The organism is Streptomyces sp. NPDC085481 (genome assembly GCF_044541845.1).
Taxonomy (GTDB): Bacteria; Actinomycetota; Actinomycetes; order Streptomycetales; family Streptomycetaceae; genus Streptomyces.
The window spans coordinates 320,392-374,475 of the sequence record NZ_JBITTJ010000007.1 but is presented as its reverse complement, the minus strand read 5'-3'; the positions used below and the strand labels follow the sequence as shown (position 1 = coordinate 374,475).

The 54,084-nt window shown below is 72.3% G+C and carries 54 protein-coding genes and 1 tRNA gene (2 of these 55 cut by a window edge); 27 read left to right on the top strand and 28 right to left on the bottom strand.

What is annotated here, in order from left to right; all coding sequences use genetic code 11:
- A protein-coding gene (locus tag ACIGEZ_RS18255; RefSeq protein ID WP_399832117.1) for a Xaa-Pro dipeptidyl-peptidase crosses the window boundary here: on the bottom strand, nt 1-983 show its start. The gene continues 1,021 nt to the left of window position 1, outside the view; only the first 983 of its 2,004 coding nucleotides appear in the window; the start codon lies at nt 981-983; its stop codon lies beyond the left edge, outside the window.
- A gap of 201 nt (nt 984-1,184) precedes the next feature.
- Here ACIGEZ_RS18255 and ACIGEZ_RS18250 point away from each other — a divergent pair, with 201 nt between their 5' ends.
- From ACIGEZ_RS18250 to ACIGEZ_RS18220, 7 genes are all read left to right on the top strand, one after another.
- Nucleotides 1,185-2,717: a M1 family metallopeptidase gene (locus tag ACIGEZ_RS18250; RefSeq protein WP_399832114.1), complete on the top strand. Its 1,533-nt coding sequence runs from the start codon at nt 1,185-1,187 to the stop codon at nt 2,715-2,717.
- 118 nt (nt 2,718-2,835) lie between these two features.
- Nucleotides 2,836-3,861: a LacI family DNA-binding transcriptional regulator gene (locus tag ACIGEZ_RS18245; RefSeq protein ID WP_399832112.1), complete on the top strand. Its 1,026-nt coding sequence runs from the start codon at nt 2,836-2,838 to the stop codon at nt 3,859-3,861.
- A 117-nt stretch (nt 3,862-3,978) separates the two neighbouring features.
- On the top strand, nt 3,979-5,262 hold the full coding sequence (locus ACIGEZ_RS18240; protein ID WP_399832110.1) for an extracellular solute-binding protein: 1,284 nt from the start codon (nt 3,979-3,981) through the stop codon (nt 5,260-5,262).
- Nucleotides 5,263-5,321: 59 nt separating this feature from the next.
- Complete coding sequence (locus tag ACIGEZ_RS18235) at nt 5,322-5,468, top strand: hypothetical protein (RefSeq protein WP_399832108.1); 147 nt, start codon at nt 5,322-5,324, stop codon at nt 5,466-5,468.
- Nucleotides 5,465-6,370 carry a carbohydrate ABC transporter permease gene (locus ACIGEZ_RS18230; protein ID WP_399832105.1) on the top strand — a complete coding sequence of 302 codons (906 nt, stop codon included), beginning with the start codon at nt 5,465-5,467 and terminating at the stop codon, nt 6,368-6,370. The genes ACIGEZ_RS18235 and ACIGEZ_RS18230 overlap by 4 nt, the downstream gene beginning before the upstream one ends.
- Nucleotides 6,280-7,194 carry a carbohydrate ABC transporter permease gene (locus tag ACIGEZ_RS18225; protein ID WP_399832161.1) on the top strand — a complete coding sequence of 305 codons (915 nt, stop codon included), beginning with the start codon at nt 6,280-6,282 and terminating at the stop codon, nt 7,192-7,194. Before ACIGEZ_RS18230 ends, ACIGEZ_RS18225 begins: the two co-directional genes overlap by 91 nt.
- 51 nt (nt 7,195-7,245) lie before the next feature.
- Nucleotides 7,246-8,616: a GH1 family beta-glucosidase gene (locus ACIGEZ_RS18220; protein ID WP_399832103.1), complete on the top strand. Its 1,371-nt coding sequence runs from the start codon at nt 7,246-7,248 to the stop codon at nt 8,614-8,616.
- Here ACIGEZ_RS18220 and ACIGEZ_RS18215 read toward each other — a convergent pair.
- Nucleotides 8,585-9,616 carry an oxygenase MpaB family protein gene (locus ACIGEZ_RS18215; RefSeq protein ID WP_399832101.1) on the bottom strand — a complete coding sequence of 344 codons (1,032 nt, stop codon included), beginning with the start codon at nt 9,614-9,616 and terminating at the stop codon, nt 8,585-8,587. The two genes, ACIGEZ_RS18220 and ACIGEZ_RS18215, sit on opposite strands and share 32 nt — an antisense overlap.
- Before the next feature lie 172 nt (nt 9,617-9,788).
- The gene (locus tag ACIGEZ_RS18210) at nt 9,789-10,277 is read right to left on the bottom strand and encodes a hypothetical protein (RefSeq protein WP_399832099.1); all 489 of its coding nucleotides are present in this window, start codon (nt 10,275-10,277) and stop codon (nt 9,789-9,791) included.
- Between the two features lie 173 nt (nt 10,278-10,450).
- Between ACIGEZ_RS18210 and sph the strand changes: the two genes are divergently transcribed.
- The gene (gene sph, locus ACIGEZ_RS18205; protein WP_399832097.1) at nt 10,451-11,434 is read left to right on the top strand and encodes a sphingomyelin phosphodiesterase; all 984 of its coding nucleotides are present in this window, start codon (nt 10,451-10,453) and stop codon (nt 11,432-11,434) included.
- A gap of 91 nt (nt 11,435-11,525) precedes the next feature.
- On the opposite strand, the gene ACIGEZ_RS18200 is transcribed toward sph, so the two are convergent.
- Both ACIGEZ_RS18200 and ACIGEZ_RS18195 read right to left on the bottom strand, forming a co-directional pair.
- Entirely contained in the window at nt 11,526-11,993 is a 468-nt protein-coding gene (locus ACIGEZ_RS18200) for a hypothetical protein (RefSeq protein WP_399832095.1), read from the bottom strand.
- A 106-nt stretch (nt 11,994-12,099) separates the two neighbouring features.
- Complete coding sequence (locus ACIGEZ_RS18195) at nt 12,100-12,582, bottom strand: macro domain-containing protein (protein WP_399832093.1); 483 nt, start codon at nt 12,580-12,582, stop codon at nt 12,100-12,102.
- Nucleotides 12,583-12,705: 123 nt separating this feature from the next.
- Between ACIGEZ_RS18195 and ACIGEZ_RS18190 the strand changes: the two genes are divergently transcribed.
- A complete protein-coding gene (locus ACIGEZ_RS18190) occupies nt 12,706-13,470 on the top strand; it encodes a MerR family transcriptional regulator (RefSeq protein WP_399832091.1) in 765 nt (254 codons plus the stop codon).
- An 18-nt stretch (nt 13,471-13,488) separates the two neighbouring features.
- On the opposite strand, the gene ACIGEZ_RS18185 is transcribed toward ACIGEZ_RS18190, so the two are convergent.
- The 4 genes from ACIGEZ_RS18185 to ACIGEZ_RS18170 all read right to left on the bottom strand — a co-directional run bounded on the left by ACIGEZ_RS18185 (nt 13,489) and on the right by ACIGEZ_RS18170 (nt 19,310).
- On the bottom strand, nt 13,489-15,660 hold the full coding sequence (locus ACIGEZ_RS18185; protein ID WP_399832089.1) for a 3-hydroxyacyl-CoA dehydrogenase NAD-binding domain-containing protein: 2,172 nt from the start codon (nt 15,658-15,660) through the stop codon (nt 13,489-13,491).
- Nucleotides 15,661-15,698: 38 nt separating this feature from the next.
- Nucleotides 15,699-16,913: an acetyl-CoA C-acetyltransferase gene (locus ACIGEZ_RS18180; RefSeq protein ID WP_399832087.1), complete on the bottom strand. Its 1,215-nt coding sequence runs from the start codon at nt 16,911-16,913 to the stop codon at nt 15,699-15,701.
- A 100-nt stretch (nt 16,914-17,013) separates the two neighbouring features.
- Complete coding sequence (locus ACIGEZ_RS18175; protein WP_399832085.1) at nt 17,014-18,156, bottom strand: acyl-CoA dehydrogenase family protein; 1,143 nt, start codon at nt 18,154-18,156, stop codon at nt 17,014-17,016.
- Nucleotides 18,153-19,310, bottom strand: a complete 1,158-nt coding sequence (locus tag ACIGEZ_RS18170; protein WP_399832083.1) for a CaiB/BaiF CoA transferase family protein — start codon at nt 19,308-19,310, stop codon at nt 18,153-18,155. The genes ACIGEZ_RS18175 and ACIGEZ_RS18170 overlap by 4 nt, the downstream gene beginning before the upstream one ends.
- A gap of 203 nt (nt 19,311-19,513) precedes the next feature.
- Here ACIGEZ_RS18170 and ACIGEZ_RS18165 point away from each other — a divergent pair, with 203 nt between their 5' ends.
- The gene (locus tag ACIGEZ_RS18165; protein WP_399832081.1) at nt 19,514-20,701 is read left to right on the top strand and encodes a saccharopine dehydrogenase family protein; all 1,188 of its coding nucleotides are present in this window, start codon (nt 19,514-19,516) and stop codon (nt 20,699-20,701) included.
- An 88-nt stretch (nt 20,702-20,789) separates the two neighbouring features.
- Here the strand turns inward: ACIGEZ_RS18165 and ACIGEZ_RS18160 are convergent, their stop codons facing one another.
- Both ACIGEZ_RS18160 and ACIGEZ_RS18155 read right to left on the bottom strand, forming a co-directional pair.
- Nucleotides 20,790-21,188 carry a VOC family protein gene (locus ACIGEZ_RS18160; RefSeq protein WP_399832079.1) on the bottom strand — a complete coding sequence of 133 codons (399 nt, stop codon included), beginning with the start codon at nt 21,186-21,188 and terminating at the stop codon, nt 20,790-20,792.
- Between the two features lie 82 nt (nt 21,189-21,270).
- Nucleotides 21,271-21,975: an endonuclease V gene (locus ACIGEZ_RS18155; RefSeq protein WP_399832077.1), complete on the bottom strand. Its 705-nt coding sequence runs from the start codon at nt 21,973-21,975 to the stop codon at nt 21,271-21,273.
- A 53-nt stretch (nt 21,976-22,028) separates the two neighbouring features.
- Between ACIGEZ_RS18155 and ACIGEZ_RS18150 the strand changes: the two genes are divergently transcribed.
- Nucleotides 22,029-22,328: a YciI family protein gene (locus ACIGEZ_RS18150; protein ID WP_399832075.1), complete on the top strand. Its 300-nt coding sequence runs from the start codon at nt 22,029-22,031 to the stop codon at nt 22,326-22,328.
- A gap of 7 nt (nt 22,329-22,335) precedes the next feature.
- On the opposite strand, the gene ACIGEZ_RS18145 is transcribed toward ACIGEZ_RS18150, so the two are convergent.
- Entirely contained in the window at nt 22,336-23,433 is a 1,098-nt protein-coding gene (locus ACIGEZ_RS18145; RefSeq protein WP_399832073.1) for an oxidoreductase, read from the bottom strand.
- 102 nt (nt 23,434-23,535) lie between these two features.
- Between ACIGEZ_RS18145 and ACIGEZ_RS18140 the strand changes: the two genes are divergently transcribed.
- The 4 genes from ACIGEZ_RS18140 (at nt 23,536) to ACIGEZ_RS18125 (ending at nt 27,992) form a co-directional block, all read left to right on the top strand.
- On the top strand, nt 23,536-24,000 hold the full coding sequence (locus tag ACIGEZ_RS18140; RefSeq protein WP_399832071.1) for a (4Fe-4S)-binding protein: 465 nt from the start codon (nt 23,536-23,538) through the stop codon (nt 23,998-24,000).
- 153 nt (nt 24,001-24,153) lie between these two features.
- On the top strand, nt 24,154-24,570 hold the full coding sequence (locus ACIGEZ_RS18135) for an SsgA family sporulation/cell division regulator (protein ID WP_399832069.1): 417 nt from the start codon (nt 24,154-24,156) through the stop codon (nt 24,568-24,570).
- A gap of 261 nt (nt 24,571-24,831) precedes the next feature.
- Complete coding sequence (locus ACIGEZ_RS18130; protein ID WP_399832067.1) at nt 24,832-26,541, top strand: ABC-F family ATP-binding cassette domain-containing protein; 1,710 nt, start codon at nt 24,832-24,834, stop codon at nt 26,539-26,541.
- A gap of 476 nt (nt 26,542-27,017) precedes the next feature.
- Nucleotides 27,018-27,992, top strand: coding sequence for an acyl-ACP desaturase (locus ACIGEZ_RS18125; protein ID WP_399832065.1), 975 nt, complete (start codon nt 27,018-27,020; stop codon nt 27,990-27,992).
- A 74-nt stretch (nt 27,993-28,066) separates the two neighbouring features.
- On the opposite strand, the gene ACIGEZ_RS18120 is transcribed toward ACIGEZ_RS18125, so the two are convergent.
- Nucleotides 28,067-28,333: a WhiB family transcriptional regulator gene (locus ACIGEZ_RS18120; protein ID WP_399832063.1), complete on the bottom strand. Its 267-nt coding sequence runs from the start codon at nt 28,331-28,333 to the stop codon at nt 28,067-28,069.
- 230 nt (nt 28,334-28,563) lie between these two features.
- On the opposite strand from ACIGEZ_RS18120, the gene ACIGEZ_RS18115 reads away from it, so the two are divergent.
- Nucleotides 28,564-29,280 carry an IclR family transcriptional regulator gene (locus tag ACIGEZ_RS18115; protein ID WP_399832061.1) on the top strand — a complete coding sequence of 239 codons (717 nt, stop codon included), beginning with the start codon at nt 28,564-28,566 and terminating at the stop codon, nt 29,278-29,280.
- A gap of 52 nt (nt 29,281-29,332) precedes the next feature.
- Complete coding sequence (locus ACIGEZ_RS18110) at nt 29,333-29,992, top strand: TetR/AcrR family transcriptional regulator (protein WP_399832059.1); 660 nt, start codon at nt 29,333-29,335, stop codon at nt 29,990-29,992.
- 9 nt (nt 29,993-30,001) lie between these two features.
- Here ACIGEZ_RS18110 and ACIGEZ_RS18105 read toward each other — a convergent pair whose 3' ends face one another.
- Both ACIGEZ_RS18105 and ligD read right to left on the bottom strand, forming a co-directional pair.
- Nucleotides 30,002-30,883 (bottom strand): alpha/beta fold hydrolase, encoded by an 882-nt coding sequence (locus ACIGEZ_RS18105; protein WP_399832057.1) that lies wholly within the window; start codon nt 30,881-30,883, stop codon nt 30,002-30,004.
- 99 nt (nt 30,884-30,982) lie between these two features.
- Nucleotides 30,983-32,011, bottom strand: a complete 1,029-nt coding sequence (gene ligD / locus ACIGEZ_RS18100) for a non-homologous end-joining DNA ligase (RefSeq protein ID WP_399832055.1) — start codon at nt 32,009-32,011, stop codon at nt 30,983-30,985.
- A 76-nt stretch (nt 32,012-32,087) separates the two neighbouring features.
- Here ligD and ACIGEZ_RS18095 point away from each other — a divergent pair, with 76 nt between their 5' ends.
- The 3 genes from ACIGEZ_RS18095 to ACIGEZ_RS18085 all read left to right on the top strand — a co-directional run bounded on the left by ACIGEZ_RS18095 (nt 32,088) and on the right by ACIGEZ_RS18085 (nt 36,006).
- Nucleotides 32,088-33,146: an ATP-dependent DNA ligase gene (locus ACIGEZ_RS18095; protein ID WP_399832053.1), complete on the top strand. Its 1,059-nt coding sequence runs from the start codon at nt 32,088-32,090 to the stop codon at nt 33,144-33,146.
- Between the two features lie 335 nt (nt 33,147-33,481).
- Nucleotides 33,482-33,736 (top strand): hypothetical protein, encoded by a 255-nt coding sequence (locus ACIGEZ_RS18090; protein ID WP_399832159.1) that lies wholly within the window; start codon nt 33,482-33,484, stop codon nt 33,734-33,736.
- 176 nt (nt 33,737-33,912) lie between these two features.
- Nucleotides 33,913-36,006, top strand: a complete 2,094-nt coding sequence (locus ACIGEZ_RS18085) for an MDR family MFS transporter (protein WP_399832051.1) — start codon at nt 33,913-33,915, stop codon at nt 36,004-36,006.
- Between the two features lie 119 nt (nt 36,007-36,125).
- Here the strand turns inward: ACIGEZ_RS18085 and ACIGEZ_RS18080 are convergent, their stop codons facing one another.
- Nucleotides 36,126-36,572, bottom strand: coding sequence for a YchJ family protein (locus tag ACIGEZ_RS18080; RefSeq protein WP_399832049.1), 447 nt, complete (start codon nt 36,570-36,572; stop codon nt 36,126-36,128).
- A gap of 141 nt (nt 36,573-36,713) precedes the next feature.
- On the opposite strand from ACIGEZ_RS18080, the gene ACIGEZ_RS18075 reads away from it, so the two are divergent.
- The gene (locus ACIGEZ_RS18075; protein ID WP_399832046.1) at nt 36,714-38,510 is read left to right on the top strand and encodes an FAD-dependent oxidoreductase; all 1,797 of its coding nucleotides are present in this window, start codon (nt 36,714-36,716) and stop codon (nt 38,508-38,510) included.
- A gap of 30 nt (nt 38,511-38,540) precedes the next feature.
- Here the strand turns inward: ACIGEZ_RS18075 and ACIGEZ_RS18070 are convergent, their stop codons facing one another.
- Nucleotides 38,541-38,927: a VOC family protein gene (locus tag ACIGEZ_RS18070; protein ID WP_399832044.1), complete on the bottom strand. Its 387-nt coding sequence runs from the start codon at nt 38,925-38,927 to the stop codon at nt 38,541-38,543.
- A 17-nt stretch (nt 38,928-38,944) separates the two neighbouring features.
- On the opposite strand from ACIGEZ_RS18070, the gene ACIGEZ_RS18065 reads away from it, so the two are divergent.
- Both ACIGEZ_RS18065 and ACIGEZ_RS18060 read left to right on the top strand, forming a co-directional pair.
- Nucleotides 38,945-40,288, top strand: coding sequence for a 6-phospho-beta-glucosidase (locus ACIGEZ_RS18065; protein WP_399832042.1), 1,344 nt, complete (start codon nt 38,945-38,947; stop codon nt 40,286-40,288).
- 208 nt (nt 40,289-40,496) lie between these two features.
- A complete protein-coding gene (locus ACIGEZ_RS18060; protein WP_399832040.1) occupies nt 40,497-42,248 on the top strand; it encodes a M64 family metallopeptidase in 1,752 nt (583 codons plus the stop codon).
- 85 nt (nt 42,249-42,333) lie between these two features.
- Here ACIGEZ_RS18060 and ACIGEZ_RS18055 read toward each other — a convergent pair whose 3' ends face one another.
- The 3 genes from ACIGEZ_RS18055 to ACIGEZ_RS18045 all read right to left on the bottom strand — a co-directional run bounded on the left by ACIGEZ_RS18055 (nt 42,334) and on the right by ACIGEZ_RS18045 (nt 44,330).
- On the bottom strand, nt 42,334-43,152 hold the full coding sequence (locus ACIGEZ_RS18055; protein WP_399832038.1) for an SAM-dependent methyltransferase: 819 nt from the start codon (nt 43,150-43,152) through the stop codon (nt 42,334-42,336).
- A gap of 74 nt (nt 43,153-43,226) precedes the next feature.
- Nucleotides 43,227-43,463 (bottom strand): DUF397 domain-containing protein, encoded by a 237-nt coding sequence (locus ACIGEZ_RS18050; protein ID WP_015037566.1) that lies wholly within the window; start codon nt 43,461-43,463, stop codon nt 43,227-43,229.
- Nucleotides 43,464-44,330, bottom strand: a complete 867-nt coding sequence (locus ACIGEZ_RS18045) for a helix-turn-helix domain-containing protein (RefSeq protein WP_399832036.1) — start codon at nt 44,328-44,330, stop codon at nt 43,464-43,466.
- Nucleotides 44,331-44,584: 254 nt separating this feature from the next.
- Here ACIGEZ_RS18045 and ACIGEZ_RS18040 point away from each other — a divergent pair, with 254 nt between their 5' ends.
- From ACIGEZ_RS18040 to ACIGEZ_RS18030, 3 genes are read left to right on the top strand one after another with little or no spacing between them, the layout of a single operon-like run.
- A complete protein-coding gene (locus tag ACIGEZ_RS18040) occupies nt 44,585-45,013 on the top strand; it encodes an ATP-binding protein (protein WP_399832034.1) in 429 nt (142 codons plus the stop codon).
- A gap of 5 nt (nt 45,014-45,018) precedes the next feature.
- Nucleotides 45,019-45,447 (top strand): hypothetical protein, encoded by a 429-nt coding sequence (locus ACIGEZ_RS18035; RefSeq protein WP_399832031.1) that lies wholly within the window; start codon nt 45,019-45,021, stop codon nt 45,445-45,447.
- Nucleotides 45,448-45,477: 30 nt separating this feature from the next.
- The gene (locus tag ACIGEZ_RS18030) at nt 45,478-46,191 is read left to right on the top strand and encodes a class I SAM-dependent DNA methyltransferase (RefSeq protein ID WP_399832029.1); all 714 of its coding nucleotides are present in this window, start codon (nt 45,478-45,480) and stop codon (nt 46,189-46,191) included.
- A gap of 86 nt (nt 46,192-46,277) precedes the next feature.
- On the opposite strand, the gene ACIGEZ_RS18025 is transcribed toward ACIGEZ_RS18030, so the two are convergent.
- A tRNA-Leu gene (locus ACIGEZ_RS18025) sits at nt 46,278-46,362 on the bottom strand.
- A gap of 202 nt (nt 46,363-46,564) precedes the next feature.
- On the opposite strand from ACIGEZ_RS18025, the gene ACIGEZ_RS18020 reads away from it, so the two are divergent.
- On the top strand, nt 46,565-47,905 hold the full coding sequence (locus ACIGEZ_RS18020) for a DUF2254 domain-containing protein (RefSeq protein WP_399832027.1): 1,341 nt from the start codon (nt 46,565-46,567) through the stop codon (nt 47,903-47,905).
- Here ACIGEZ_RS18020 and ACIGEZ_RS18015 read toward each other — a convergent pair.
- The 7 genes from ACIGEZ_RS18015 to ACIGEZ_RS17985 form a co-directional block, all read right to left on the bottom strand.
- A complete protein-coding gene (locus ACIGEZ_RS18015; protein ID WP_399832025.1) occupies nt 47,902-49,014 on the bottom strand; it encodes a sugar phosphate isomerase/epimerase family protein in 1,113 nt (370 codons plus the stop codon). The two genes, ACIGEZ_RS18020 and ACIGEZ_RS18015, sit on opposite strands and share 4 nt — an antisense overlap.
- 69 nt (nt 49,015-49,083) lie before the next feature.
- Entirely contained in the window at nt 49,084-50,460 is a 1,377-nt protein-coding gene (locus ACIGEZ_RS18010) for a nucleotide pyrophosphatase/phosphodiesterase family protein (protein ID WP_399832023.1), read from the bottom strand.
- The gene (gene eboE, locus ACIGEZ_RS18005; protein ID WP_399832021.1) at nt 50,457-51,626 is read right to left on the bottom strand and encodes a metabolite traffic protein EboE; all 1,170 of its coding nucleotides are present in this window, start codon (nt 51,624-51,626) and stop codon (nt 50,457-50,459) included. Before eboE ends, ACIGEZ_RS18010 begins: the two co-directional genes overlap by 4 nt.
- 12 nt (nt 51,627-51,638) lie before the next feature.
- Nucleotides 51,639-52,490 carry a TatD family hydrolase gene (locus tag ACIGEZ_RS18000; RefSeq protein ID WP_399832019.1) on the bottom strand — a complete coding sequence of 284 codons (852 nt, stop codon included), beginning with the start codon at nt 52,488-52,490 and terminating at the stop codon, nt 51,639-51,641.
- Nucleotides 52,490-53,047: an EboA domain-containing protein gene (locus tag ACIGEZ_RS17995; RefSeq protein WP_399832016.1), complete on the bottom strand. Its 558-nt coding sequence runs from the start codon at nt 53,045-53,047 to the stop codon at nt 52,490-52,492. The genes ACIGEZ_RS18000 and ACIGEZ_RS17995 overlap by 1 nt, the downstream gene beginning before the upstream one ends.
- Nucleotides 53,041-53,958: a sugar phosphate isomerase/epimerase family protein gene (locus tag ACIGEZ_RS17990; RefSeq protein WP_399832014.1), complete on the bottom strand. Its 918-nt coding sequence runs from the start codon at nt 53,956-53,958 to the stop codon at nt 53,041-53,043. The genes ACIGEZ_RS17995 and ACIGEZ_RS17990 overlap by 7 nt, the downstream gene beginning before the upstream one ends.
- On the bottom strand, nt 53,955-54,084 hold the final stretch of the coding sequence (locus ACIGEZ_RS17985; protein ID WP_399832157.1) for an SCO3242 family prenyltransferase. It continues 806 nt past the right edge of the window; only the last 130 of its 936 coding nucleotides appear in the window; its start codon lies off the right edge, out of view; the stop codon is at nt 53,955-53,957. The genes ACIGEZ_RS17990 and ACIGEZ_RS17985 overlap by 4 nt, the downstream gene beginning before the upstream one ends.

Here is a 54,084-nt window from a genome sequence, read left to right as displayed (position 1 = left end):
AGGGCGTCCCACCACTGGCCGAACTGGTTGGCCCGCACGTTCAGATCCTGCTGCCCGTGCACGACGAAGACGCTGGCCTTCACCTTTCCGGCGTCCGGCACGTAGTCACGCTCGGTCCAGGCGGGCGTCCAGTCGCCGCTGTACGGGGTGGCGGTGGCGATCCGCTCCTGGACGGCGCCGCAACGGGCGTTGCCCTCGGGGCTGTTGACGTACTCGGAGAGCCAGGTGGGGTTGGCGTTGTAGAGCGGGGCGCCCTGGGAGTGGAAGTAGTCGTACCAGGAGGAGATGGAGCCGATCGGGACGATGGTGCGCAGCCCCTCGACGCCGGTTGCGGCGACCCCGTTGGCTATGGTGCCGTCCCAGCTCTTGCCGATCATGCCGACGTCGCCCGTGGACCAGGTGGCGGCACGGGCGCGTTCGGCGCCGGTGCGGGTGGTGTATCCGCGGGCGCGGCCGTTCAGCCAGTCGACGACGGCCTTCGCGGACTGGACGTCGGAGCGTCCGCCGACGTCGTCACAGCCGTCGGACCGGCTTGTTCCGGCCAGGTCGACGGCGACGAAGGCGTAGCCGCGGGGGACGAAGTAGTTGTCGTAGAAGAGCGGGAACTGGACGGGTCTGCCGTCGGCGTCGTAGGTCTTGCGCTGGCTCTCGTTGCCGCGTCCGCAGCAGGCGTAGTAGGGGCTCGCGTCCATGATGACCGGTATCTTCCGACCGGCCGCGGCCGGTTCCCGGGGCCGGACGACGTCGACGGCGACCCGGTCGGTGCGTCCGTCGGCGTCCGCGTCGAGTCCGGTGTCGACCCAGACGGACTCGCGCACCGCTTCGGCGTAGGAGTAGACCGGCTGCGACTCCCCTGCCGGCGCTGCCGCTTGGGCTGCCGCGGTGGGCACGAGCAGGGCGGCGGTCAGGGCGGCCGTGGCGGCCACGGCCAGGGTTCTGCACGACGAACGGGCTCCGCGGGTTCTCCGCACACGTATCGGCATGGGCCGGAACGTACCCCGGTCGACTCCCGCGCAAAAGAGTGCCGTCGGGGTCGGCCGGTACGGATGGTTCATGTCGGCCGAATGGCGATCATGTGACGAGAGGTGCTCTGGACGTGACGGGCCGTCGGGGGTGTGAATAGTGTCGCTGAGCACCGACGACCACCCGTGCGTCTGACGATTCTTACGACTTGGGGAGCACCTGTGCACCGCAGAATCATCGTTCCGAGCGCCCTCGCGGCCTCCCTGCTGCTGGCGATCCCGGCATCGGCGGCCGACTTCGTCCCGGGCGCTTCGGGCATCGGCGACTCCTATTACCCCGCCAGCGGCAACGGCGGTTACGACGTCTCGCATTACGACCTGCGCCTGAAGTACCAGCCCGCGACGGACCTGCTGGAGGGCACGGCGACGATCCTCGCCACCACCCGGCAGAACCTGTCCCGGTTCAACCTCGACCTCGGCCTGAAGGTCAGCGAGGTGCGGGTGAACGGCCGTGTCGCCGGGTTCGCCACCTCCGGAGACCACGAGCTCGAGGTCACCCCGGCCGTCCCGCTGGAGAAGAACAAGTCGATCTCGGTGGTGGTCCGTTACGCGGGCAAGCCCTCCGAGCTGAAGATCGGCGGCTGGAGCGCCTGGCACCGCACCCCGGACGGCGGCGTCGCCGCGCAGGAGCCGGATTCGGCCGTCTGGTGGTTCCCGTCCAACGACCACCCGCTGGACAAGGCGACCTTCGACGTATCGGTGCAGGTGCCGGACGGCACCCAGGCCATCAGCAACGGCGTGCTGCAGTCGCAGTCCTCCCGGCTGGGCTGGACCCGCTACAACTGGCGCTCCAACAAGCCGCAGGCGACGTATCTGGCCACCCTCGCGGTCGGCAGGTTCGACATCACGACGGACAGGACCGCGAACGGCCTGCCGGTCCTCAACGCCTACAGCAAGGACCTGGGCGACAACGACGGTGCGGCGCGCGCCTCGATCGAGCGGACCGCCGAGGTCGCGGAGTGGCTGGAGTCGGTCTTCGGCCCGTACCCGTTCAACTCCCTCGGCGGCTACGTGCCGAACGTGACCAGCGGCTACGCCCTGGAGACGCAGACGCGGCCGTTCTACAGCCCGCGCCAGTTCGCCAACGGCGCCAACGTGTCGGTGGTCGTGCACGAGCTGGCCCACCAGTGGTACGGCGACAGCGTGTCGGTCGCCGACTGGAAGGACATCTGGGTCAACGAGGGCTTCGCCCGCTACAGCCAGTGGCTGTGGTCGGAGAAGGAGGGCGAGGGCACGGGGCAGGAGCTCGCGGACTACGTGTACGCGAGCCACCCGGCCGACGACCCGTTCTGGACGGTGAAGCCGGGCGATCCGGGCGCGGAGGACCAGTTCCACCTCGCCGTGTACGACCGGGGCGCGCTGGCGCTCCAGGCGCTGCGCAACGAGATCGGCGACGACGACTTCTTCGCGATCCTCAAGGGCTGGCCGCAGGAGCACAGGTACGGCAACGCCAAGGTGTCCGACTTCGTGAAGTACGCGGAGCGGGTGTCGGGCAAGCCGCTGGCGGAGCTCTTCGACACCTGGCTGTACCAGCCGGTGAAGCCGGCCGCCGCGGCGGCCTCGGCGGCGGGCCTGACGGCGGCTCCGGCCGCCCGCACGGCGGGGTCCTCACGGACCGTGAAGCCGGCGCAGCCGAAGTCGTGGAAGAAGATCGCGGCGACGAACACGATCCACGAGCACGGAGACGGGCGCTGAGACGCTCGTCCGCCCCCCGCCCGGCGAGAGCGCTTTCCCCGGGCGGGGGCGGGCCGCGGCGCACCGGTTACCCTCGTGGCGTCATGACCGTCCGCCGCGATGCCCCGAGGAGCCGGCCTTGAACGAACCAGTCTCCGGTGGGCGGCCCACCCTGGAGGCCGTCGCCGAGCGGGCGGGTGTGTCCCGGGCGACGGTCTCGCGGGTCGTCAACGGCGGCGCGGGCGTGCGCGACGCGCTGGCGAGGAAGGTCCGCGAGGCCGTCGACGAGCTCGGCTACATCCCGAACCACGCCGCCCGCACCCTGGTGACCCGGCGCAACGGCGCCGTGGCGGTGATCATCGCCGAGCCGGAGTTCCGGATCTTCTCGGACCCGTTCTTCGAGCGTCAGGTACGGGGCATCAGCCGGGAACTCAGCGCGCACGACACCCAGCTGGTGCTGCTGTGGGTGGAGGACAGCGGCGACCACGACCGGATCGCCCGCTATCTGGGCGGCGGCCATGTCGACGGTGCGCTCGCCTTCTCGCTCCACGACCACGACGAACTCCCCGCGATCATCCGGCGCGCCCAGGTCCCGACGGTCTTCGGTGGCCGCCCCGGCTGGACGGCCCCGGAGGGCACGCCCGGGGTCCCGTACGTCGACTGCGACAACCGGGGCGGCGCCCGCTGCGCCGTACGCCATCTGCGCTCCCTCGGCCGGCGGCACATCGCGCACATCACGGGCCCCCGCGACCAGACCTCGGCCCTCGACCGCCTCCACGGCTACTGGGACGAACTCCCGGACGGCGACCCTTCGTTGGTGGCGGACGGAGACTTCACGCGCGAGGGCGGGGCGCGCGCGATGGCCGAGCTTCTGGAGCGCAGGCCGGACCTCGACGCGGTGTTCGCGGCCAACGACCTGATGGCGGCGGGGGCGTTGGGGATGCTGCGGGACCGGGGTCTGCGGGTGCCGGAGGACGTGGCGGTCGTCGGCTTCGACGACATGCCGGCGGTGGCGGAGCTGACGAGCCCGCCGCTCACGACGGTCCGTCAGGATATCGAGGGCATGGGCCGGTTGATGGTCAGCCAGCTGATGAGGACCCTGGACGGTGAGCGGGTCGAGGCCTTGATCACCCCGACGGAGCTGGTGCGCCGCGCTTCGGCGTGAGCACGGAGCCGCCGCCGTTATGCGTTCGACTCTTGACGGGAACCCGACAGGGCGGGCACGCTCCTGACGCGTCTTGAGAGCGCTCTCAAGAACTGTCGGAGCCAAGGGAGGCTTCCCATGCGCACTGTCCGAGCCGCCGCAGCGGCCGTTCTCGTCGGGGTCCTGGTCGCCGGGTGTTCGTCCGGCGGGGACGGCGGGGGGTCCGAAGGGGCCGACGGGAAGGTGGTCGTCACCATCGACCTGTTCGGGTCGTTCGGGTACACGGAGGCCGGGCTGTACGACGCGTACGAGAAGGCGCACCCCGGCGTCACGATCAAGCAGACCGACACCGAGGACGAGCAGGACTACTGGAAGTCGCTCCAGACCCGGCTCGCCGGTGGCGGCGGGCTCGCCGACGTGCAGGCCGTCGAGGTGGGGCGGATCGCGTCGGTGACGCAGCAGCAGGCCGAGCGGTTCGAGGATCTGCGGACGTACGGCGCCGAGGGGCTCAAGGGCGCCTTCGCGGGCGCCACGTGGGCGGCGGCGACCACCAAGGACGGGGCCGTCCTCGGACTGGGCACGGACGTCGGGCCCGAGGCGATGTGCTACCGGTCGGACCTGCTCAAGCAGGCGGGGCTGCCCACCGACCGCGCCGCGCTCGCCGCGAAGTGGTCCACCTGGGCGGGGTATCTGGAGCTCGGCCGCCAGTACCAGGCGAAGGCGCCCGCCAAGAGCGCCTGGCTGGACAGTGTCGGCAGCCTCTACACGGTCATGGTCGGCCAGGAGAAGGAGCGTTACTACGACGCCTCCGGCAAGCTGATCTACGACGGCAACCCCGCCGTGCGGCGGGCCTGGGACACCTCGGTGAAGGCCGCCCAGGACGGTCTCAGCGCCAAGCTCGACCAGTGGTCGCCGCAGTGGAACCAGGCCTTCTCCGCCGGCTCCTTCGCGACCCTGCCCTGCCCCGCCTGGATGCTCGGCTACATCAAGGGCCAGGCGGGCGACGCCGGGAAGGGCAGGTGGGACATCGCCAAGCTGCCGGGCGGCGCCGGGAACTGGGGCGGCTCCTATCTGACGGTGCCGCGCGCGGCGAAGCACAAGAAGGAGGCGTACGAGCTGGTCAAGTGGCTCACCGCGCCGGAGCAGCAGGCCCAGCTCTTCCGCAAGCAGGGCAACTTCCCCTCCTCCACCGGGGCCATCGCCCAGGTCGCGACGGCCACCGACCCGTACTTCTCGGGCGCGCCGATCGGGCAGATCTTCGGCGACGCGGCGAAGGCGGCGCCCGTGCAGGTGCTCGGCGTCCACGACAAGAACGTGGCCGACCAGATCACCAACGCGCTCAGCGAGGTCGAGCGCAAGGGCACCTCGCCGGACAAGGCCTGGTCCAACGCGCAGAAGGGCGTGGAGAACGCCATCGGCTGAGTGGGCCCGTACGCCCCTGACTCGCCGAGCTGCCCGAGCCCGGCGAGCTGCCCGAGCCCGTGCTGCCCGAGCTCGGCGAGCTGCCCGTGCTGCCCGAGCTCGGCGAGCTGCCGGTGCTGCCCGTGCTCCCCGAGCTCGGCGGGCTCTGGTTGCTCCCCGAGCTCGCCGAACCCCTCCGTCCCCCGTCGAAGGGCCCGCACCCGTGACCCTCGCCCGACTGCGGCGCGCCGTGTCCCCGTACGCCTTCCTCGCGCCGTTCTTCCTCCTCTTCGCCGCCTTCGGCCTCTTCCCGCTCCTCTACACCGCGTTCGTCTCGGTCCACCGCGTCGAGCTCCAGACGCCCGGCACGATGGAGTGGCGCGGCCTCGGGAACTACACGGCGCTGCTCACCGACGAGTTCTTCTGGACCGCGCTGCGCAACACGTTCACCATCGGCGCCCTGTCCACTATCCCGCAGCTCGCCATGGCGCTCGGGCTCGCGCATCTGCTCAACTACCGGCTGCGCGGGCGGACGTTCCTGCGGACGGCGATGCTGCTGCCGTACGCGACCTCCGTCGCCGCCGCCACCCTCGTCTTCGCCCAGCTCTTCGGCCGGGACTTCGGACTCGTCAACTACCTGTTCTCACTGGTCGGTTACGGGCCAGTCGACTGGCAGAACGGGACGCTGGCCTCACAGATCGCGGTGTCCTCGATCGTCGTCTGGCGCTGGACCGGCTACAACGCGCTGATCTACCTGGCGGGGATGCAGTCGATCCCGGCCGAGCTCTACGAGGCGGCCGAGATGGACGGGGCCTCGCGGTGGCGGCAGTTCGTACACGTCACCCTGCCGGGACTGCGGCCCACCATCGTGTTCACGGTCGTCGTCTCGACGATCGGCGCCACCCAGCTCTTCGGCGAGCCCCTGCTCTTCGAGGGCTCGGTCTCGGGCGGCATCTCGCACCAGTACCAGACGCTCGGGCTCTACCTGTACGAACAGGGCTGGGGCTTCTTCCACCTGGGCCGCGCGGCGGCCGTCGCCTGGCTGATGTTCCTGCTGATCCTGCTCCTGGTCGGCGTCAACGCCCTGATAGCACGCCGCCGTTCGCGCACCGAGGAGGTCCGTCCGTGAGCCGCCGTACCGGGCGCGGCGGGGTGGTCACGTACACGATCCTCGTCCTCGCCGTCCTCGTCTCCGCCTTCCCCTTCTACTGGACGATCGTCGCCGCGAGCCGGTCCAACGCCGACCTCGCCAAGGTGCCGCCCACCCTGCTGCCGGGCCCGAACCTCATCCCCAACTTCGAGGCGGTGCTCGACGAGGCCGACATCGGCAAGGCGCTGCTCAACTCCCTGCTCGTGTCAAGCTCCATCACCGTCGGCACGGTGCTGTGCTGCACGCTCGCCGGGTTCGCCTTCGCCAAGCTGCGCTTCCGCGGCCGGGGCGCCCTGCTCGCGCTCACCGTGGGCACCATGATGATCCCGCCGCAGCTCGGCGTGATCCCGCTGTTCATGCTGATCGCCGAGCTGGGCTGGGTGAACCAGCTGCAGTCGGTGATCCTGCCGGGGCTCGTCTCCGCCTTCGGGGTGTTCTTCATGCGCCAGTTCCTGGTGCAGTCGCTGCCCGACGAGCTGATCGAGGCGGCGCGGGTCGACGGGGCGTCGCCGGCCCGGATCTTCTGGTCGATCGTCGTACCGGTCGCCCGCCCCGGGATGGCCGTGCTGGGCCTGCTCACCTTCATGAGCGCCTGGAACGACTTCTTCTGGCCGATCATCGCGCTCTCCTCGCAGCAGCCGACCGTGCAGGTCGCGCTGCGCCAGCTCGGCGGCGGCTACGTCCACGACCAGTCCGTGATCATGGCGGGCACACTGCTCGGCACCCTTCCCGTCCTGCTGGTCTTCGGTCTGCTGGGCCGGCAGATCGTCGGCGGCATCATGCAGGGCGCCGTGAAGGGCTAGGCCACGCGCTCGCGCTTCTCCTCTTCCTTCTCCGATTCCGGGGGTCCCCTCATGAACGCTCACTTCCCCGCCGGCTTCCGCTGGGGCTCGGCCACCGCCGCGTACCAGATCGAGGGCGCGGCGGCCGAGGACGGCCGGACGCCGTCGATCTGGGACAGCTTCAGCCGTGCGCCGGGCAAGGTGCGCAACGGCGACACCGGTGACGTCGCGACCGACCACTACCACCGGTTCCGCGAGGACATCGCGCTGATGAAGGAGCTCGGTCTCACCGACTACCGCTTCTCGCTGTCCTGGTCCCGGATCCTGCCGGGCGGCCGCGGACCGGTCTCCCAGAAGGGCCTGGACTTCTACCGGGCCCTGGCCGACGAGCTCCTCGACGCCGGGATCCGGCCGGTCGCCACCCTCTACCACTGGGACCTGCCCCAGGAGCTGGAGGACGCCGGCGGCTGGCCGGAGCGGGCGACGGCCGAGAGCTTCGCCGCGTACGCCGCGGTCGCGGCCGACGCGCTCGGCGACCGGATCGCCACCTGGACGACGCTCAACGAGCCGTGGTGCGCGGCCTTCCTCGGCTACGGCTCCGGGGTGCACGCCCCGGGGCGGGCCGACGACCTGGCGGCGCTGCGGGCCGCCCACCACCTCAACCTGGCGCACGGCCTCGCGGTCCGGGCGCTGCGGGCGGCGCTGCCCGCCGCCGCCGAGCTGTCGCTGACCCTCAACCTGCACGCCTTCCGGGCGCACACCGACACCCCCGAGGACCGGGACGCGGTCCGCCGGCTCGACGCCGTGGGCAACCGCATCTTCCTCGACCCGGTGTTCCACGGCCGCCTCCCCGCCGACCTGGTGGCGGACACGGCGGGGATCACGGACTGGTCGTTCGTCCGCGACGGCGACCTCGACACCGTCTGCGCCCCCATCGACGCCCTGGGGGTGAACTACTACGCCCCCTCCGTGGTCGCGGCCGGCACCTCCGAGACCCCCTCGCCCTGGCCGGGCGCCGCCGAGCACGTACGGTTCGTCCCGCTGCCGGGCCCGCGCACGGCGATGGACTGGCCGGTGGACCCGGACGGTCTGTACGAGCTGCTGGTACGGCTGCGGGACGAGCTGCCGCACGTACCACTGCTGATCACGGAGAACGGCGCGGCGTACGACGACTACGCCGACCCGGAGGGCGACGTCCACGACCCGGAGCGCGTCGGGTACCTCAGGGCGCATCTGGCCGCGGCGCACCGGGCGCTCGCCGACGGGGTCGACCTGCGCGGCTACTTCCTCTGGTCGCTGCTCGACAACTTCGAGTGGGCGTACGGCTACGGCAAGCGGTTCGGGATCGTCCACGTGGACTTCCCGACCGGGCGCCGCACGCCGAAGGACAGCGCCCGCTGGTACCGCGGAGTCATCGCGCGCAACGGCCTGCCGCCCCGCTGAGCCGCGCCTCACGGCGGGCCTTGCGGGCCAGCGGCAGGTAGCGCAGCCGCTCGGGGAGTACGGGCACCACGGCCCGTGCGACCCGGGCGAAGCGGCGCAGCCGCCGCTCCTGCGCCTCGGTCCACTCCAGACCGATGGCCGTGCGGGCGTCCGGCGGCATGAGGCCGACGGTGAGGAAGGCCCGCGCCCGCAGGAACGGTCCCCTGAGCAGCGGCCACAGCACCTTCAGGACGAGGCGTACGGGCAGGGGGCCGCGGTCGGGGGCCGGTACGGGCAGGTCGGTGGCGATCAGCTCGCGGACGACGACCGTGGCCTCCAGCTCCTCGTCGAGGACCCGGCGGTAGTACGGCCAGAACTCCTCGATCGTCTGCGGCATGTCCCGGTCGTGGATGCCGAGCACCCTGCCGACCTGGAGCCACTCGGCGTACAGCCGGCGCTCCTGGGCCTCGGTGAGGGGCCGGGCGAGGTAGCGCAGGCCGTGCTGGTAGACGGGGAAGCCGGTGGCGTGCACCCAGGCGTAGTAGGCGGGGGTCAGCGCGTGGTAGCGGCGGCCGTGGGCGTCGGTGCCCTGGATCTCCTTGTGCAGGGCGCGCAGCCTGCGCCCCTCCTCGGCGGCGGCCTCGCCCCCGTAGATCCACAGCTGGACCGAGCGCAGCGACCGCTCGCCGCGGCCCCAGGGGTCGGTGCGGAACACCGAGTGGTCGTCGACACCGGCGGCGACGGCGGGGTGCGCGACCTGCATGGTGAGCGCGGCGGGGAGCATGAGCAGGGCGCGGATGTCCCCGGCGACCGTCCACAGGACGCCGCCGACGGGGGGCGGTGGCGGGCCGGCGGCGGGGCGGTGGGCGCGGGCCGGGCGGTCGGCGCCGGTCGTGCGGGGGGCCTCCTCGCGGGGCGCGGCGGCGGCGCGGGTGGCCTCCTCGCCGGGCGCGGCGGCGGCGCGGGCCTGGTGCCCGGCGCGGGGCTTGCGGTCGGTCTCGCTCACTGGGCTCTCGCTCATCGGGTGCTCGCTCTCGGGACGCCCTTCCCGGGTCGGTCCCTCACGCGTTCCCCCTCGCTTCTCAGGCTGCCCGGGCCCGGTCCCGCGGGCAAGGGCGGCGGATACGACGCGGGGCCGCGTCCCGGGCGGGTCGGCCCGGGGCGCGGCCCCGTACGGGCGTGCGCGTGGTGCGTCAGGCGCGGTCGGCGCCGACCGGCTCGCCGACGATGCGGCCGGCCAGGGCGTGGGCCCAGGCGTCGACGTCGGAGGCGAGCTCGCGCTCGGCGGTGGCGCGCTCCGCGGCGATCTCCGCGTGGCCGGCGGCCAGGATGGCCTCGCGCTCGCGCAGGCCCTCGGCGCGGGCGGCGGCGATGGCGGACGCGCCCTCCTCGGTGGCCTGGGAGCGGATGCGGGCCGCGTCGTGGCGGGCCTCGGCCAGCTCGGCCTCGTACTGCTCGCGGATCGCGGTGGCCTCGGCGCGCAGGTCGTCGGCGCGCTCGGTGCCGCCGTCGATGGCGTCCTCACGCTCGCTGAGCGTGCGGTTGATCTTCGGCAGGATCCCCTTGGCGAGGATCAGGAAGGTGATACCGAAGACCACGAAGCCGATGATGAGCTCGGCCCACACGGGGTTGAGCGGACCGAGGTCCATGTCGAAGATCTGCGAGTTCTGCGCGAGGGTCATGAGCGCATCCTACCTGGTCGCGAAAAGGGCAATTCGGTCAATCGATCGAGAGTTGGCGCGTTCGTGCGAGCCGCGCAAGATTCGCGGCATCCAACGGCTACCGAATAGTAACTACGGCTGATTTGATGTGCCGCGCCGGTCCCCAACCCCCCATCTGTCAACGGGAGTTTCCAGTGCCGTTCCTCGCGCTCCGCCGTGTCCCCGGTGCAGCTCTGACCGTCGCCCTCGCCGCCGCCACCCTGACGGCGACCGCCCCCGCCGCCTCGGCCGCCCAGGCCGCAGCCGCGCCGCGGCTGAAGGTCCTGACGTACAACACGTTCCTGTTCTCCAAGACGCTCTACCCCAACTGGGGCCAGGACCACCGGGCGGCCGCGATCCCCGCCGCCTCCTTCTTCCAGGGCAACGACGTCGTCGTGCTCCAGGAGGCCTTCGACAACTCCTCCTCCGACGCGCTCAAGTCGAACGCCGCCGCGCAGTACCCGTACCAGACCCCGGTCATGGGCCGCTCCAGGTCGGGCTGGGACGCCACCGGCGGCTCCTACTCGGCCACGACGCCGGAGGACGGCGGCGTGACGGTCCTCAGCAAGTGGCCGATCGTCCGCAAGGAGCAGTACGTCTACAAGGACGCCTGCGGCGCCGACTGGTACTCCAACAAGGGCTTCGTCTACACCGTCCTCGACGTCAACGGCACCAGGGTGCACGTCGTCGGCACGCACACCCAGTCCACCGACCCGGGCTGCTCGGCGGGCGAGGCGGCGCAGATGCGCAGCCGCCAGTTCAAGGCCATCGACGCCTTCCTCGACGCCAGGAACATCCCGGCGGGCGAGCAGGTGATCGTCGCGGGCGACATGAACGTGGACTCGCGCACCCCCGAGTACGCGACGATGCTCGCCGACGCGGGCCTGGTGGGCGCGGACGCCCGCACCGGCCACCCGTACTCCTTCGACACGGCGCTGAACTCGATCGCCCACGACCGCTACCCGACCGACCCGCGCGAGGACCTGGACTACATCCTGTACCGGGCCGGGAACGCCCGTCCGGCCGGCTGGACGAACAACGTGGTCCCCGAACAGTCCGCGCCGTGGACGGTCTCCAGCTGGGGCAAGCAGTACACGTACACCAACCTGTCCGACCACTACCCGGTGACGGGCTTCTAGTCCGGCCGAGCCCTGCCGGTCCCGCGGTCGCCGTGACGCTCTCCCGCGGAGAGCGTCACGGCGACCGTTCCCTTGCCCGGTGGGTACGGGTCTAGAACCCGGCGCCGAAGACGCCGTACGCCCAGTAGCCCACGATCCCGACGACGGCGAGCAGCACCAGCCACGAGCCGATACCGGTGTGGCGCCCCTTGCGCGGCCGCGACGCCTTCGCGCGGGCCTCGCGCGCGGGGCGCGAGGGCCGGCCGGAGCGGGCGGCGTAGGGCGCCGCGTCCGCGGCGGTCTCGGCGAGCAGCCGCCGGCAGACCGCGGCCAGCTCGGCCGTGCCCGCCGTCAGGTCCACCACGGCCTCCAGCCGGGCGGGCGCGGTCGTGCCACCGTCCAGGAGCCGGCCGGCCCGGACCAGGGCCTGGTCCTTGCCGCCCGTCGGCGCCAGACTGATCCACCGCCGGACATGATCACCCCGGATCACCACACCACCCCCGCGCTCGCGGTAGACGGTGTGCTCCCGCCACAGGACCGCGGCCAACTCTGCGGCCGTCTCCCTGAGTTGCGCCTGCATGCTCCTCCCCCTGCCTAGCACCCGAATTCGAACAGGCGCCTGACTCTAGCGTCAGGTCCACGTCACTCATCGCCGGGGTGCCCGCCCAGCCCCCCTCACAAGCCCGTCAACCGCCGAAGTCGTACACGGTGACCCCTATCCCCCGCGCCACGAGCCGCTCGGCGATCAGCGGCTCGACCCGCTCCCACTTCCCGCCCGCGAGCCCGCACCCGATCCGCGGCATGTGCACGGAGGCCCCCAGCCCCTCCGCCTTGTCCGCGAGCCGCACGAGTGCCGCGTCGATGGCCTCGTAGCGGACGGGCACCCCACTGCTCCGGCCCGTGCGTATCCCCCGTTGCCCCACCAGGTTGGCCACCCACAGGGCGGGTCCCACCTGGACGAATTGGGCCGCGCCGAGACCGAAGTCATTCCTCGCGCGCTCACGGTGCCAGCGGCGGTAGGCCGCCTCGGGCTCCGGCCAACGGCGCGAGACGGCGAGGACGAAGCCCTTGCCCCAGCCACCCAGGTCGTTGCAGACGTGCGCGACGATCTTGACGCCCTTCCCGCGCGGCGCGGTGGCGTCCCCCCGTACGTATTCGATCACGCTCATCCGTCCACCGTACGAGCCGCCACTGACAACGGTCCCTCTCTTTTACAAGCCCGGTGAGACAGCAATATTGTTGAACCACCTGTGCGGCACAGGGGGACGGCACCGGAAGCGAGGCACCCGCGTATGGCCAGCGAGCGCGAGGAGTACGTGCGGGGCGAGGAGCAGGTGGGCGGGCCCACGTACACCGTGGACGAGCTGGCCGCGCGGGCCGGGGTGACCGTGCGGACGGTGCGGTTCTATGGGACGCGGGGGCTGCTCGCGCCGCCGGTCATCGGGGCGCGGCGGGTCGGGCACTACGGACCCGCGCACCTGTCGCGGCTCGCGCTGATCGAGGAGCTCCAGCGGCAGGGCATGACGCTGGCCGCGATCGAGCGCTATCTCGAACAGCTGCCGCCCGACCTCAGTGCCCGGGACCTGGCCGTCCACCGGGCCCTCGTCGCCTCCTGGGCACCCGAGTCCGCCGAGGAGATCACCCGGCGCGAGCTGGAGCGGCGGGCCGGGCGGGCGCTCGCCGACCGGGACGTCGACCGGCTCGCCGCCATGGGCGTGCTCGACAAGGGACCCGGCCCGGACGTGTTCCGGCTCGACGGCTCCCTGCTCCGCCTGGGCGTCGAGCTGCTCGACGTACCCATCGAGCACGAGACGATCCTGGCCTCCCGCACCGTCCTCCTGGAGCACGCCCGCGCCGCCGCCCAGGAGCTGGCCCGGCTCTTCCAGGACCACGTGTGGAACCCGTACCGGGAGAGCGGCGAGGACCCGGACCACCTGAGCGCGATGAAGTCGCTCTCGGCCCACATGCAGCCGATGGTGATCCAGGCCCTCGTCACGGCCTTCCAGCGCTCGCTCAGCGAGGAGCTGCGGACGGCGTTCAGGACGCCGCCCGCGTGACGCCGCCCGCGGGGCCTCTCAGTCCGTGAAGACCTCGCCCCGCTCGGCCTTCTCCAGCAGGAGCGCGGGCGGGGTGAACCGCTCGCCGTACGTCGTGGCCAGCTCGCGGGCCCGCTCCACGAAGCCGGCGACGCCACCCTCGTAGCCGTTGATGTACTGGAGCACGCCACCGGTCCACGCCGGGAAGCCGATGCCCAGGATGGAGCCAATGTTGGCGTCGGCGACCGAGGTCAGCACGCCCTCCTCCAGGAGCCGGACGGTGTCCAGCGCCTCCGCGAAGAGCATCCGCTCCTGCATGTCCCGGAACGGGATCTCGACCTCGGGCTTGGTGAAGTGCTCGCGAAGGCCCGGCCAGAGCCTGCCGCGCTTGCCGTCCTCGCCGTACTCGTAGAAGCCGGCGCCGCCGCTGCGCCCGGGGCGGCCGAAGTCGTCGACCATGCGGTCGATGACCAGCTCGCCCGGGTGCGCGACCCAGGTGCCGCCGGCCTCCTCGACCGCCCGCTTCGTCTCGTTGCGGATCTTGCGGGGCAGGGTGAGGGTCAGCTCGTCCATCAGGGAGAGCACCTTCGCCGGGTAGCCGGCCTGGGCCGCGGCCTGCTCCACGGAGGCGGGCTCGGCGCCCTCGCCCACCATGGCGACGCCCTCGTTGATGAAGTGGCCGATCACCCGCGAGGTGAAGAAACCGCGCGAGTCGTTGACGACGATCGGCGTCTTGTTGATCTGGCGGACCAGGTCGAAGGCGCGGGCCAGCGCCTCCTCGCCGGTGCGCTCGCCCTTGATGATCTCGACCAGCGGCATCTTGTCGACGGGCGAGAAGAAGTGCAGGCCGATGAAGTCGCCCTGGCGCTCCACGCCCTCCGCGAGGGCGGTGATGGGCAGGGTGGAGGTGTTGGAGCAGAGCAGCGCGTCGGGCTCGACGACGTCCTGGACCTCCTGGAACACCTTGTGCTTGAGCGCGGTGTCCTCGAAGACCGCCTCGATGACGGCGTCGCAGCCGGCCAGGTCCGCCACGTCACCGGTCGGGGTGATCAGGGCGAGGAGCGCGTCCGCCTTCTCCTGGGTGGTGCGGCCCTTGGCGACGGCCTTGGCGCAGAGCTTCTCGGAGTAGGCCTTGCCTTTTGCGGCGGACTCGGCCGAAACATCCTTCAGGACGACCTCGATGCCGGCCCGCGCGCAGGAGTACGCGATGCCGGCGCCCATCATGCCCGCGCCGAGGACGGCGACCTTGCGGACCTTGCGCGCCTCGATGCCCTGGGGGCGGTTGGCGCCGGAGTTGACGGCCTGGAGGTCGAAGAAGAACGCCTGGATCATGTTCTTCGCGGTCTGGCCGATGACCAGCTCGGTGAAGTAGCGGCTCTCGATGGTGAGCGCGGTCTCGAAGTCGACCTGGGAGCCCTCGACGGCCGCCGCCATGATGTTGCGGGGCGCCGGGTAGGGGGCGCCGTTCAGCTGCTTGCGCAGGTTCGCGGGGAAGGCCGGCAGGTTGGCGGCGAACCGCGGGTTCGACGGGGTGCCGCCCGGGATCTTGTAGCCGGGCACGTCCCAGGGCTGCTGCGACTCGGGGTGCGCGTCGATGAAGGCGCGGGCCTTGGCGAGCATCTCCTCCGGGGTGGCGGCGAGCTCGTGGACCAGGCCGTTGTCCAGGGCGCGCTGCGGGTTGTACTGGGTGCCCTGGAGCAGCACCTTGAGCAGCGCGTCGGTGATGCCCATCAGGCGTACGGTGCGGGCGACACCGCCACCGCCGGGCAGCAGGCCCAGGGTGACCTCGGGCAGGCCGATCTTCGAGCCGGGCGCGTCGAGGGCGATGCGGTGGTGGGAGGCGAGCGCGATCTCGTAGCCGCCGCCGAGCGCGGCACCGTTGACGGCGGCGACGACCGGCTTGCCGAGGGTCTCGATGCGGCGCAGCGCGTTCTTGATCTCGATGGCGGTGTCGAAGACGGCGCGGGCGTCCTCGGGACCGGCCTTCATCATGTCCTTGAGGTCGCCGCCGGCGAAGAAGGTCTTCTTGGCGGAGGTGTAGATGATGCCGCGGATGGAGTCCTTCTCGGCCACCGCGCGCTCGGCGATCGCGGTGATGGAGGCCCGGAAGGCCTGGTTCATGGTGTTGGCGGACTGGTTCGGGTCGTCGAGGACGAGGGTGACGACACCGGTCTCGTCCTGCTCCCAGCGGATGGTGGTGCTCTCGCTCATGACTGCTGCTTCTCCGTAAGGGGGTTCGGACCGGGCGGTCAGACGCGCTCGACGATGGTGGCGATGCCCATGCCGCCGCCGACGCAGAGGGTGGCGAGGCCGTAGCGCTTGTCCTGGCGCTCCAGCTCGTCGACGAGGGTGCCGAGGATCATCGCGCCGGTGGCGCCGAGCGGGTGGCCGAGCGCGATGGCGCCGCCGTTGACGTTGACCTTGTCGAGGGAGGTGCCCATGTCCTTGACGAAGCGGAGCACGACGGCGGCGAAGGCCTCGTTGATCTCGATCAGGTCGATGTCGTCGATGGTGAGACCGGCCTTGGCGAGCGCCTTGCGGGCGGCCGGGGCGGGGCCGGTGAGCATGATGGTCGGCTCGGAACCGGAGACGGCGGCGGCGACGATCCGGGCGCGCGGCGTCAGCCCGTAGCGCTCGCCGACCTCCCTGGAGCCGATGGCCACGAGGGAGGCGCCGTCGACGATGCCGGAGGAGTTGCCGGCGTGGTGGACGTGGTCGATCTGCTCGACCCAGTGGTACTTCTGCAGCGCGACGGCGTCGAAGCCGCCGAGCTCGCCGATGTCGGCGAAGGACGGCTTGAGCCTGGCGAGGGAGTCGGCGGTGGTGCCGGGGCGCATGTGCTCGTCGTGGTCGAGGACGGTCAGGCCGGCCCGGTCCTTGACGGGGACGACGGAGCGGTCGAAGCGGCCGTCCTTCCAGGCCTCGGCGGCGCGTTCCTGGGAGAGGGCGGCGTACTCGTCGACGTCGCGCCGGGTGAAGCCCTCGATGGTGGCGATGAGGTCGGCGCCGATGCCCTGGGGGACGAAGTTGGTGGCGATGTTGGTCATCGGGTCGGCGAACCAGGCGCCGCCGTCGGAGGCCATGGGCACCCGGGACATGGACTCGACGCCGCCGGCGAGGACGAGGTCCTCCCAGCCGGAGCGGACCTTCACGGCGGCGAGGTTGACGGCCTCGAGGCCGGAGGCGCAGAAGCGGTTCTCCTGGACTCCGGCGACGGTGTCGGGCAGGCCCGCGGCGATGGCGGCGATCCGGGCGATGTCGGAGCCCTGGTCGCCGACCGGGCCGACGACGCCGAGGACGATGTCGTCGATGGCCGCCGGGTCGAGGCCGGGGAAGCGGGAGCGGAGCTCGTGGATGAGGCCGACGACGAGGTCGATCGGCTTGGTGCCGTGCAGGGCCCCGTTGGCCTTGCCGCGGCCGCGCGGGGTGCGGATCGCGTCGTAGACGTACGCTTCGGTGGTCACGGTGGTGCCTTTCGGGCGAGTCGCGGAGGGTGGGGCGAGTCTCGGAGGGGTCGGGCCGGCGGGCCGGGCGGGCTGGCGGGCCGGGCGGGCCGGCGAGGGGTCAGGCGAGCAGGGAACGGCCGATGATCTCCTTCATGATCTCGGTCGTCCCGCCGTAGATGGTCTGTATCCGGCCGTCGGTGAAGGCCCTGGCGACCGGGAATTCGCTCATGTAGCCGTATCCGCCATGGAGTTGCAGACAGCGGTCGGCCACCCGCTTCTGCAGTTCGGTCGCCCACCACTTGGCCATGGAGGCGTGGACGGCGTCGAGTCCGCCGTCGGCGTGGTCGGTGACGCAGCGGTCGAGGAAGGTGCGGGTGACGGCGCACTCGGTGGCCATCTCCGCGATCTCGAAGCGGACGTGCTGGAGCCGGGCGAGCGGCCGTCCGAAGGCCTCGCGCTCCTTGACGTAGGTGGTGGTGAGCTCCAGGAGGTGTTCGGCGCCCGCGATGGCGGCGACGGCGATGGCGAGCCGCTCCTGGGCGAGGTTGGTCATCAGATGGACGAAGGCGCCGTTCAGCTCGCCGAGCAGGTTCTCCTTGGGGACGCGGACGTCGTGGAAGAAGAGCTCGGCGGTGTCCTGGGACTTCTGGCCGATCTTGTCGAGGTTGCGGCCGCGCTCGAAGCCCGCCGTGCCGCGTTCGACGACGAGGAGGGAAAGGCCGTGGGCGCCGCCCTCGGGGGTGGTCCTGGCGACGACGATCACGAGGTCGGCGAGGATGCCGTTGGAGATGAAGGTCTTGGAGCCGTTGAGGATCCAGTGGTCCCCGTGGTCCTCGGCGGTGGTGCGGATGGCCTGGAGGTCCGATCCCGCACCGGGCTCGGTCATGGCGATGGCGGTGACGAGCTCGCCGCTGCAGAAGCCGGGCAGCCAGCGGCGCTTCTGCTCCTCGGTGCCGAGCGAGGTGAGGTAGGGGCCGATGATGTCGTTGTGCAGCCCTATGGCGAGGCCGGGGGTGCCGGCGCGGGTGAACTCCTCGGCGAGGACGGCGCTGTAGCGGAAGTCGGGGTTGCCGCCGCCTCCGTACTCCTCGTCGACGGCGAGGCCGAGCAGCCCCTGCCGGCCGGCGGCCCGCCACACCTCGCGGGAGACGATGCCGTCCTTCTCCCACTGCTCGTAGTGGGGCAGCACCTCCTTGGTGAGGAAGGTGCGGACGGTGTCGCGGAAGGCCTCGTGGTCGGCGGTGTAGAGCTGGCGCTTCATGCCTGCTGCTCCTTGGCGGCTGCGTCGGATACGAGTGTGGGTACGGCCCAGTCGCGGGCGACCTCGCCGGTGTCGGCGCCCGGCAGGGCGGGCCCGGTGCGGACCGTTCCGGGCGTCGCGGAGAAGCGCGGCGCGGGCGCGGGCTGGACGAGTCCGCCGTGCTCGACGAAGGTGCCGCGGGCGGCGAGGTGCGGGTGCGCGGGCGCCTCTCGCAGCGAGAGGACGGGGGCCACGCAGGCGTCGGTGCCCTCGAAGACCGCCGTCCACTCCTCTCGGGTACGGGTGCGGAAGCGCTCGGCGACGGCGGTGCGCAGCTCGGGCCAGCGGGCGAAGTCGCGGCGCGCGGGCGCGAGGTCCTCGATGCCGAGGAGGCGGACGAACTCGTCGTAGAACTGCTGCTCGAGGGCGCCGACCGCCATGTGACCGCCGTCGGCCGTCTCGTACGTCCCGTAGAAGGGGCAGCCGCCGTCGAGCAGGTTGACCGCGCGCCGGTCCTGCCAGCCGCCGGAGGCGAGCATGCCGTGGATCATGGTGGCGAGGTGGGCGGCGCCGTCGACGATGGCGGCGTCGACGATCTGGCCCTCGCCATGGGCGCGGGCGTGCTGGAGGGCGGCGAGGACGCCGATGACGAGGTAGAGGGAGCCGCCCGCGTAGTCGCCGACCAGGTTGGCGGGGACGGTGGGCGGGCCGTCCGGGTCGGGGCCGATCATGCCGAGGGTGCCGGTGAGAGCGATGTACGCGATGTCGTGGCCGGCGGAGTGCGCGAGCGGTCCGCTCTGGCCCCAGCCGGTCATCCGGCCGTAGACGAGGCGCGGGTTGCGGGCGAGGCAGGGCTCGGGGCCGACGCCGAGGCGTTCGGCGACGCCGGGGCGGTAGCCCTCGATGAGGATGTCGGCGCGGGCGACGAGGTCCAGGACGGTCTCGGGGCCGCCCTCGGCCTTGAGGTCGACGAGGACGGAGCGCTTGTTGCGGTTGGTGAGGTCGTACGCGGGGTCGATGCCGAGGCCCGGGCCGGCGGGCCGGTCGACGCGGACGACGTCCGCGCCGAGGTCGGCGAGGAGCATGGCCGCGAAGGGGCCGGGGCCGATGCCCGCGAGTTCGACCACCCGGACGCCGGAGAGCGGGCCGGGGCGGGCGTTGCGCGGTGTCGTCATCGAGTCCCCAGGGGTATGTGACAGTGATGATGTAACACCGGAGATGCTAGGAACGTGTTCCACTCGGCACAAGCCCCCGAGCCGAGCAAGCGCTTGGAAATTACCCGGGGACCTCGGGCGGTCGACAGCGGCGGGGCGTCCGCTAGAGTCCGCCGACGACATGCGCGCCGGGGGACGGCGCGGGCGCGAAGGCGAGGGGCTGGATGGATGCAGGGGCGGCCGCACGGCCGTACGACGTGGTTCTCTTCGGGGCGACCGGGTTCGTGGGTGAGCTCACCGCCCGGTACCTGGCCGAGCACGCCCCGAGCGGCTGCCGCTGGGCGCTCGCCGGCCGTAGCCGGGGCAAGCTGACCGCCCTGCGCGACCGGCTCGCGCAGCGGTGGCCGCGCTGCGCCGAGCTGCCGCTGGTCGTCGCCGACTCCGCCGACCCGGAGGCGCTGCGCGAACTGGCCGTATCCGCCCGGGTGGTGGCCAGCACCGTCGGCCCGTACGTCTGGTACGGCGAGGAGCTGGTGGCCGCCTGCGCGGAGGCGGGAACCGACTATCTGGACCTGACCGGCGAGGCGGAGTTCGTCGACCGGATGTACGTGCGCCACGACGCCCGCGCCCGGGAGACCGGCGCCCGGCTCGTGCACGCCTGCGGCTTCGACTCCGTGCCGCACGACCTCGGCGTCTACTTCACCGTGCAACAGCTGCCCGAGGGCGTGCCGCTGCGGATCGACGGGTTCGTGCGGGCCGGGGCGATCTTCTCGGGCGGCACCTTCGCCTCGGCGCTCACCGCGTTCGGGCGCGGCCGGCAGATCCTGCGCGCGGCGCACGAACGGAGGCTGCACGAGCCGCGGTTGGTGACCCGGCGGGCCCACGCGCCCCTTGGCGGCCCTCGGTTCAGCCGCGAGACCGGCACCTGGGCGCTGCCGCTGCCCACCATCGACCCGCAGGTGGTGGCCCGCTCGGCAGCGGCCCTCGACCGGTACGGGCCGGACTTCCGCTACCGCCACTACGCCTCGGTGAAGACCCTGCCGATGGCGCTCGGCGGCGCGGCGGTGGTCGGCACGGGCGTCCTGGCCGCCCAACTCCCCTTCGTACGCAGCTGGCTGATAGACCGTTACGAGCCGGGGAGCGGGCCGAGTGAGGAGCGGCGGGCGCGCAGCTGGTTCACCGTCCGGTTCGTCGGCGAGGGGGGCGGGCGGCGGGTCTTCACCGAGGTGTCCGGCGGGGACCCGGGGTACGACGAGACCGCGAAGATGCTCGCGGAGTCGGCTCTCTGCCTCGCCCTCGACGACCTGCCCAAGACGTCCGGGCAGGTCACGACGGCGGCGGCGATGGGCGACGCGCTGATCGGCCGGCTGCGGACGGCGGGGCTGCGCTTCCGGGTGGCGCACGCGGGCTGAACGCGGCCCCCGGGCCCTGGACGGCGGCGCAGTCGGCCGCCAGGTCCCTCAGCGCGAACTGGACGGCGGCGCAGCCGCGCCAGGTGCCTCAGTGCGCCGCGTGGCGGACGAGGCAGAAGGGGTGGCCGGCCGGGTCGGCGTAGATGCGCCAGGGCCGGTCGTCCTCCCCGGAGTCCAGACGCCAGGCGCCGAGCGCGAGCACGGCCTCGTGGGCGGCGTCCAGGTCGGTGACCCGGACGTCGATGTGGAACTGCTGCTCCGGCGCACCCCACACCGGCGGCCGGTGGTCGGCCACGCCCTGGAAGGCGAGCACGGGTGCGCCGGAGGCGCCGTGCAGGGTGGCCCAGGCGTCGCCGACCGCCCACTGCGGGTCGGGGCGGTTGATCTCCCCGCCGAGCAACTGCTGGTAGAAGCCGGCCAGTTCCATGACGTCGGGGCAGTCGAGGACGACGCACTGCAGGGTGCCGATCGCACCGGGGCTTGTCATGCCCCCACTGTGCCCGCTCGCGCGCCCGGTCCGGTATCCGTACTCGTACTCAGGCTCCCCACCCGTCACAGGGTCCTCGTGCTCACTCCGCTTCGTCCGCCTCCAGGGCCTCCCGCAGGGCCCGGCGGCACAGGGAGTCGGCGTGCCGGGTGGTCTCGGGGAGGCGGTAGCGGGGCGTCAGGTGCAGGGTGTGGGCGCAGGCCCGCTCCAGGGAGACCCGGTGACCGACGGAGACGAAGACCGGCTTCACGTCGGCGCGGGTGCGCAGAGCCCGGCCGACGGTCTCGCCCTCGGCGACGAGGTCGCTGAACTCGCCCCGTTCCACGCCGGGTTGCTCGTAGGTGAAGGTGAACGGGTTCTTCGCGACCCCGATCGAGGGCCGGCCCGTCAGCACGCCCAGGTGGCTCGCCAGCCCGAACCGCCGCGGGTGGGCGAGCCCATAGCCGTCGCAGACCAGCAGCCCGGGGTCGACGCTCAGCCGCCCCAGCGCGGCGAGCACGGTCGGGATCTCCCGGAAGGCGAGCAGCCCCGGTACGTACGGGAACGACACCCGCCCGACGGCGGTGGCCTCCGCCACCACCTCGAGCGTCCGCCCGTCGAGCACGACGGCGGCCGCGGCGACGAGATCCCGCTCGTCGTCGTACGCCACGTCGACCCCGGTGACGTGCACCTCCCCGGGGCCGGGCCCCTCCTCGTCCACTACGAGCCGCCCCCGCAGCTCCTCCTGCACGACCAGGGCCGACGCCTCGTCGGCGGGCCAGCCCTCGGGAATCTCGATGATCGTCATGGTGGGGCACCCTACGACGAACACGGCGGCGGCCCCCCGGTAGCCTGGCGATCATGTTCGTTCTTGAATTGACCTATACCGCGCCCGTCGAACGGGTCGACGCGCTGCTCGACGCCCACGTCGAGTGGCTCGACGCGCAGTACGCGGCCGGGGTGTTCCTCGCCTCCGGGCGGAAGAACCCCCGGGACGGCGGGGTGATCCTGGCCGCCGGGGCCGACCGCGCGGAGATCGAGGCGATCGCGGCGGCCGACCCGTTCAGCGTCGAGGGCGTGTGCACGTACCGGATCACCGAGTTCTACGCGACCAAGACGGTCGGCGAACTCGCGGCGTTCCGTGAGGAGTTGCCGGCCTAGGCCGGCCCTACCGCAGCGTCGCTCGCGCGATGCGGCCCTGTTCGCCGGAGGCCCAGCAGGCGCCGTCGTGGGTGCAGTCGACCGTGTCGTACGAGTCGGTGTCGACCGTGCGCCAGGTGCGGCCGCCGTCGGTGCTCAGGTCCGTGCCGGTGGGGCCGACGGCGAGCGCGGCGGACCGGGTGTGGGGCAGCCAGGCAACGCCCGAGCGGTAGGCGGGCGGCCCGGCGGCGGCCGCGGTCCAGGTCCGGCCGGCGTCGCCGGTGACGGCGGCGGCCTTCGGCGAGGCCTGGTCCTTGCGGTAGTCGCCGCCGACCGCGATGCCGTGCGTACGGTCACGGAAGGCGAGCCCGAAGACGCCCTTGGCCCCCTCCCCCGCCGGGATCGTCGTATCGGTGACGCTCCAGGTCAGGCCGCGGTCCGCCGAGTGCAGCACCCGCCCGGTCGCTCCGCCGCCCGTGGCCAGCCACACGTCCTTCGGCCCGGACGAGACCAGGCACTGACCGCTCGCCGCGAACCCGGCCTCGCCGGGCAGCGCGGCCGGCATCCCGTCGTTCGGCAGGACCTGCCAGGACCGGCCGCCGTCGCGGGTGGACAGGATGCGGTACCTACCGTCTACCGGGTCGCTCATCGCCAGGCCGTGCCGCGGGTCGAAGAAGGTCATGCAGTCGTAGAAGGCGCGTGGGTCGGTGTTGCGGAAGGACTCGGTCCAGGTCGCCCCGCCGTCCTCCGTGCGGAAGACCCGGGACGCCTCGCCCTCCCCGATCGCGAGGACCACGGCCCGCCGGGCGTCGAAGGCCTCGACGTCGCGGAACTCCAGCTCCGCCGCGCCCGCCGGAGAGACGTTTCGCCAGCTCTTCCCGCCGTCGGTCGTGCGCAGCACCGTGCCCTTGGAGCCGGCGGCCCAGGCGACGGACCTGCTCACCGCGGCGAGGCCGCGGAAGCGGGCGTCCGTGCCGGTCGCGGTGAGCTGCCACCCCTTGGAAGGCCCCTTGGCCGACTCCCCGGGCGACGCGGTGGGCACCCCCGTGGGCGCCTCCCCCCGCGCCGTGGCCGGGACCGCCAGGGCCATGGCCAGCGCCGCCCCGGCCAGTCCCGCCGCCGTCATTCGTCTCGTCTTCCCCATGGACGTCATGGCGCCGGAAGCTAGTCCACCGCGATGATCCCGTCCAGAGTGCGTACCGGCCGCCCCCTTCCTAGGCTGGGTCGCATGACGGACCGTACGACCGACCCCGTCCCGGACGAGAAGCCGCAGCTCAAGGAGTACGAAGGCGAGGGCATCACCGTCACCTTCGAGCCGCGCCGCTGCCTCCACGCGGCCGAGTGCGTCCACGGCCTCCCGAGCGTCTTCGACCTGCACAAACGCCCCTGGGTCCAGCCCGACCAGGCGGCTCCCGACCTGGTCGCCGAGGTGGTCAGGCGCTGTCCCTCCGGCGCGCTGCAGTACCACCCGGCGGACGGCTCCGCCGAGCCCGGCGACGTGCCGACCACCGTCCGGCGCATGCCCGACGGCCGGCTGGTCGTCCGCGGCGACCTGGTGGTGCGCGGCGAAGCCGGCGTACGGCACGAGACCCGGGCGGTCCTGTGCGGGTGCGGGGCGTCCGGCAACCAGCCGTACTGCGACCACTCCGGACCGTGCGCGGGCGGGGATTTCGACCAGGCCGAGAAGCGCTGAGAGGCGGGGCACCCCGCCACCCCGAGGGGCCTGCCGCCCCGGCGGTGACGCAGCTCACGTATGTCCCCAGTGCACGTTCCGGCCCCGCGGTTCGTCTCTCCCTGTGTCAGGGAGACGTCAGGAGAACGTAGCCGCGCGACAGGAGGCTGACCCATGTCCACCGTCATCGAGCAGGCCGTGCAGGCCCGTCTGGTCGCATCCGACCCACGGATGGAGACGGTCGCCGCCACGCTGCGGTACGACCGGGAGGACCCCTTCGCGGTGAGCATGGCCTTCCCGCCGCGCGCGACCCTGGAGGGCGTCGAGGTGTCCTGGGCCTTCGCGCGTGAGCTGCTCGCCGAGGGGGTCGAGGGGCCGGCCGGTGTCGGGGACGTGCGGCTGCGACCGTACGGCTACGACCGCACGGTGGTGGAGTTCCACGCCCCCGAGGGCGTGGCCATGGTGCACGTCCGCACCTCGGAGCTGCGCAGCTTCCTGGAAGCCTCGCAGCACCTGGTGCCGAGCGGGCGTGAGCACCAGTACGTGGACTGGGACGGGGATCTGGCCCAGATCCTGGAGGAGCACCCGTAGCCCGTATCCGCCTCGCTCGTAAATCGTTTGCCGCCTCCCCGGCCCGGCCGTAACGTCTTTTCCGGCCATGTTGTCGCCCGATCGGAGAAGGCCGTTGCTCGTCTGAGGATTCGAGACACCGTGCCGCGCGTGCCGCCCCGCCGCCGCGTGTGCCGTCCTCGACCTCGGCGTACGAGCGCTGCTCCGTTTCTCCCTCCTCGCCCGCGCCCCGGTGTCTCACCCGTTGCCCCAAGCCCACGCCCATGCAACCGGGAGGCCCCTATGGCGACCCGCCCCACCTTCGTCACCTGCACTTCTCTCTCCTTCTCCTGGCCCGACGGGACCGGCGTCTTCGACGACCTCCGGCTCGCGGTCGGCCCCGGCAGGACCGGCCTCGTCGGTCTCAACGGATCCGGGAAGTCGACCCTGCTCAAGCTGATCGCCGGCGAGCTCACGCCGACGGCCGGCGCCGTCCGGACCGCCGGCGAGGTCGGCTACCTCCCGCAGAACCTGGTCCTGGACACCGCTCTGCGCGTCGACCGGGCGCTCGGCATCGACCGGGCCCGGTCCGCCCTGCACGCCATCGAGGCCGGCGACACCGCCGAGGAGCACTTCACGGCCGTCGGCGACGACTGGGACGTGGAGGAGCGGGCCCGGGCCGTGCTCGACCAGCTCGGCCTCGGCCATGTCGGCCTCGACCGCACGATCGGCGAGGTCTCTGGCGGCGAGTCCGTACTGCTCCGGCTCGCCGCGCTGCTCCTCGCCCGGCCCGACGTGCTGCTGCTCGACGAGCCGACCAACAACCTCGACCTGCTCGCCCGCCGCAGGCTGTACGAGGCGGTGGACGCCTGGTCCGGACTGCTCGTCGTGGTCAGCCACGACCGCGAACTCCTGGAGCGGGTCGACCAGATCGCCGACCTCCGGGACGGCGAGGTCACCTGGTACGGCGGCGCCTTCTCCGACTACCAGGCGGCGCTCGCGGCCGAACAGGAGGCGGCCGAACGGATGGTGCGGGTCGCCGAGGCCGACGTCCATCGGCAGAAGCGCGAACTTGCCGATGCCCACATGAAGTTGGCCCGGCGCAGGCGCTATGCGCAGAAGAGCGCCGAGAACAAGGTCGTACCGAAGATCATCGCCAACAACCGCAAGGCCCAGGCCGAGGTGTCGGCGGGCAAGCACCGCCATCTGCACGCCGAGCGGCTCGCCGAGGCGCGGTCCCGGCTCGACACGGCGGCGGAGGCGGTACGGGACGACGACGAGATCCGGATCGAGCTGCCGCACACGAAGGTCCCGCCGGGCCGGGACGTCCTCCTCCTGCGCGACCTGGAGCTGCGCTACGGCGCCCGGGTCGCCGGAGGCTTCGAGCTGCGCGGCCCGGAACGGGTGGCGCTCGTGGGCCGGAACGGGGCGGGGAAGACGACCCTGCTGCGCACGCTCGCGGGCGAGCTCGAACCGGTGGCGGGCGAGGCCACGGTGTGGGTTCCGCTGCGCTTCCTGCCGCAACGGCTCGACGTGCTCGACGACGGGCTGAGCGTGGTGGAGAACGTGGCCCGGTTCGCGCCCGGTGCGACGCCCAACGCGATCAGGGCGCGGCTCGCCCGGTTCCTGTTCCGGGGCGCCCGGGCGGACCGGCCGGCGGGGACGCTGTCGGGCGGTGAGCGGTTCCGGGCGACGCTGGCGGCGCTGCTGCTGGCCGAGCCGGCTCCGCAGCTGCTGATCCTCGACGAGCCGACGAACAACCTGGACATGGCGTCGGTGCGGAGCCTGACGGCGGCACTCGAGGCGTACGAGGGCGCGCTGGTCGTGGCGAGCCACGACGTGCCGTTCCTGGAGTCGCTGGGGATCACCCGCTGGCTGCGGCTCGACGGCGAGCTGCGGCCGACGACGGCGGAGGCCGTACGGGAGGGGCTCGTCGAGGAGGCACCGGATGCGCGAGCGCCCGAGGTCCCGGAGGCGGAGGCACTGGCGGCGGAGTCCCTCGAGGTGAAGTAACGCCCAGGACCTGGTGCCGCCGCCGGGCGCGGGGACGGGGGCGAGTCCCCCGTCCCCGCCGTGCGCGTCGACCGCCGCGGCCGGCAGCCACATGCTGCGGCTGCGGCGGTCGCGGCACACGACGTCATCCGCGCCGTCGCCGAGGATCCGTGAAGGACCACCCCGCCCTGGCTGCCATGGATGCCGTGAACGGCGTCAACGCCTCCCGGTCGAGGCGCCGCGGGCGCTGATCTCCGTCGTCGAGGCGGGCGCCGCCGGTCATCTGCTCTGAGTAGCCGGCCCCGGGCCCGGCGGCCCGGCGGCGGCGCGTGACCTGGATCTCCAGTGGCCCGCCGGAGCTGCGCGCATAACGGAACGTAACCGGACATCGCCGGGACGGGCTTGGCCGCCCCCTTACGAAGCCTTAACCTACGGTCTCGTAACCTACGAATCCGTAGGTAGTTCCGTATGCCCTTCTCCGTCCCCAGGAGTTCCCCGTGACGCTCACCTCTCCCCACCTCGGCAGCTCCGCAGGGTGGACCGACGCGCGGCTCCTCTACGCCCTGGAGGAGGTCGTCGAGCAGGAGCTCAACCGGCACCTGAAGGTCACCAAGGACTGGATGCCGCACGACTACGTGCCCTGGTCCGACGCCCGCAACTTCCCCGCCTTCTTCGAGGACGGCGAGGCCTGGGACCGCTCCCAGTCGAAGGTCACCGACATCGGCCGGATCGCGCTCGTGGTCAACCTGCTCACCGAGGACAACCTCCCGAGCTACCACCACGAGATCGCCAGCCTCTTCGGCCGCGACGGGGCCTGGGGCACCTGGGTGCACCGCTGGACCGCGGAGGAGGGCCGGCACGGGATCGTGATGCGCGACTACCTGCTCGCCTCGCGGGCGGTCGACCCGGACGAGCTCGAACGTTTCCGCATGGCACACATGAGCGAGGGATTCGAGTCCGACAACCGGCACTCGATGCTGCACTCGGTCGCGTACGTCGCCTTCCAGGAGCTCGCCACCCGGATCTCGCACCGCAACACCGGCCACCAGTCCGGCGACCCGGTCTGCGACCGCATGCTCGCCCGCATCGCGCTCGACGAGAACCTGCACATGGTCTTCTACCGCAATCTGCTGGGCGCGGCCTTCGAGATCGCCCCCGACCTCACGATGCAGGCCGTACGGGACGTGGTCGTCGGCTTCCGGATGCCCGGGCACGGGATGCCGGGCTTCGAGCGCGCGGCCGCCCAGATGGCGATCGGCGAGATCTACAACCTGCGCATCCACCACGACGACGTGCTCCAGCCGGTGCTGCGCTTCCTCAAGGTCCTCCAGATCGACGGCCTCGGCCCCGAGGGCCTGAAGGCCCAGGAGGAGCTGGGTCTCTATATGGACGGCCTGGACAGCGAGGCGAGCAAGTTCGACGAGCGGCTGGCCGCGCGCAAGGCGCGGATGGCGGCGCGGGCGGCGGGCTGACCCGCGGGACGGCCTGGCGGCCGGGGCTGCTGGGGTGGCCGGGGCTGCTGGGGCTGCTGGGGCTGCTGGGGCGTTCAGCCCTGGCGCCGCTTGAGCTTGATCCGCTCCTTCTCCGACATTCCGCCCCACACCCCGAACCGCTCGTCGTGCGCCAGCGCGTACTCCAGGCAGGCGACACGCCCCTCGCACGCCCCGCACAGCTGCTTCGCCTCTCGGGTCGAGGAGCCGGGCGCGGGAAAGAAGAACTCCGGCCCGGCCTGGGCGCACAGGGCGTTCTCCTGCCAGGAGAGGTCGGGGGCCAGGAGGGTCTGCGGGGCGGCGGTCATCGTGTCGGTCTGCATGGCAACAGACTCGCGACCCGGCCTAAACGCGCCATCAACGTCCGATCAACGCGGCGCGCCGGACGCCGGCGCACGCGTTTCGCCGACATCCGGTCCCACCGCCGGGTGCCACCGGACGGGACCGGGCATGAACGGCGTGTTTCCGACCTCGTCCGAGTACTGCTTCGGCTGCCGCCATGTGGGAGCGTGGGGCCGGTCCGAGCGATCGTGCGAGGGGGAGCGAACCACAGATGACGACGGAGGCCGGCCCGGTCCGCGCACCGGCCGGGGCCCAGGCGGTGCGCCGGGCCCTGGACGTCCTGCACAGCTTCCACGACAACGGGCCCGACCTCAGCGCCTCGGACCTGGCGCGCCGGCTCGGCCTGTCGACCTCGACCGCGCACCGGCTGGCCAGGACGTTGCTCGGCGCGGGTTTCCTGGAACAGGACGCCCGCACGGCCCGCTACCGGCTCGGCCCCGCCGTCACGGAGCTCGGCCGCCTCTCGTACCACCAGCGCGGTCTCCATCTGGCCACGCCCGAGCTGCGCGACCTGGCCGAGCGAACCGGTGCGTGCGCCGATCTGGCGTTGCGCAGCGGCGGGTACGCGGTGGTCGTGGCGGGCGGTTCGGTCACCCCGCGGGTGGGGCTGCGGCGTCCGCTGCACACGACGGCGCCGGGGCAGGTCCTGCTGGCCTTCGCCCCCGCCGAGCAGAGCGGCGCCGAACCGGCCGTGCGGGAACGGGGTTACGCCGTCGACGAGGGCGCGTCGGCGCCCGAGGCGCGGACGCTCGCGGTGCCCGTACTCGAGCGGTCCGGTCACGCGCGTTTCGCGCTCGCGGTGAGGGCGGCGCCCTCCGTCCTCACCGATGAGCGGCTCGACTGGTTCCTGGCCCGGGCGCGGGCCTGCGCGAGGGCCCTGGAGGTGCTGCTGCTCGCACCGGGTGAGCGGCGCGCCCCGGAGGCGTAGAACAGCACGACGTACAGTATCCGCACGATCGTGCGGACAGTACGATGGGGGCATGAGCGGGAGCACCAAGACGGACGGGCGCGTCGAGCGCGGCAACCAGACCCGGCGGCTCGTTCTGGGCCGCACGATGGACATCGCCTCGGTCGAGGGCCTGGAGGGTCTCTCGCTCGGGCGGATCGCCACCGAACTGAAGCTCAGCAAGAGCGGGGTGTTCGCCCTGTTCGGCTCCAAGGAGGAGCTCCAGCTGGCGACGGTACGGGCGGCCGCCGCCGTCTTCGCCCGCCAGGTCGTCACACCGCTCGCCGAACTCCCGCCGGGTCCGGGCCGGGTGTGGGCGCTGTGCCGCAACTGGCTGGCGTACTCCGCCGGGCGGGTCTTCGCGGGCGGCTGCTTCTTCTACGCGGTCTCGGCGGAGTTCGACGCCCGAACGGGCCCGGTCCACGACGCCGTCGCGCGGGCGCGCACCGACTGGGTCGCGTATGTGGAGCAGACGATCGAGGAGGCCCGGCAGGCCGGCGGCCTCGTCGAGGACGTGGACGCCCCGCAGCTGGCCTTCGAGATCATCGCCCTGATGGAGTCGGCCAACGCCCAGTCCGTCCTGCTGGGCGACGACACCGCCGCCTACGCCCGGGCCGAGCGCGGCATCGTCCGCCGCCTGCGGGCCGAGGCGACGGACGGCGCGCGGGACGGGATCGGCGCCCCTGCGGTGTGACGCGGGGGCTCAGCGCGAGACCGTCCGAGCGATGTCCCTCGCCGCGGGCGCCGTCGCGAACTCCACTGCCTCCGTGACGACCTGAGGGCTCGTCAGGATCCTGCCGTGCCCGAGCCCCTGGGTGACGACGAGCCGTGCACGGTCGCCGTGCGCCTTCGCGAGGTAGCGGGCATGGGCGAGCGGCACCATCTCGTCGGTCTCGTCGTGGAACAGCAGGACGGGCGCGCCGAGTTCGTCCGGCCGCCAGGCGCCGTCGAGGTGCTGCCAGACCCCGGGCTCGTCGGGGGCGAGCCGCCGCTCGACATGCCGGCGCATCGCACCGAGCGCGCGCCCGCCGAAGCCGCTCACGGCCTGGAACCCGGCGGTGAGCAGGCCGAAGGAGCCGACGCCCGCGATGCCGACGAACCGGTCCGTGCGGACGCCGTCGCGGAGGGCGAAGAGCGCCGCGACGACACCGAAGGAGTGGGCGACGACGGCGTCGAAGTCGCCGTGCCGTGCGTGCAACCGCCGGATGATCTCGCGGTATTCGACGATGTTGGTGGCCCTGCCCGGGGCGTCGCCGTGTCCGGGTGCGTCGAAGGCGACGGGGCTGTAGCCGCGGGCGAGCAGCGCCTCGGCGAAGGCGGCGAGGCGCGAGCCGCGCGAGGACCAGCCGTGGACGAGCAGCACGGGGCGTTCGCCGTCGCCCCAGGCGTAGGTGACCGCCTGCTTGCCGTACACCTGTATGCGGTCGACCCGGGCGGTGGCCATCAGCGGCTCCTCGACCGGCTTGAGGCGCGCTCGTCCGACCGGGCGGACGAAGAGGTGGAAGACGGCCCGCCCGGCGAGGGCGGGAGTGATGTACGCGGCGGCGTTCAGCGTCGTGCGGACCAGCAGAGCCTTCGGAAACATGCCGGATCTCCTCGATCGTCCTCGATGCGAGAAATTCTAGCACGATCGTTCGTGTTGTTTTGAGGATCCGAAGTCTGGCACCCGAGGGGGCGACCTCTCTCACTCCCCCTCCGGCTCCTTCTTCGCCCGGCTCGGCTGGACCCGCTTCGGCTCGCCGGGCATCTTCGGGTACTCCGGCGGATACGGCAGATCACCCAGGCCGTGCTCCGCCTCGTCACGGCGGGCCAGTTCGAGCAGCGGCTCCAGGCTGAAGCGTTCGTCGTCCATGTCGGCGTGCACGTCGCCGAGTTCGGCGTACCGCTCCGGCATGGTGCGGATGTCGAAGTCCTGCGGCACCGCGTCGTCGACCTCGTCCCAGCGCAGCGGCGCGGAGACGGGGGCGTGCGGGCGGGGGCGGACGGAGTAGGCGGAGGCGATGGTGCGGTCGCGGGCGGTCTGGTTGTAGTCCACGAAGATCCGCTCCCCGCGCTCCTCCTTCCACCACTTGATCGTGACCTGGTCCGGCATCCGGCGCTCCAGCTCCCGGCCGCAGGCGATCGCGGCCCGCCTGACCTGGGTGAACGTCCAGTTCGGCAGGATCGGTACGAAGACGTGCAGGCCGCGCCCGCCGGAGGTCTTCGGCCAGCCGCGCAGCCCGTGCTCGTCGAGGACGGCCCGCAGCTCGTGGGCGGCGCGGACGGCGTCGGCGTAGTCCGTGCCGGGCTGGGGGTCGAGGTCGATCCGGAGTTCGTCGGGGTGGTCCGTGTCGCCCCTGCGTACCGGCCAGGGATGGAAGGTGACGGCTCCCAGGTTGGCCGCCCACAGTACGGCCGCCGGCTCGGTGGGGCACATCTCGTCGGCCGATCGGCCGCTGGGGAAGGTGATGTGGGCCGTCGGGATCCATTCGGGGAGGTACTTCGGCGCACGCTTCTGGAAGAAGGACTCCCCCGTGACGCCGTCGGGGTAGCGCTCCAGGGTGGTGGGCCGGTTCCGCAGGGCGCGGGTGATGCCGTCGCCGACGGCGAGGTAGTAGCGGACCATGTCCAGCTTGGTGTAGCCGGGCTCGGGGAAGTACACCTTGTCCGGATTGGACACCTTCACGGTCCGGTCGCCGACCTCGAGCTCCACCGCTGCCGCCTTGCCTGCCATGGCCGTCAGCCTAGGCCGCGCTCGGATACCCCGCATATCGGGGCATATCGGTGAAGTGGTCTCTAGAATCACCGGCATGGACCTGCCGGTGATGCCGCCTCTGAAGCCGATGCTGGCGAAGGCCGTGAAGAAGATCCCGCCCGGCATGCAGTACGAGGCCAAGTGGGACGGCTTCCGCGCCCTCGTCCACCGCGACGGGCCCGAGCTCTTCATCGGCAGCCGCACGGGCAAGCCGCTGACCCGCTACTTCCCCGAGCTCGTCGAGGCGCTGCTGGCCCGGCTGCCGGAGCGCTGCGTGGTGGACGGGGAGATCGTCATCGAACACGGTGGACGGCTCGACTTCGACCGGCTGAGCGAGCGGATCCATCCGGCCGACTCGCGGGTGCGGATGCTCGCCGAGACCACGCCCGCCCGCTTCATCGTCTTCGACCTGCTCGCCCTCGGCGAAGACGCCTTCCTCGACACCCCGCTCGCCGAACGGCGGGCGCTGCTCGAAACCGCCCTCGCGGGCGTCGACGCCCCCGTCCATCTCGCCCCCGCCACCAGGGACCGGGCCGTCGCCGCGCGCTGGTTCGAGCAGTACGAGGGCGCCGGCCTGGACGGCGTCATCGCCAAGCCGCTCGACCTGCCCTACCGCCCCGACGCCCGGCTGATGTACAAGATCAAGCACGAGCGCACGGCCGATGTGGTCGTGGCCGGATATCGCTTCCACAAGAGCGGCCCGGTGGTCGGTTCGCTGTTGCTCGGGCTGTACGACCACGGGGGCGCGCTCCAGCACGTCGGCGTGTGCGCGGCCTTCACCGCCGCCCGGCGCGCCGAGCTGATCGGGGAGCTGGAACCCCTGCGCATGGACCCGCCGGACGGCCACCCGTGGGCGGCCTGGACGGACGAGTCGGCACACGAGGAGGCCCGACTGCCGGGCGCGCCCAGCCGCTGGTCGGGGAAGAAGGACCTGTCGTGGGTGGCGCTGCGCCCCGAGCGGGTCTGCGAGGTGGGGTACGACCACATGGAGGGCGACCGCTTCCGGCACACGGCCCAGTTCAAGCGCTGGCGCCCGGACCGCACCCCGGAGTCCTGCGGGTACGACCAGCTGGAGGAGCCGGTCTCGTACGACCTGTCGGAGATCCTTTCGTAGATCCGTCGCGGATCCGTTCGTAGATCCATCAGTAGGTCCCTTCGTCACGGAGGCCGCGCGGCCGGGGTGAGATGCCCCACACCCGTCCGCAGGGCAACGCCCGCCCATCGCCTTCACGTTCGACGAACTGACACGCGATCCGATCGGCCCACCGGCCCGCACCTGCGGGAACGCGGGCCGGGGCGGGGACGGGCTCCGTACGGCTCGCCGAAGGCGCCGCGGGGGTGTTGCCACGCGGTGACGGACCCGTCGTCGAACCGGTACCGCGATCCGGTACCTATGAGGGGGAGAAAGTCTCTCTCGCCGCCCGACATCCTCTCCAAGGACTGACCGTGATCACCTCGCCCTCGCGCCTCGTGCCCGTCCCGATCCCCGACCGCGTCGCCGCGCTGATCGGCTCCTGCCTGCCGCTGCACGTGCTCCAGGCGGAGGTCGACGCCGACTGCGCGGCGCGTGAGGTGTACCGCTTCCGCGGGCCGCTGTGCGCGGAGGACCGGGCCGACCGCGAGCACGCGCTGGCGGCGCTGGCCCGTGCCAACAAGGTGCTGGCCAAGCACCACCCGCAGCTGCCGGTGCGCCCGGGGCAGTAGCCGGTCGGTCGTCCGGGTCGGTCGGTCGACCGGTCGCACCTCGCCGGTCCTACGCCGGACCCGCCCGTCCGGCTCGGCGCCAGTCGGGTCTCGGCCATTCGGGCGGCGGGCCCGCCCCGCACCGGTTCGGGTGTACTCCGCATGCGGGACACGGACGCCGATGTGACGCTGCGAGAGTGACCACCACCAGCGAAGCCGCGCCCGCGCCCCCGGTCTCCGAGCCCCCCGTGCTCGACAGCCGGCGCCGCAACATCGTCTTCGGCACGATCATGCTCGGTGTGCTCCTCGCCGCCCTGGACCAGACGATCGTGGGCACCGCGCTGCCGACGATCGTCTCGGACCTCGGCGGGGCGGCCCACATGTCCTGGGTGGTCACCGCGTATCTGCTCGCAGAGACGGTCGCGACCGTCCTCGTCGGCAAGTTCGGCGATCTCTTCGGCCGCAAGGTCATCTTCCAGATCTCGGCGATCGTCTTCATCACCGGCTCCTTCCTGTGCGGTCTCGCCACCAACATGACGCTGCTGATCGTCTGGCGCGGGCTCCAGGGCATCGGCGCCGGCGGTCTCATGGTCACCTCGATGGCGCTGATCGCCGATGTCATCCCGCTGCGCGAACGCGGCAAGTACCAGGGCGCGATCGGCGCGGTGTTCGGTGTCTCGACGGTCATCGGGCCGCTGCTCGGCGGCCTGTTCACCGATCACCTCAGCTGGCGCTGGGCGTTCTACGTCAACGTCCCCATCGCGATCCTGGTCGTCATCGCCGCCGCCCGCACCATCCCCTCCGTACGCTCCGCGAGCCGGCCGGTCATCGACTACGCGGGCATCGCGCTCGTCGCGGCCGGCTCCAGCGCGCTGATCCTGGCGACCAGTTGGGGCGGCAACGAGTACGCATGGGGCTCCGGTGTCATCATCGGGCTGTTCGCCGGGGGCCTGATCGCGCTCGCGCTGTTCTGCTGGGTGGAGACCCGGGCGGCCGAACCCATGTTGCCGATGCGGCTGTTCCGCAATCCGGTCTTCACGGTGTGTTCGGTGCTGAGCTTCGTCGTCGGTTTCGCGATGCTCGGCGCGATGACGTTCCTGCCGACGTATCTGCAGTACGTGGACGGGGACTCGGCGACGATCTCCGGCATCCGCACCCTTCCGATGGTCATCGGCCTGCTCATCGCCTCCGTCTTCAGTGGCAACGTCGTCAGCAAGACGGGGCGCTACCGGATCTTCCCCATCGCCGGCTGTCTCGTGATGGGCGTCGGCCTCTACCTGCTCTCCCTGATGGAGCCGGGCACCAGCACCTGGCTGGCGTCGCTGTACATGTTCGTTCTGGGCGTCGGCATCGGCCTGTGCATGCAGGTGCTCACCATCGCGGTGCAGAACACCGTCGACTACGCGGACCTGGGCACCGCCACCTCCGGCGTCACCTTCTTCCGTACGCTGGGCAGCTCCTTCGGCACGGCCGTCTTCGGCACGATCTACTCCAACTCGCTCGGACCGAACCTCGCCAAGGGCGTCGCGGAGGCGTCGGCGATCGGGGCCGGCGCGGGCCTCGATCCGGCGGCCGTCGGCGCGGCCTCGCAGAGCCCGGCCGGGCTCCACGGGCTGCCGGACCAGGTGGCCGAGCCGATCGTGCGGGCGTACGCGGACACGCTGCACACCGTCTTCCTGTGGACGGTGCCGGTCGCGGCGGTCGGCTTCGTCGTGGCGCTCTTCCTCAAGGAGGTGGCGCTGCGCGACACGGCCCGGGCCTCGGCTCCCGACATGGGCGAGGGCTTCGCCTCCCCCACCACCGCCGGCGACTCGGCCAAGCTCCTGGAACTGTCGGTGGGCCGGATCATCCGCAGGACCGATCTGGACACCGCCCGGCGGATCGTCGACGCGTCGGACACCCGGCTCGACATGGCGGGCGCCTGGGCGGTGATGCAGGTGGAGCTCTTCACGCGGACGGTCGGCCATGCCAGCCTGGGCCTGATCTCGGCGGGCCGCCGGGTGCCTCCGGAGGTGCTGCTCCCGGTGTTCGACCGGATGGTCGACGAGGGCTTCCTCACCCGGGACGGCAACCTGCTCTCGCACACCAACGCCGGGAAGCGGGAGGCCGACGTCATCACCAAGGCGTGGGGTGACTGGCTGAGCGAACGGGTCCACCAGGAGAGCGGACGACCGAGCGGGACGGAGCTGCGGGCCGCGACGGACGCGATCGCGAAGAAGCTGATCGCGGAGGACCTGGCGCAGGGGCTGCCGCGGGGGAACCGCGAGACGGTGGGCGCGTCGGCCCGCTGATACGGACCTTGGATACCGGATCCGTGCATGGGATCCGATATCCAAGGTGTCGGATCCGAGTCCTTGGATTCCGGACATTGGATCCAATATCCAAGATGTGGATCCAATCCCGCGCCGGGTCAGTCGAGGAAGTCGCCGTCCACGTACACCCACGCCCCCTCGTGCCGCGCGAACCGGCTCCGCTCGTGGAGTTCACCCGCGCCGCCGCGCTGGGTGAACCGGGCGCGGAAGGTGACGGTGCCGTGCTGGTGGAAGGCCGTGCCGTCGCCGGTCTCCTCGATCTCCAGGCCGGCCCAGCGCAGCGCCGGGTCGAAGTCGACGTCCGCGGGCCGGGTCTCGGGCGCCCAGGTGCGCAGGAGATACGGCTCGTCGCGCACGACGAAGGCGCTGTAGCGGGAGCGCATCAGCAGTTCGGCCGTGGGTGCGGTGGCGGGCCCGGTGTGGAAGCGGCCGCAGCAGTCTCCGTACGCGGCGTCGAGGCCGCAGGGGCAGGGCGACCCGGCGGTCACGGAGGGCTGCGCGGGGCGGGCGGGGCGGGCGGACTTCTTGCGGGCGTTGCGGGACATGCGGCCATTGTCTCGTGAGGCGTACGGGGTCGGGTTCACGCCATGTGTGAAGCGGCCCCGCAGATCGCTTCCGGGTGCCGTTCGGCGCCCCTATGCTCCTGCGCCGGACATGACTGTTACCGCCGGTAAAGGGGTTGGGGCATGGAACGCACGGGCACCTCACGACGCGGCTTCGTGGCGGGCGCCGCCGCCGTCACCGGAGCCGTCGCCACCGGCGCGGTCGCCACCGGCGCACTGCCGGCGGCCGCGGCGCCCGCTGCCGGGCCGGCCACGGGGCCGTACTCCGTCGCCGTACTCGGCGGCGGCGTCGCGGGCCTGACGGCCGCCCATGAACTGGCCGAACGCGGCTACCGCGTGACCGTGTACGAGCGCCGGGCGCTGGGCGGCAAGGCCCGCTCCATGGACGTACCGGACAGCGCGCGCGGCGGGCGGCGACCGCTCCCCGCCGAGCACGGCTTCCGCTTCATCCCCGGCATCTACCACAACCTCCCCGACACGATGCGGCGCATCCCCTTCCCCGGCAACGCCAACGGTGTCTGGGACAACCTGGTGGCCCCGGCCGAGATGTCCTTCGCCCGCACCGGCCTTGAGGACCTCCGCATCCCCCTCCCCTGGCCCGGCCACCGCCCCGCGGAACTCACCCTCGACGAGATCCGCCGCGCCCTGACCGCGCTCCTGGACACCGTCCGCTCCATCCCCTTCCACGAGACGGCGTACTTCGCCGACCGCTTCCTCGTCTTCCTCACCAGCTGCGACGAGCGGCGGAACGACACCTGGGAGCGCACTCCGTGGTGGGAGTTCCTGCGGGCCGAGCGGATGAGTTACGACTACCAGCGCATCCTCGCCGTGGGCCTCACCCGGAACATCGTGGCGACGAAGGCGGAGGAGGCCAGCACCCGTACCGTCGCGACGCTCCTGGAGGCGTTCGCGTTCAACGCCCTGGGGCGCGGCGCCGACGGGCCCCTCGACCGGATCCTCGACCTGCCGACCAACGAGGCGTGGATCGACCCCTGGGTGACCCATCTGAAGGGCCTCGGGGTGGAGTTCCGCGTGGGCTGGACCGTGCGGGAGCTGGACTACGACGCCGGGGCGGGGCGGGTCGCGGCGGTGGTCGTGGAGGATCCGCAGGGCGCCCGCAGTCGCGTGACGGCCGACCACTACATCTCGGCGATGCCGGTGGAGCACGCCCGGCGGACCTGGAGTGCGGCGCTGCGCGCGGCGGACCCGCAGCTGGCGCGGTGCGACCGGCTGGAGACGGACTGGATGACGGGCATCCAGTTCTATCTGACCGAGCGTGCCCCGCTGCTCGCCGGGCACGCCAACCTCATCGACTCGCCGTGGTCCCTGACGGCCATCCAGCAGGCCCGGCACTGGCCGTCGCGGGACTTCGCCGCCGACTACGGCGACGGCACGGCCGTGGACTGTCTGTCGGTGGACATCTCGGAGTGGGACCGGCCGGGCATCCTGTACGGCAAGACGGCCAAGCAGTGCACCCGTACGGAGGTCGCGCGCGAGGTGTGGGCGCAGCTGAAGGCGGCGTTCAACGACACGGGCCGGACCGTGCTGAAGGACAGCACGCTGCACTCCTGGTTCCTCGACCCGGGGGTGGACGGTCTGGGCACCCCGAATCCGACGAACGAGGACCAGCTCCTCATCCACCCGGTCGGTACGTTCCACAACCGCCCGCAGGCGGCCACGAGGGTCCCGAACCTCTATCTCGCGGGCGACTACGTGGCCGTCGACATCGATCTGGCGACCATGGAGGGTGCCAACGCCTCCGCCCGCCAGGCGGTCAACGCCCTGCTCGACCGTACGGGCTCGGCCGCGGCGCGCTGCACGGTGCAGCCGCTGTTCCGCGCGCCGGAGCTGGAGGGGCTGAAGCGCCACGACCGGCTCCGCTACCGGCTCGGCCTGCGTAACGCGCTCGACGTGGGCTGAGCCCGCCGGGTCCCGCGGCCGGCCCGCGGGTCAGGGCCGGCTGCGCAGCGGATGTCCCTCCGGGACCTCGACGACGGCGATCCGTACGCCGTCGGGGTCGGCGAGCCACATCTCGATCAGGCCCCACGGTTCGGTGACCGGCTCCCTCAGCACCCGTACGTCCTTCCCGCGCAGCTCCTGGTGTGCCGCGTGGACGTCGGCGACCTGGAGCCAGAGCCGCAGCTCGGGTGTGCCCGGCGGGGCGTCCGCGCGGCCGGAGAGTTCGAGGAAGCCGCCGCCGAGGAAGTAGACGGTGCCGCGGTCGGGGCCGGTGCCGAACTCGCGGTAGACGGCGAGGCCGAGCGTCTGCCCGTAGAAGCGGCGGGAGCGCTCGGGGTCGGCCGGGCGGAGCGGAATCCTGCTGCTCAGTACATGCATCCGAGTAGCGTACGACCATGAAACTGACGATTCTCGGAGGCGGCGGATTCCGGGTGCCGCTGGTGTACGGCGCCCTGCTTGGCGACCATGCCGAGGGGCGGGTCAGCCATGTCACCCTGCACGATCTGGACGCGGGGCGGCTTTCGGCGATCGCCCGGGTGCTCGGCGAGCAGGGCGCGGGGGTACCGGACGCGCCGGTGGTGACGGCGACGACGGATCTGGACGAGGCGCTGCGGGGTGCGGACTTCGTCTTCTCGGCGATCCGGGTGGGCGGTCTGGAGGGCCGGGCGGCGGACGAGCGGATCGCGCTTGCCGAGGGGGTGCTGGGCCAGGAGACGGTGGGTGCCGGCGGCATCGCGTACGGGCTGCGGACGCTACCGGTGGTGACGCACATCGCGGGGCGGATCGCGGAGCTCGCTCCGGATGCGTGGGTCATCAACTTCACCAATCCGGCGGGCATGGTGACGGAGGCGATGTCGCGGATCCTCGGTGACCGGGTGGTCGGCATCTGCGACTCTCCGGTGGGGCTCGGCCGCCGGGTGGCGCGGGTGCTCGGGGCGGCGCCGGGTGAGGCGTGGATCGACTATGTGGGACTCAACCACCTGGGCTGGCTGCGGGGGTTGCGCGTAGGTGGACATGACGTACTGCCGCGGCTCTTCGAGGACGACCGGCTGCTCGGCTCGTTCGAGGAGGGGAGGCTCTTCGGTACGGAGTGGCTGCGTTCGCTGGGTGCGGTGCCCAACGAGTACCTGCACTACTACTACTTCAACCGCGAGGCGGTCCGGGCCTATCGGGAGGCCGAGCGGACGCGGGGCGCGTTCCTCCTGGAGCAGCAGGCCGGTTTCTACGAGGAGACGGCCGAGCCGGACGCGCCCGCCCTGGCCGCGTGGCACCGGACGCTCGCGGAGCGCGAGGCGACGTACATGGCGCACAACCGTGAGGCGGCCGGGGTGGGTGAGCGCGACGAGGAGGATCTGGAGTCGGGCGGTTACGAGAAGGTGGCGCTGGCGCTGATGCGGGCGATCGCCCGTAACGAGCGGGCCACGCTGATCCTCAACGTCCGTAACCGGCATACTCTTTCGGTCCTGGACGCGGACGCGGTGATCGAGGTGCCGTGTTTCGTCGACGCGGCCGGTGCGCATCCGGTGTCGGTGGATCCGCTGCCGTACCACGCGGTGGGTCTGGTGACGGCGGTGAAGGCGGTGGAGCGTGAGGTGCTCGCGGCGGCGGAGAGCGGTTCGCGGGCGACGGCGGTGAAGGCGTTCGCGCTGCATCCGCTGGTGGACTCGGTGACGGTGGCCCGCCGGCTGGTCGAGGGGTATACGGCGGAGCATGCGGGACTTGCCTATTTGCGTCGTTGAGTTGGACGGCTGACGAACGGCTTTACTCGGTCAGGGGCGCGGCCTAGGCTCGCGCCCCATGACTTCACAGCGACGCAGGGGTGTGCGAAGAGGTGTGGCCAGGCTCGCGGCCGGCTCTCTGGTGGTCCTGGGGCTCCTGAGCACGGGGTCCGTGGCGGCCGGCAGCAGTCCGGGGAGCGCGGAGACGGGCGGGGCCACGGTGGTTCCCGTGCAGACCACGGGTCCCGCGGACCGGCGGTTCAATCTGGTGGTCATGGGCGACGGCTATACGGCCGCGGAGATGCCGGAGTTCCGGGCGGACGTGGAGCGGCATCTGAGCACGCTGTGGAGCGTGGAGCCGTTCGCCTCGTACCGCTCGTACGTCAACGTGTGGGCGGTGGAGGTGCCGTCGCGGGAGTCGGGGGTGGACTGCGATCCGGGTCTTGACGCGCCGGTCCGTGACACGGCGCTCGACATGGGTTTCTGGGGCGGCTGCAATCCGGCGAGCGTGCAGCGGCTGCTGACGGTCGACAGCGGCAAGGCGGCCTCGTTCGCGGACCTGGTGCCGGGGACGAGCCGCGCCAACCGGCAGATCGTGGCCCTCGCGAACAGCTCCACCTACGGTGGCGCGGGCGGGAGTTACGCGACGGCGTCCGGCGGGAACGCGTTGTCGGCGCTCATCACCCCGCACGAGATAGGGCATTCGCTGGGCGGCCTGCAGGACGAGTACGACTACTACGGCCGCGGTGTGCCGGGCGGGGCGTACGGGGACGGTGAGCCGTCCTCCGTGCATCACACGCTTCTGACGGAGCGGCAGATGCGGGAGCAGCAGGCCAAGTGGTGGCGCTGGCTGGGTGAGGAGAGCGAGGCCGGCGGGGTCATCGGCCGTCACGAGGGTGGTCTGTACAGCACGTCGGGTGTGTGGCGGCCGAGCCGCCATTCGATGATGAAGACGCTGGGTTACGCCTTCGACCAGGTGGAGCGCGAGGTGATGGTGCGGGCGATCTCCGCGAAGGTGGATCTGGTGCAGGACCACACGCCGGACGGGGCGCCGATCGGGGCCGACCGGACGGTGTGGGTGGACACGCTGCACCCGGTGGGCGGTGAACTGTCCTTGGAATGGCGTCTGGACGGCCGTCCGCTGCGGACCGGCGGCGCCCGCGCGGTCGATCTGCGCACGCTCGGCCTCTCCCCCGGGCGTTCGTACGCGCTGACGGCGACCGTCACGGATCCGACGCCGTTCGTCCGTGACCCGGCGGTGCGTGCGTCGGCGGCGCTGACCCGTACGGTGAGCTGGACGGTGGACCCGGCGCTGAGCACGCCGGAGGACACGACGCCGGCCGCGTTCGCGGGGCACACGGCCACGGACGCCCCGGTCGGCGCGCGCTCTGTGGTGTACGCGGACACGACGCATCCGGTCCGCCGGAGCCCGGCCGTGCGGTGGGCGCTGGACGGTCGGGCGGTCGCCAATCCGGGCAACGACCGCGATCTGGACCTGGGTTCGCTGCGCCTCGCACCCGGTACACACCGCCTGACCGCCCGGATCCCGGGTACGGACGGGGAGTTGAGCTGGACGGTGGACGCGTCCGCCGCCACCTCCTCGTACGAGCTGTCGAAGCCGCTGCGTACGGTGCACCGGCCGGGGAAGCCCGTCGAGTACGTGTACGACGGGGAGTTCACGATGCGGCTGACCGCCCGGGACGACCAGGAGGGTGCGGTCGTGAGCCAGTTCCGGGTGGACGGCGACGGCTGGTACACGTACTACGGCTGGCCCACGGACGCGGACGCGCCGTTCCGTTTCTCGCCGTCGGGCACGGTGATCGACGATCTCGTCTACGGCAAGCTGGGCCGAAGCCGTGCGGTGCCGTGGGACGACGCGACGCCCGACTACGGCACGCACACGGTGGAGTACCGGACGGTGGACGCGGCCGGGAACGTGGGCCGGGCGCGGAGCTTCCTGGTGACGCTGGTGAAGCCGTAGGAGCGCGCGGGGAAGGCGAGGAGGCCCCCGTCGGCGTGCCGGCGGGGGCTTTCGTCCGGTCTTCCGGGCGGCTCCGGGTACGGGGTCAGCGCTTGCGGCCGACCGCGGCCCAGCCCGGGATGGGGTCGTCGCCCTGGACCGGGACCGGTTCACCCAGTTCCGGGTGCCATTCGGCGGTGAGCGAGACTCCCGGTTCGACGAGGTCGAGGCCGTCGAAGAACGCGGCCAGTTCGTCGCGGGAGCGCGGCCGCAGGGTCAGGCCCCGCGCCTTGTACATGGCGGCGGCCTTCGCGGCGCCTTCGGGGTCGAAGTCGCCGGTGACGTGCGAGAGGACGAGGTAGCTGCCGGGCGCGAGCTTTTCGACGAGCTTGCCGACCAGTTCGTAGGCGCCGTCCTCGTCGCCGACGAAGTGCAGCAGGGCCAGCATCGACAGGGCGATGGGCTGGTCGAAGTCAAGGACCTTTCCGGCCCTTTCGAGGATGATCTCGGGGTCGCGGGCGTCCGCCTGGATGTACTCGGTGGCCCCTTCCGGGGTCGAGCGCAGCAGCGCCGCGGCGTGCGCGAGCACGATCGGGTCGTTGTCGCAGTACACGATCCGGGACTCCGGCGCGACGCCCTGCGCGATCTGGTGCAGGTTGGGCTCGGTGGGGATGCCGGTGCCGACGTCGAGGTACTGCCGTACGCCGTCGGCGCTGAGCCAGCGGATGGCGCGGTGCATGAAGGCCCGGTTGACCCGGGCCATGTCCCGGCCGCGGGCGTCGACGGTGAGGAGCTGGCGGGCCATCTCCTCGTCGACCGGGTAGTTGTCCTTGCCGCCCAGGAACCAGTCGTACATGCGCGCGGGGTGCGGCTTGCTGGTGTCGATGCGTATTCCGCTCTGTGGGGATGCGGCGTCCTGGGTCATCAACTCTCCTCGGCGGGACGAACGGTGGCACTTACAGCAAGAGTTACGCGACGGTAGGGGTGGGGCGGAAGGGGTCAGGTCAGCAGAAAGTCAGCCTGACCGGATTTCGCCCCCTGGATGAAGGCAGCGATCTCTCCGTGGGTGTAGATGAGCGCGGGTCCTTCAGGGTCTGCGGACTGTCGCACGGCGACTCTGCCGTCGGCCAGCTTCATGGCCTCCACGCAGTTGCCCCCGTTCCCGCCGCTCCACGGCTTGTGCCATCCCTCGGCACCGAGCTCGGCGGCGGGCATGCCGTTGTATATGCGATCCATTCACAGCTCCTTGCGGAGATTCCGGAGAATCTCCTTCGTGCGTTGTGCAGTCGCGGCCTGGGCCGCCATGCGGTCCATGACCTCGAGGTGGGAGGCCACCTCGGGGCGGGCGTCGAGGTAGACGGCGCCGGTCAGGTACTCGCTGTAGACCATGTCCGGGAGTTCGGGCATGGCGAAGCGGAAGAGGACGAACGGTCCGTAGGTGCCGGGGTGGTGGCCGGACGCGAACTCCGCGATCTGCAGGGTGACGTTCGGCAGCTCGGACGCTTCGAGCAGCCGGTCGAGCTGGTCGCGCATCACCTCGGGCCCGTGGCCGACGGGTCGGCGGAACACCGTCTCGTCCATGATCACCCAGAACTTGGGCGCGTCCTCCCTGGTGAGGAGGGACTGGCGCTCCATGCGGAGGGCTACGTGGCGGTCGATCTCCTCGGTGTCGTTGCTGCCGCCGACCGCGCCGCTGCGCAGGATGGCACGGGCGTACTCCTCGGTCTGCAGCAGACCGGGGACGAACTGGGGCTCGTACGCCCGGATGAGGCTCGCGGCCCCTTCCAGGCTGACGTACATGGAGAACCAGCCGGGCAGCACGTCGTGGAAGCGCTGCCACCAGCCGGGGAGGTTGGCCTCCTCCGCGAGGGCGACGAAACCCTCGGCCTCGGAGTCCGTGATGCCGTACGCCTTCAGCAGGAGCTGTACGTACGGGATCTTCAGCGCGACCTCGGCCGTCTCCATGCGCCGGATCGTGGCCGGGGCGACGCGGAGGATCTTGGCGGCCTCTTCCCTCTTGAGGCCGGCCCGTTCGCGCAGATCCTGCAGTCGCTTGCCGAGGACGACCTGTCCCACCGTGGGGGCGGACCGCGGCTCGCTCACTCTCAAGACCTCCCCGACGCGCTGTTTTCGATGAGTGTGCCACGAACACGGCCAGAGAGAACACCGCACTCTGCAATTTTCAGAGTGCCACTTGCCAAGTGTCCGACTCAGGAGCACAGTGTTCCGGTGAACCAGTACGCACTGCCGCCTGCGCCGCCGCGGTGGGTGCGTACGGCACTCCTGCCCACAGTTGTGAGGATCCGGTCGTGGCTTCTGGTAACGCGCACTCCTCAGGTCTCATGAGCCCCCGCGTCATGCCCCAGCGCCCACGACACCACGCCGACGTCCGCCGCTTCGCCTTCGAGCTGCCCGCCCGCACCGAGTCCGTCGCCCGGGCCCGCCGGCTCGCGGAGGAACGGCTCGCCCTGTGGGGCTGCGACGGCGAGATCCGCGACACCGTCCTCCTGATCGTCTCCGAACTCGTCACCAACGCCGTGGTGCACACCGCCAGCGGCCGGGTCGTCTGCGAGCTGCGCGAGGGCGAGGAGCGCCTGCGGATAGCGGTACGCGACGAGGGCGGCCCCGCCGGTCCGCGCATGCGCGACTGCGGCGAGGAGGAGCGCGGCCGCGGCCTCATCCTGGTCGACGCCCTGTCCTCGGCCTGGGGCGCCGACCGCACCGGCCACGGCACGGCCCAGGTCGTCTGGGCGGAACTCGCGCACGGCATGGCGGAGCCGTGCTGAGGTCCATGGCGACACTGCTCGCCCCGCGCGGCCGCAGAAACCCCGGGAACTCCCCCTTCCCCACCGCCGTCGGCGAGACCCGGCTCGCCGTGCCCGCCGACCTGCCGGCCACCCTCGGCTGCGACGCCGTGGGCGTCCCCGCCCGCTACGGCTTCCGCATCCTGTCCCGGCTGCCCGCCAAGGGCTGCGTCTACGCCGACACCGACTGGTGGTGGTGGCTGGTCCCGGCCGGCTCCGACCTGGACCTGACCTGGCCGCTGCCCGCCTGCTACGCCTCCGGCGCCGTGGTGCCCGACCGCCGGCCGCGGTTGTTCCACCACCCGGACGGCGGCTCCCCGTACACCCCTCCCATCCCCCTCTACCTGCTGATCTGCCAGCTGACGGGAATCGCTCCCTCGTGGAGCGTGCCGCCGCAGGTGCGCAGCGCACTGTGATCACGGGGCCGTAGATCGTAGGGTCGGAGCATGTTCTCCCCCGAGGGCCCCTCCCTCCGTGAGCTGACGGTGCAGGCGCTGTCGTCGGTCGAGCACGGGTACGACCTGCTCGCGACGAAGTTCGACGCCACTCCCTTCCGCACCCCGGACCGGCTGCTCGCCGCGGTCGCCGACGCCCTGGAGCCGCTCGGCCCCTTCGACTCGGGCCTGGACGTGTGTTGCGGCACGGGCGCGGGGCTCTCGGTGCTGCGCTCGGTGTGCGCGGGGCGGATCGCGGGCGTCGACTTCAGCTCCGGCATGCTCGGCGAGGCCCGCCGCGCCCACCCCACCGCCACGCTGCTGCGCGCCGACGCCCTGGCCCTGCCGTTCGCGCCGGTCTTCGACCTGGCGGTCAGCTTCGGCGCCTTCGGGCACTTCCTGCCCGCCGAGCAGCGTGTCCTCTTCCGCGGGATCCACGCCTCGCTGCGGCCCGGCGGCACCCTCGCCTTCCCGCTGCCGGCGCCGCCGCGGGTGGGTTCGGGGCCGTACTGGATGCTGTGGGGCTTCGACGCGGTGATGCGGGTCCGCAACGCGCTGTGGCGGCCGCCGTTCGTCATGTACTACCGCACCTTCCGCCTCGCGGACGTGCGCGCGCGGCTCGAGGACGCCGGTTTCCACGTGGGGCTGCTGCCGCTGCCGTCCCTGGGGACACGGGAGGACGGCAGCCCGCGGTGCCGGTTGATGGTGGCGCGGAAGGGGCTGTGAACGCGGGGGGCGCGGGGGCCAGTGAACGCCGAGGGGTCTGCACAACGCGGAAGGACCCTGGCTTTCGCCAGGGTCCTTCCGGTCTGTGTCCGAGGGGGGACTTGAACCCCCACGCCCGATAAAGGGCACTAGCACCTCAAGCTAGCGCGTCTGCCATTCCGCCACCCGGACTAGGTGTTTTGCCGCTCTGCGGTGTTCCCCGCGGCGACATGGATAACTCTACCAGGGGTTTGAGGTGCCTTTCACCAGCGTTTTCCGTGGTCAGTGGGGGGACGGGGCCGTTTTGTCGTTGATCCACTCCCGGGTGACCCGCAGGGCGTACAGGGTGTGTTCGTGCGTGTACGCGTGGTAGAGGCGGCCTAGCCTGCGCCGGATGAGCCACTTTTCCGCCCCGCCCCCGCCCTCGCCTCCTGCCTCGCCCTATCGCAGGCCGCGGATGCTGTCGCCGCTCCGGGAGCATCTGCGGGACACCTTCTGGTTCGCGCCGGTTGCGGCCATGGTCCTCGTGTTCCTGCTGTGGTGGGGGTGCGTGGAGCTGGACACGGCGATCGTCCGGGCGCTGCAGGAGGAGGGCGCGTACGACGCGGTCGGCGATCTGGCCGCGATCGCCGAGGACGCGAAGACGGTCGTGACGACGATCAGCTCGGCGATGATGACCTTCATCGGTGTCGTCTTCTCGATCTCGCTGGTCGCGGTGCAGATGGCGAGCGGGCAGTTCAGCCCGCGGGTGGTGCGGATCTTCGTCAGGAGCCGGATCACCAAGGCGGCCTTCGCCGTCTTCCTCGCCACGTTCCTGCTGTCGCTGCTCGTACTCACCTCGTACGACAGCGAGGCGGATCCGCGGCTCGTCTCGACCGTGCCGCTGCTGCAGTCGATCTTCACACTGCTCATGGTGGGGCTCAGCCTGCTGCTCTTCGTGGCGTACGTGAACTCGACACTGCGGCTGATGCGGGTGGGGCACGTGGTCGACCGGATCACGCGGGAGTCGTTCGGGGTGCTCGCGAAAATGCCGGGGTACGAGGCCGATGGCGGCGACCCCGGGCCGGTGACCGGGTATGTGGTGCACCGGGGGCGGGGCGGGTTGCTGCGGGACGTGAACGTGGCGCTCCTGGTGCGGGCGGCGCGGCGGCAGGGGGTGGTGCTGCGGCTGCTGCCGCGGATCGGGGACTTCGTGGTGCCGGGGACGCCGATCCTGGCCGTGCACGGCGGGCCGGTGCCGAAGCGGCTGGCGACGGCGGTGTCGGTGGGGGCGGAGCGGACCTTCCACCAGGACCTGGGGTTCGGGCTGCGGCAGCTCGCGGACATCGCGCTGCGGGCGCTGTCCCCCGCGGTCAACGATCCGACGACGGCCGTGCAGTGTCTGGACCGGATCACCCAGTTCCTGGCGGCGCTCGCGGTCCGGCCGCTGGGGGCGGTGGCGTACGGGGAGGGGCGGGACGGCCGCGGGGCGGTGCGGCTGGTGCAGGACCTGCCGGGGTGGACGGATCTGGTGGATCTGGGGTTCGCCGAGATCCGGGGCTGCGCGGCGGGCAACCCGCAGGTGTCACGGCGGATGCTGGCGGGGCTCGACGACCTCCTTTCGCTGGTGCCGCCGGAGCGCAGGGAGCCGCTGCTGCGGCACCGCACGCTCCTGACGCAGCTGGTGGAGCGCACGGTGCCGGAGGCCGCGGACCGGGCCTTCGCCCTGGAGCCGGACCGTCAGGGGATCGGTTAGCGCTTCTCCCTCAGGGAGTGGAGGTGGGCGCTGGACCTGCGGGCGAAGGAGAGGGAGTCGGCGGGGTTGTCGTGTTCGGCCTGCCAGTGGTGTCCGGGGCGGCCGTGGTGGGTGCGGTTCACGGCGGAGATGAAGCGCCGGTAGTCGATGTCGCCGTCGCCGACGTCGGTCATGCGGTAGCCGTAGGGGGCGGCGGAGTCGTCGCGTTCGCCGTCCTTGACGTGGAAGAGCGGGTAGCGGTGGGGCTGGGCGAGGACGTAGTCGAGCGGGTCGAAGGGGGCGGGGGTGCCGTCGGGGCGCCGTGAGTAGCGGTACTGGCCGACGTAGGCCCAGAAGACGTCCATCTCCAGGTGGACGAGTTCGGGGTCGGTCTCGGCGAGCAGGACGTCGTAGAGGCGGACGTCGGGGCGGTCGGCGGCGAAGGAGAACTCCTCGGAGTGGTTGTGCTGGTAGAACTTCATGCCGCGCTTCCTGGCGGCGGCGCCGAAGCGGTTGAACTCCTCGGCGCAGCGCTTCCAGCCGTCGACGGTGGGGCCGTAGCGCCAGGGGCCGGAGGCGGTGCCGATGTGCGGGAGACCGAGGGCTGCGGCGTCGTCGAGGACGCGGTCGAGGTTCTGGGCGAAGGTGTACGCGGTGGGGTCGTCGGCGTAGTAGCCGACATGGCTGCCGATGCCGCGCAGGCCGTGGTCGGCGGTGAGGCGCCTGAGCTGGGCGAGGGTGAGAGGGCCTGCCGATCCCTGCGTGTAGCCGGCGAACTCGACCTCGTCGTAGCCGTACTTGCGGAGTTCGGTGAAGACGGCGGCGAAGCCGAGGGTGGAGACCTTGTCGCGCAGGGAGTAGAGCTGGATGCCGAGGCGGCCGGGCGGCAGGACGGGGCGTCCGTGGCCGTGACCGTGGCCGTGGCCCTGTGCGGTGGGGGTGGGCGCGGGGGCCGGGCCGGCGATCGGGGTGGGGGTCGGGGTGGGGGTCGCCTGGGCGGGGGTGGCCGTGGCGCCGAGGAGGGCGGCGGCGGTGGCGCCTGCGGTGACGCCGAGCATGTTGCGTCTGCTGAGGCGGTGGGTGAGTTCGGGGTCTGCGGCGGCTCGGCGGGTGCGGCGGGTGCGGCTCATCTGTGGATAACTCCTCGTTGTCGGTGATGTCTGCTTCACTGGAATCCAGTCGGCCGGCCGGTCGATCCGTCAGTTCAGACCGGCCAGTCCGAGCAGCAGGGACTTCACATCGGTGGCCGCGACGCGGCCGCTTACGGCGCGGGGGGTGGAGCAGAGAATGAGCGGACCGTCGTCTTCGCTCGTGGGGATGCCGCCATGGCTGCCGCGAATAGGTGAGGGATCGAGGGGCACGACCGCGAGCCGGTAGCGCATGCCGAGCTTCTTGCGGGCGATCGCCGTGGCCGCCCTGATGCGTACGTACGGGTCGAGCGGGTCCAGGAGGAGTTCGGCGGGGTCGTAGCCGGGCTTGCGGTGGATCTCGACGAGCCGGGCGAAGTCGGGGGCCTTGGTGTCGTCGAGCCAGTAGTAGTACGTGAACCAGGCGTCGGGCGCGGCGAGGGCGACGAGTTCGCCGGAGCGCGGATGGTCGAGGCCGTGCTCCTTCTTGCCGGCGTCGTCGAGGAGCGTGTCGAGCCCGGGGAGGCCGGCGAGGGCGGCGCGGGTCGCTTCGAGGTCGGCGGGGCGGCGGACGTAGACATGGGCGATCTGGTGGTCGGCGACGGCGAAGGCGCGTGAGGCCATCGGGTCCAGGTATTCCATGCCGTCCTGGGTGTGGACCTCCAGGAGTCCGGCGCGGCGCAGGGCGCGGTTGATGTCGACGGGGCGGTCGGCGCGGGTGATGCCGTACTCGGAGAGGGCGACGACGGTGCGGCCCTCGGCGCGGGCGTCGGCGAGGAGCGGGGCGAGGGCGGCGTCGAGTTCGGCGGCGGCGCGGTGGGAGCGCGGGTCGTCGGGGCCGAAGCGCTGGAGGTCGTAGTCGAGATGGGGGACGTAGGTCAGGGCGAGGTCGGGGCGGCGGGTGCGCAGGATGTGGCGGGTGGCGTCGATGATCCACCGGCTGGAGACGAGGTCGGCGCCCGGGCCCCAGAAGTGGAAGAGGGGGAAGGTGCCGAGGGTGTCGGTGAGTTCGTCGTGGAGGGCGGGGGGCCGGGTGTAGCAGTCGGGTTCCTTGCGGCCGTCGGCGTAGTAGACGGGGCGGGGTGTGACGGTGATGTCGGTGTCGGCGCCCATGGCGTACCACCAGCAGATGTTGGCGACGGTGTAGCCGGGGTGGGCGCGGCGGGCGGCGTCCCAGAGGCGGTCGCCGTGGACGAGGCCGTTGTGCTGGCGCCACAGGAGGACGTCGCCCAGTTCGCGGAAGTACCAGCCGTTGCCGACGATGCCGTGTCCGGAAGGGAGGGTGCCGGTGAGGAAGGTGGACTGGGCGGTGCAGGTGACGGCCGGCAGGACGGTGGAGAGGGCGGCCTGGGAGCCGTCGCGGGCGAGGGCCTTCAGGCGGGGCATGTGGGGCAGCAGCCGGGGGGTGAGACCGACGACGTCGAGGACGAGGAGGGGTGTGGGCGTCATGGGAGTTCCTTGAGGCCGAGGTCGGTCAGCAGATCGCGGGCGAGGGTGAGTTCGGCGGCGATGCCGTCGGCGAGCCGGCCTCGGGTGCGGGGGCGGCGGTCGGGCGGGAGGGCCTGCCAGGTGTAGGTCTCGACCTCCAGGTGGCGGGTGCGGGGGTGGGGGCCGCCGACGAGCAGGGCGAGCGCGTCCTTCAGGACGGGGAGGGTGGAGGTGAGCGGGGGCGCCGGCGGGGCGTGCAGGGGGACGTGGAAGTGGGCGCGCCACGGACTGGAGTCGGGCAGGGCGTTCCCGGCGAGGGCCTCGGGGAGGTCGTCGGTGCCGCGTGGCCCGGTGGCGGTGAGGGTGCGGGTCTGGTGGAGGAAGCGGGGCTCGGCGAAGGCGGCGAGTGCCTCGCGTACCTCGGGGAGGTGCGGGTGTTCGGCGTGCAGGGCGGCGGAGAGCTGGGCCTTGGGGATGCGGATGCCGGCGGCGGTGAGACGGGCGAGGGCGGTGTGCGGGTCTTCGAAGGAGGTGGCGAGGTGGCAGGTGTCGAGGCAGACGCCGATGCGGGGGCTCGCGACGGCGGTGAGGGGGGCGATCGCGTCGGCGACGGTCTCGACCGTGCAGCCGGGTTCCGGTTCGAGCCCGATGCGCACGGAGCGTCCGGTGAGCTCTTCGAGGGCGTCGAGGCGTTCGGCGAGGGTGCGGAGCGCGGTGCGGGTGGTGTCGGCGGCGCGGGTGTCGAAGGGGGTGCGCCAGGCGATCGGGAGGGTGGAGACGGTGCCTTCGGTGACGTCGTCGGGGAGGAGGGAGGCGAGCAGCCGGGCCAGGTCGGTGGTGTGGGCGAGGCGTTCGGGTCGGGTCCAGTCCGGTTGGTAGACGCGGTATTTGACCTCGTCGGCGCCGAAGCCTTCGTACGGGAAGCCGTTGAGGGTGACGACCTCGAGGCCCCGGCGGTCGAGTTCGGCACGCAGGGTGCGCAGGGCGGCCGGGTCGGCGACCAGGGAGCGGGCGGCGTCGCGGGCGAGCCAGAGGCCGATGCCGAGGCGGTCGCGGCCGAGGCGGCGGCGGACGGGTTCGCAGTGGTCGCGGAGTTGGGCGAGGACGCCGTCGAGGGTCTCGGCGGGGTGGACGTTGGTGCAGTAGGCGAGGTGGACGGTGGAGCCGTCGGGGTGGCGGAAGCGCATGGCCGGCTCCTCTCATTCCCCGCCACGCCGGATGGAGTTGCCCTCGTGGAGACCGTCCTCGGCAGCGGGGACGTCGAGCCGGAGGCGGCTGCCGGGGCCGTAGAAGGCGACGGGGTTGCGCCACAGGACGCGGTCGACATCGTCCTCGGTGAAGCCGCCGGCGAGCATGGCGTCGGCGACCCGGCGGGTCTTCAGGGGGTCGCTGTGGCCCCAGTCCGCGGCGGAGTTGACCAGTACGCGCTCGAGACCGTGTTCCTTGAGGAGGGCGACCATGCGGGCCTCGTCCATCTTGGTGTCCGGATAGACGGAGAAGCCGAGCCAGGCGCCGCTCACGGCGGCCTCCTTGACGGTGGCCTCGTTGAGGTGGTCGAGGAGGATCCGGCCGGGGTCGAGGGCGGACTCCTCGATCACGTCGAGGGTGCGGCGCAGTCCGGCGAGCTTGTCGCGGTGCGGGGTGTGCACGAGGGCGGGCAGCCCGTGGTCGGCGGCGAGCTGGAGCTGGGCGGCGAGGGCGTGGTCCTCGGCGGGGGTCATGGAGTCGTAGCCGATCTCGCCGACGGCGACGACGCCGTCCTTGTCGAGGTAGCGGGGCAGGTGGTCGAGGACGGGCGTGCAGCGGGGGTCGTTGGCCTCCTTGGGGTTGAGGGCGAGGGTGCAGTGGTGGGCGATGCCGTACTGGGCTGCGCGGAAGGGCTCCCAGCCGAGGAGCGAGTCGAAGTAGTCGAGGAAGGAGGCGGGAGAGGTGCGGGGCTGGCCGAGCCAGAAGGAGGGTTCGACGACGGCGCGGATCCCGGCCGCGCGCATGGCGCGGTAGTCGTCCGTGGTGCGCGAGGTCATGTGGATGTGCGGGTCGAAGATGCGCATCAGGACTCCTCGGTGGGGGCGGCGGCCAGGGCGAGGACGCGGTCGAGGTCGGCGGGGACTGCGCGGCCGGCGGCGGTGCGTTCGGCGGCGTAGTCGCGGAGCATCCGGGCGAGTTCGGTGTCGCCTGCGGCACGGCGGGCGAGCCCGGCGACGGAGTCGACGGGGACGGCGGTGAAGAGGCATTTGAGGACCGCGTGGCGCCACAGGTGCGGGGGGAGGTGGGTGGCCGCGTAGGGGCCGAGGGCGGCGGCGAGGAGAGTGGTGTCGTGGGTGCGCAGGGCGTCCTCGACGAGCGGCAGGGCCTCGGGTCCGGTGACGAGGGAGGGCAGGGCCAGGAGGACGGCACGGCGTTCGGCGGAGGTGCCGTGCCCGTAGAGCCTGGTGAGCGTGGCGAGGTCGGCGCGGGCCGCGGTCAGGAGGCGCAGGCGGGCGCTGTCGGCATGCTCCTGGCCGCAGTGGCGGCCGGCGGCGGCGAAGTGCGACTCCCAGCCGGGGCTGCGGGCGGAGGCGACGGCGAGGGCGCTGTCGAGCCAGGCGCGGGCGGGATCGGTCAGCATGCCGGGGCCTCCCGGGAGCGGTGGCGGGGTCTTTCCGGGGCGGTTGTGCGGAGGAAGGCGAGGGACTTCCGGGCCAGTTCGGGGCCTGCGTGGGAGTGGCGGGGCAGTTCGACGACCGTGAGGCCGGGGTAGCCGGCGGCCGTCAGGTCGGCGAGGGCGGCCAGGAGGGGCGGGAAGTCGATCTCGCCGTCGCCGAGGGGGAGGTGCTCGTGGATGCCGCGGCGCATGTCCTCGATCTGGACGTGGTGCAGCCAGGGGGCGGCGGCCCGGAGGCAGTCGGCCGGGGGCAGCGGTTCGAGGCACTGGCAGTGGCCGAGGTCGAGGGTGAGGCCGAGCACGGCGGGGTCCGGGTCGCCGAGGAGTCCGCGCAGCCGGTGGAAGTCGTCGAGGGTGGCGAGGAGGTGTCCGGGTTCGGGTTCGACGGCGAGCGGGATGCGGGCGGTTGCCGCGGCCTCCAGGACGGGGCCGAGCGTGTCCGTCAGGCGCTTCCAGGCGGTCGTGGTGGCGGTGCCTTCGGGCGTGGTGCCGCTGAAGCAGTGGACGGCGTGGGCGCCGAGGTCCTCGGCGACGCGCAGAGCGGTGTGCAGGAGCCGGGTACGGGCGGCGCGGGCCTCGGGGTCCGGGGCGAGGAGGGAGGGGCCGTGTTTGCGTCGTGGGTCGAGGACGTAGCGGGCGCCGGTCTCGACGGTGGCGGTGAGCCCGAGCGCGGCGAGCCGCCGGGCGACGTGGGCGGTGCGCGCGGCCAGGTCGGGGGCGAGGGGGTCGAGGTGCATGTGGTCGAGGGTGAGTCCCACGCCGTCGTAGCCGAGGTCGGCGAGGAGGGCGAGGGCGTCGTCGAGCCGGAGGTCGGTGAGGCCGTTGGTGCCGTAGCCGAGGCGGGGGCGTGCGCGGCGGCCGGGTGTGCCGGTCATGTGGGGCTCACCTTCCGGGCGAGGGCGCGGGCGAGCGGGGCGAGGGCGAGGACGGCGAGTGCGGTGCCGGGGGCGCCGGCGCGGGCGGCGAGGGTGGCCTGGAGGGGGATCAGCGCGCGGATGCCG

What these genes read in the sequence shown, in the direction of transcription:
- ACIGEZ_RS18240 (WP_399832110.1), top strand. Translation starts at nt 3,979, where the DNA reads ATGCGCACTGTCCGAGCCGCCGCAGCGGCCGTTCTCGTCGGGGTCCTG.
- ACIGEZ_RS18220 (WP_399832103.1), top strand. Translation starts at nt 7,246, where the DNA reads ATGAACGCTCACTTCCCCGCCGGCTTCCGCTGGGGCTCGGCCACCGCC.
- ACIGEZ_RS18215 (WP_399832101.1), bottom strand. Translation starts at nt 9,616, where the DNA reads ATGAGCGAGAGCCCAGTGAGCGAGACCGACCGCAAGCCCCGCGCCGGG.
- ACIGEZ_RS18210 (WP_399832099.1), bottom strand. Translation starts at nt 10,277, where the DNA reads ATGACCCTCGCGCAGAACTCGCAGATCTTCGACATGGACCTCGGTCCG.
- ACIGEZ_RS18200 (WP_399832095.1), bottom strand. Translation starts at nt 11,993, where the DNA reads ATGCAGGCGCAACTCAGGGAGACGGCCGCAGAGTTGGCCGCGGTCCTG.
- ACIGEZ_RS18195 (WP_399832093.1), bottom strand. Translation starts at nt 12,582, where the DNA reads ATGAGCGTGATCGAATACGTACGGGGGGACGCCACCGCGCCGCGCGGG.
- ACIGEZ_RS18190 (WP_399832091.1), top strand. Translation starts at nt 12,706, where the DNA reads ATGGCCAGCGAGCGCGAGGAGTACGTGCGGGGCGAGGAGCAGGTGGGC.
- ACIGEZ_RS18185 (WP_399832089.1), bottom strand. Translation starts at nt 15,660, where the DNA reads ATGAGCGAGAGCACCACCATCCGCTGGGAGCAGGACGAGACCGGTGTC.
- ACIGEZ_RS18175 (WP_399832085.1), bottom strand. Translation starts at nt 18,156, where the DNA reads ATGAAGCGCCAGCTCTACACCGCCGACCACGAGGCCTTCCGCGACACC.
- ACIGEZ_RS18170 (WP_399832083.1), bottom strand. Translation starts at nt 19,310, where the DNA reads ATGACGACACCGCGCAACGCCCGCCCCGGCCCGCTCTCCGGCGTCCGG.
- ACIGEZ_RS18165 (WP_399832081.1), top strand. Translation starts at nt 19,514, where the DNA reads ATGGATGCAGGGGCGGCCGCACGGCCGTACGACGTGGTTCTCTTCGGG.
- ACIGEZ_RS18160 (WP_399832079.1), bottom strand. Translation starts at nt 21,188, where the DNA reads ATGACAAGCCCCGGTGCGATCGGCACCCTGCAGTGCGTCGTCCTCGAC.
- ACIGEZ_RS18155 (WP_399832077.1), bottom strand. Translation starts at nt 21,975, where the DNA reads ATGACGATCATCGAGATTCCCGAGGGCTGGCCCGCCGACGAGGCGTCG.
- ACIGEZ_RS18150 (WP_399832075.1), top strand. Translation starts at nt 22,029, where the DNA reads ATGTTCGTTCTTGAATTGACCTATACCGCGCCCGTCGAACGGGTCGAC.
- ACIGEZ_RS18145 (WP_399832073.1), bottom strand. Translation starts at nt 23,433, where the DNA reads ATGACGGCGGCGGGACTGGCCGGGGCGGCGCTGGCCATGGCCCTGGCG.
- ACIGEZ_RS18140 (WP_399832071.1), top strand. Translation starts at nt 23,536, where the DNA reads ATGACGGACCGTACGACCGACCCCGTCCCGGACGAGAAGCCGCAGCTC.
- ACIGEZ_RS18135 (WP_399832069.1), top strand. Translation starts at nt 24,154, where the DNA reads ATGTCCACCGTCATCGAGCAGGCCGTGCAGGCCCGTCTGGTCGCATCC.
- ACIGEZ_RS18130 (WP_399832067.1), top strand. Translation starts at nt 24,832, where the DNA reads ATGGCGACCCGCCCCACCTTCGTCACCTGCACTTCTCTCTCCTTCTCC.
- ACIGEZ_RS18120 (WP_399832063.1), bottom strand. Translation starts at nt 28,333, where the DNA reads ATGCAGACCGACACGATGACCGCCGCCCCGCAGACCCTCCTGGCCCCC.
- ACIGEZ_RS18115 (WP_399832061.1), top strand. Translation starts at nt 28,564, where the DNA reads ATGACGACGGAGGCCGGCCCGGTCCGCGCACCGGCCGGGGCCCAGGCG.
- ACIGEZ_RS18110 (WP_399832059.1), top strand. Translation starts at nt 29,333, where the DNA reads ATGAGCGGGAGCACCAAGACGGACGGGCGCGTCGAGCGCGGCAACCAG.
- ACIGEZ_RS18105 (WP_399832057.1), bottom strand. Translation starts at nt 30,883, where the DNA reads ATGTTTCCGAAGGCTCTGCTGGTCCGCACGACGCTGAACGCCGCCGCG.
- ligD (WP_399832055.1), bottom strand. Translation starts at nt 32,011, where the DNA reads ATGGCAGGCAAGGCGGCAGCGGTGGAGCTCGAGGTCGGCGACCGGACC.
- ACIGEZ_RS18095 (WP_399832053.1), top strand. Translation starts at nt 32,088, where the DNA reads ATGGACCTGCCGGTGATGCCGCCTCTGAAGCCGATGCTGGCGAAGGCC.
- ACIGEZ_RS18080 (WP_399832049.1), bottom strand. Translation starts at nt 36,572, where the DNA reads ATGTCCCGCAACGCCCGCAAGAAGTCCGCCCGCCCCGCCCGCCCCGCG.
- ACIGEZ_RS18075 (WP_399832046.1), top strand. Translation starts at nt 36,714, where the DNA reads ATGGAACGCACGGGCACCTCACGACGCGGCTTCGTGGCGGGCGCCGCC.
- ACIGEZ_RS18070 (WP_399832044.1), bottom strand. Translation starts at nt 38,927, where the DNA reads ATGCATGTACTGAGCAGCAGGATTCCGCTCCGCCCGGCCGACCCCGAG.
- ACIGEZ_RS18065 (WP_399832042.1), top strand. Translation starts at nt 38,945, where the DNA reads ATGAAACTGACGATTCTCGGAGGCGGCGGATTCCGGGTGCCGCTGGTG.
- ACIGEZ_RS18055 (WP_399832038.1), bottom strand. Translation starts at nt 43,152, where the DNA reads ATGACCCAGGACGCCGCATCCCCACAGAGCGGAATACGCATCGACACC.
- ACIGEZ_RS18050 (WP_015037566.1), bottom strand. Translation starts at nt 43,463, where the DNA reads ATGGATCGCATATACAACGGCATGCCCGCCGCCGAGCTCGGTGCCGAG.
- ACIGEZ_RS18040 (WP_399832034.1), top strand. Translation starts at nt 44,585, where the DNA reads ATGCCCCAGCGCCCACGACACCACGCCGACGTCCGCCGCTTCGCCTTC.
- ACIGEZ_RS18035 (WP_399832031.1), top strand. Translation starts at nt 45,019, where the DNA reads ATGGCGACACTGCTCGCCCCGCGCGGCCGCAGAAACCCCGGGAACTCC.
- ACIGEZ_RS18030 (WP_399832029.1), top strand. Translation starts at nt 45,478, where the DNA reads ATGTTCTCCCCCGAGGGCCCCTCCCTCCGTGAGCTGACGGTGCAGGCG.
- ACIGEZ_RS18020 (WP_399832027.1), top strand. Translation starts at nt 46,565, where the DNA reads ATGAGCCACTTTTCCGCCCCGCCCCCGCCCTCGCCTCCTGCCTCGCCC.
- ACIGEZ_RS18015 (WP_399832025.1), bottom strand. Translation starts at nt 49,014, where the DNA reads ATGAGCCGCACCCGCCGCACCCGCCGAGCCGCCGCAGACCCCGAACTC.
- ACIGEZ_RS18010 (WP_399832023.1), bottom strand. Translation starts at nt 50,460, where the DNA reads ATGACGCCCACACCCCTCCTCGTCCTCGACGTCGTCGGTCTCACCCCC.
- eboE (WP_399832021.1), bottom strand. Translation starts at nt 51,626, where the DNA reads ATGCGCTTCCGCCACCCCGACGGCTCCACCGTCCACCTCGCCTACTGC.
- ACIGEZ_RS18000 (WP_399832019.1), bottom strand. Translation starts at nt 52,490, where the DNA reads ATGCGCATCTTCGACCCGCACATCCACATGACCTCGCGCACCACGGAC.
- ACIGEZ_RS17995 (WP_399832016.1), bottom strand. Translation starts at nt 53,047, where the DNA reads ATGCTGACCGATCCCGCCCGCGCCTGGCTCGACAGCGCCCTCGCCGTC.
- ACIGEZ_RS17990 (WP_399832014.1), bottom strand. Translation starts at nt 53,958, where the DNA reads ATGACCGGCACACCCGGCCGCCGCGCACGCCCCCGCCTCGGCTACGGC.